At 71.9% G+C, this 56,686-nt stretch carries 47 protein-coding genes and 2 riboswitches (1 of these 49 cut by a window edge); of the genes, 23 read left to right on the top strand and 24 right to left on the bottom strand.

What is annotated here, in order from left to right; genetic code table 11:
- From LGR69_RS20740 to LGR69_RS20720, 5 genes are all read right to left on the bottom strand, one after another.
- Nucleotides 1-394: the 5' portion of a carbonic anhydrase gene (locus LGR69_RS20740; RefSeq protein ID WP_050734673.1), read on the bottom strand. Its footprint begins 284 nt before the window's first position; only the first 394 of its 678 coding nucleotides appear in the window; its start codon is at nt 392-394; the stop codon falls past the left edge of the window.
- 242 nt (nt 395-636) lie between these two features.
- Entirely contained in the window at nt 637-945 is a 309-nt protein-coding gene (locus tag LGR69_RS20735) for a hypothetical protein (protein WP_007560534.1), read from the bottom strand.
- Between the two features lie 403 nt (nt 946-1,348).
- The gene (locus LGR69_RS20730) at nt 1,349-2,215 is read right to left on the bottom strand and encodes an alpha/beta hydrolase (RefSeq protein WP_230367214.1); all 867 of its coding nucleotides are present in this window, start codon (nt 2,213-2,215) and stop codon (nt 1,349-1,351) included.
- Nucleotides 2,216-2,284: 69 nt separating this feature from the next.
- The gene (locus tag LGR69_RS20725) at nt 2,285-2,719 is read right to left on the bottom strand and encodes a GlcG/HbpS family heme-binding protein (protein WP_230367213.1); all 435 of its coding nucleotides are present in this window, start codon (nt 2,717-2,719) and stop codon (nt 2,285-2,287) included.
- A gap of 36 nt (nt 2,720-2,755) precedes the next feature.
- Nucleotides 2,756-3,055 carry a hypothetical protein gene (locus LGR69_RS20720; protein WP_230367212.1) on the bottom strand — a complete coding sequence of 100 codons (300 nt, stop codon included), beginning with the start codon at nt 3,053-3,055 and terminating at the stop codon, nt 2,756-2,758.
- A 160-nt stretch (nt 3,056-3,215) separates the two neighbouring features.
- Between LGR69_RS20720 and argE the strand changes: the two genes are divergently transcribed.
- Nucleotides 3,216-4,400, top strand: coding sequence for an acetylornithine deacetylase (gene argE / locus LGR69_RS20715; protein WP_230367211.1), 1,185 nt, complete (start codon nt 3,216-3,218; stop codon nt 4,398-4,400).
- 193 nt (nt 4,401-4,593) lie between these two features.
- Here argE and LGR69_RS20710 read toward each other — a convergent pair whose 3' ends face one another.
- Nucleotides 4,594-5,394 carry a glycosyltransferase family protein gene (locus tag LGR69_RS20710; protein WP_230367210.1) on the bottom strand — a complete coding sequence of 267 codons (801 nt, stop codon included), beginning with the start codon at nt 5,392-5,394 and terminating at the stop codon, nt 4,594-4,596.
- A 484-nt stretch (nt 5,395-5,878) separates the two neighbouring features.
- Here LGR69_RS20710 and LGR69_RS20705 point away from each other — a divergent pair, with 484 nt between their 5' ends.
- On the top strand, nt 5,879-6,346 hold the full coding sequence (locus tag LGR69_RS20705) for a DoxX family protein (protein WP_007560528.1): 468 nt from the start codon (nt 5,879-5,881) through the stop codon (nt 6,344-6,346).
- 64 nt (nt 6,347-6,410) lie between these two features.
- On the opposite strand, the gene LGR69_RS20700 is transcribed toward LGR69_RS20705, so the two are convergent.
- From LGR69_RS20700 to LGR69_RS20690, 3 genes are all read right to left on the bottom strand, one after another.
- Nucleotides 6,411-7,016: a glutathione S-transferase gene (locus LGR69_RS20700; RefSeq protein WP_230367209.1), complete on the bottom strand. Its 606-nt coding sequence runs from the start codon at nt 7,014-7,016 to the stop codon at nt 6,411-6,413.
- Nucleotides 7,017-7,093: 77 nt separating this feature from the next.
- Complete coding sequence (locus LGR69_RS20695; protein WP_007560526.1) at nt 7,094-7,345, bottom strand: hypothetical protein; 252 nt, start codon at nt 7,343-7,345, stop codon at nt 7,094-7,096.
- Nucleotides 7,346-7,554: 209 nt separating this feature from the next.
- A complete protein-coding gene (locus tag LGR69_RS20690; RefSeq protein ID WP_230367208.1) occupies nt 7,555-8,931 on the bottom strand; it encodes an MFS transporter in 1,377 nt (458 codons plus the stop codon).
- A 331-nt stretch (nt 8,932-9,262) separates the two neighbouring features.
- Here LGR69_RS20690 and LGR69_RS20685 point away from each other — a divergent pair, with 331 nt between their 5' ends.
- A complete protein-coding gene (locus LGR69_RS20685) occupies nt 9,263-10,237 on the top strand; it encodes a LysR family transcriptional regulator (protein WP_230367207.1) in 975 nt (324 codons plus the stop codon).
- Here the strand turns inward: LGR69_RS20685 and LGR69_RS20680 are convergent.
- The 3 genes from LGR69_RS20680 to LGR69_RS20670 all read right to left on the bottom strand — a co-directional run bounded on the left by LGR69_RS20680 (nt 10,221) and on the right by LGR69_RS20670 (nt 13,166).
- Nucleotides 10,221-10,634 carry a GFA family protein gene (locus LGR69_RS20680; protein WP_007560522.1) on the bottom strand — a complete coding sequence of 138 codons (414 nt, stop codon included), beginning with the start codon at nt 10,632-10,634 and terminating at the stop codon, nt 10,221-10,223. The two genes, LGR69_RS20685 and LGR69_RS20680, sit on opposite strands and share 17 nt — an antisense overlap.
- A gap of 112 nt (nt 10,635-10,746) precedes the next feature.
- A complete protein-coding gene (locus LGR69_RS20675; protein ID WP_230367206.1) occupies nt 10,747-12,534 on the bottom strand; it encodes an ABC transporter ATP-binding protein in 1,788 nt (595 codons plus the stop codon).
- Between the two features lie 296 nt (nt 12,535-12,830).
- Nucleotides 12,831-13,166: a hypothetical protein gene (locus LGR69_RS20670; protein WP_091864500.1), complete on the bottom strand. Its 336-nt coding sequence runs from the start codon at nt 13,164-13,166 to the stop codon at nt 12,831-12,833.
- Nucleotides 13,167-13,311: 145 nt separating this feature from the next.
- Nucleotides 13,312-13,415, top strand: a riboswitch (glycine riboswitch).
- Nucleotides 13,416-13,418: 3 nt separating this feature from the next.
- A riboswitch (glycine riboswitch) is annotated at nt 13,419-13,526 on the top strand.
- A gap of 67 nt (nt 13,527-13,593) precedes the next feature.
- Here LGR69_RS20670 and LGR69_RS20665 point away from each other — a divergent pair.
- The 6 genes from LGR69_RS20665 to LGR69_RS20640 all read left to right on the top strand — a co-directional run bounded on the left by LGR69_RS20665 (nt 13,594) and on the right by LGR69_RS20640 (nt 21,239).
- Complete coding sequence (locus tag LGR69_RS20665; RefSeq protein ID WP_230367205.1) at nt 13,594-14,868, top strand: D-amino acid dehydrogenase; 1,275 nt, start codon at nt 13,594-13,596, stop codon at nt 14,866-14,868.
- A 191-nt stretch (nt 14,869-15,059) separates the two neighbouring features.
- Nucleotides 15,060-16,193, top strand: a complete 1,134-nt coding sequence (locus LGR69_RS20660) for a threonine synthase (RefSeq protein WP_091864554.1) — start codon at nt 15,060-15,062, stop codon at nt 16,191-16,193.
- A gap of 53 nt (nt 16,194-16,246) precedes the next feature.
- On the top strand, nt 16,247-17,368 hold the full coding sequence (locus tag LGR69_RS20655; RefSeq protein ID WP_230367204.1) for a DSD1 family PLP-dependent enzyme: 1,122 nt from the start codon (nt 16,247-16,249) through the stop codon (nt 17,366-17,368).
- Between the two features lie 160 nt (nt 17,369-17,528).
- Entirely contained in the window at nt 17,529-18,458 is a 930-nt protein-coding gene (locus LGR69_RS20650) for an ornithine cyclodeaminase family protein (protein WP_230367203.1), read from the top strand.
- 48 nt (nt 18,459-18,506) lie between these two features.
- Nucleotides 18,507-19,262: a precorrin-6A synthase (deacetylating) gene (cobF, locus tag LGR69_RS20645; RefSeq protein ID WP_230367202.1), complete on the top strand. Its 756-nt coding sequence runs from the start codon at nt 18,507-18,509 to the stop codon at nt 19,260-19,262.
- A gap of 285 nt (nt 19,263-19,547) precedes the next feature.
- On the top strand, nt 19,548-21,239 hold the full coding sequence (locus tag LGR69_RS20640) for a DEAD/DEAH box helicase (protein ID WP_230367201.1): 1,692 nt from the start codon (nt 19,548-19,550) through the stop codon (nt 21,237-21,239).
- A gap of 561 nt (nt 21,240-21,800) precedes the next feature.
- Here the strand turns inward: LGR69_RS20640 and LGR69_RS20635 are convergent.
- The 5 genes from LGR69_RS20635 to LGR69_RS20615 all read right to left on the bottom strand — a co-directional run bounded on the left by LGR69_RS20635 (nt 21,801) and on the right by LGR69_RS20615 (nt 29,909).
- Nucleotides 21,801-22,937 (bottom strand): hypothetical protein, encoded by a 1,137-nt coding sequence (locus LGR69_RS20635; protein ID WP_230367200.1) that lies wholly within the window; start codon nt 22,935-22,937, stop codon nt 21,801-21,803.
- Between the two features lie 164 nt (nt 22,938-23,101).
- A complete protein-coding gene (locus LGR69_RS20630) occupies nt 23,102-24,130 on the bottom strand; it encodes a patatin-like phospholipase family protein (RefSeq protein ID WP_230367199.1) in 1,029 nt (342 codons plus the stop codon).
- Between the two features lie 102 nt (nt 24,131-24,232).
- Nucleotides 24,233-27,442 carry an efflux RND transporter permease subunit gene (locus LGR69_RS20625; RefSeq protein WP_230367198.1) on the bottom strand — a complete coding sequence of 1,070 codons (3,210 nt, stop codon included), beginning with the start codon at nt 27,440-27,442 and terminating at the stop codon, nt 24,233-24,235.
- Nucleotides 27,435-28,544, bottom strand: a complete 1,110-nt coding sequence (locus LGR69_RS20620; protein ID WP_122160074.1) for an efflux RND transporter periplasmic adaptor subunit — start codon at nt 28,542-28,544, stop codon at nt 27,435-27,437. The genes LGR69_RS20625 and LGR69_RS20620 overlap by 8 nt, the downstream gene beginning before the upstream one ends.
- Nucleotides 28,545-28,655: 111 nt before the next feature.
- A complete protein-coding gene (locus LGR69_RS20615) occupies nt 28,656-29,909 on the bottom strand; it encodes a sensor histidine kinase (protein ID WP_205836166.1) in 1,254 nt (417 codons plus the stop codon).
- Between the two features lie 250 nt (nt 29,910-30,159).
- Between LGR69_RS20615 and LGR69_RS20610 the strand changes: the two genes are divergently transcribed.
- The 10 genes from LGR69_RS20610 (at nt 30,160) to LGR69_RS20565 (ending at nt 41,061) form a co-directional block, all read left to right on the top strand.
- Nucleotides 30,160-30,423 carry a hypothetical protein gene (locus LGR69_RS20610; RefSeq protein ID WP_007560496.1) on the top strand — a complete coding sequence of 88 codons (264 nt, stop codon included), beginning with the start codon at nt 30,160-30,162 and terminating at the stop codon, nt 30,421-30,423.
- Nucleotides 30,424-30,750: 327 nt separating this feature from the next.
- The gene (locus LGR69_RS20605) at nt 30,751-30,972 is read left to right on the top strand and encodes a hypervirulence associated TUDOR domain-containing protein (RefSeq protein WP_050734692.1); all 222 of its coding nucleotides are present in this window, start codon (nt 30,751-30,753) and stop codon (nt 30,970-30,972) included.
- Between the two features lie 121 nt (nt 30,973-31,093).
- Nucleotides 31,094-31,585, top strand: a complete 492-nt coding sequence (locus LGR69_RS20600) for a (2Fe-2S)-binding protein (protein ID WP_230367197.1) — start codon at nt 31,094-31,096, stop codon at nt 31,583-31,585.
- Nucleotides 31,582-32,622, top strand: coding sequence for an FAD binding domain-containing protein (locus LGR69_RS20595; protein ID WP_230367196.1), 1,041 nt, complete (start codon nt 31,582-31,584; stop codon nt 32,620-32,622). Before LGR69_RS20600 ends, LGR69_RS20595 begins: the two co-directional genes overlap by 4 nt.
- Before the next feature lie 11 nt (nt 32,623-32,633).
- Nucleotides 32,634-34,889 carry a xanthine dehydrogenase family protein molybdopterin-binding subunit gene (locus LGR69_RS20590; protein WP_230367195.1) on the top strand — a complete coding sequence of 752 codons (2,256 nt, stop codon included), beginning with the start codon at nt 32,634-32,636 and terminating at the stop codon, nt 34,887-34,889.
- 577 nt (nt 34,890-35,466) lie between these two features.
- Nucleotides 35,467-36,432 carry a galactofuranose ABC transporter, galactofuranose-binding protein YtfQ gene (gene ytfQ, locus LGR69_RS20585; RefSeq protein WP_370881389.1) on the top strand — a complete coding sequence of 322 codons (966 nt, stop codon included), beginning with the start codon at nt 35,467-35,469 and terminating at the stop codon, nt 36,430-36,432.
- A gap of 35 nt (nt 36,433-36,467) precedes the next feature.
- Nucleotides 36,468-38,006, top strand: a complete 1,539-nt coding sequence (locus LGR69_RS20580; protein WP_230367194.1) for a sugar ABC transporter ATP-binding protein — start codon at nt 36,468-36,470, stop codon at nt 38,004-38,006.
- Nucleotides 38,006-38,977 carry an ABC transporter permease gene (locus LGR69_RS20575; RefSeq protein ID WP_091864489.1) on the top strand — a complete coding sequence of 324 codons (972 nt, stop codon included), beginning with the start codon at nt 38,006-38,008 and terminating at the stop codon, nt 38,975-38,977. Before LGR69_RS20580 ends, LGR69_RS20575 begins: the two co-directional genes overlap by 1 nt.
- Complete coding sequence (gene yjfF, locus LGR69_RS20570; RefSeq protein WP_230367193.1) at nt 38,977-39,993, top strand: galactofuranose ABC transporter, permease protein YjfF; 1,017 nt, start codon at nt 38,977-38,979, stop codon at nt 39,991-39,993. Before LGR69_RS20575 ends, yjfF begins: the two co-directional genes overlap by 1 nt.
- Nucleotides 39,994-40,113: 120 nt before the next feature.
- On the top strand, nt 40,114-41,061 hold the full coding sequence (locus LGR69_RS20565) for a dihydrodipicolinate synthase family protein (RefSeq protein ID WP_007560479.1): 948 nt from the start codon (nt 40,114-40,116) through the stop codon (nt 41,059-41,061).
- Between the two features lie 87 nt (nt 41,062-41,148).
- On the opposite strand, the gene LGR69_RS20560 is transcribed toward LGR69_RS20565, so the two are convergent.
- A complete protein-coding gene (locus LGR69_RS20560; protein WP_230367192.1) occupies nt 41,149-43,578 on the bottom strand; it encodes a membrane-bound PQQ-dependent dehydrogenase, glucose/quinate/shikimate family in 2,430 nt (809 codons plus the stop codon).
- A 174-nt stretch (nt 43,579-43,752) separates the two neighbouring features.
- Nucleotides 43,753-45,024: an efflux RND transporter periplasmic adaptor subunit gene (locus tag LGR69_RS20555; RefSeq protein ID WP_230367191.1), complete on the bottom strand. Its 1,272-nt coding sequence runs from the start codon at nt 45,022-45,024 to the stop codon at nt 43,753-43,755.
- 306 nt (nt 45,025-45,330) lie between these two features.
- Between LGR69_RS20555 and LGR69_RS20550 the strand changes: the two genes are divergently transcribed.
- From LGR69_RS20550 to purD, 3 genes are all read left to right on the top strand, one after another.
- On the top strand, nt 45,331-46,560 hold the full coding sequence (locus tag LGR69_RS20550; protein WP_122160083.1) for an oxalate decarboxylase family bicupin: 1,230 nt from the start codon (nt 45,331-45,333) through the stop codon (nt 46,558-46,560).
- Nucleotides 46,561-46,635: 75 nt separating this feature from the next.
- On the top strand, nt 46,636-46,944 hold the full coding sequence (locus LGR69_RS20545; protein ID WP_122160084.1) for a hypothetical protein: 309 nt from the start codon (nt 46,636-46,638) through the stop codon (nt 46,942-46,944).
- Nucleotides 46,945-47,092: 148 nt separating this feature from the next.
- Nucleotides 47,093-48,370, top strand: coding sequence for a phosphoribosylamine--glycine ligase (gene purD, locus LGR69_RS20540; RefSeq protein ID WP_230367190.1), 1,278 nt, complete (start codon nt 47,093-47,095; stop codon nt 48,368-48,370).
- A gap of 111 nt (nt 48,371-48,481) precedes the next feature.
- Here the strand turns inward: purD and ggt are convergent, their stop codons facing one another.
- Nucleotides 48,482-50,251: a gamma-glutamyltransferase gene (gene ggt, locus LGR69_RS20535; protein ID WP_230367189.1), complete on the bottom strand. Its 1,770-nt coding sequence runs from the start codon at nt 50,249-50,251 to the stop codon at nt 48,482-48,484.
- A 558-nt stretch (nt 50,252-50,809) separates the two neighbouring features.
- Nucleotides 50,810-51,820, bottom strand: coding sequence for a 1-aminocyclopropane-1-carboxylate deaminase (locus LGR69_RS20530; RefSeq protein WP_007560465.1), 1,011 nt, complete (start codon nt 51,818-51,820; stop codon nt 50,810-50,812).
- Nucleotides 51,821-52,017: 197 nt separating this feature from the next.
- On the opposite strand from LGR69_RS20530, the gene LGR69_RS20525 reads away from it, so the two are divergent.
- On the top strand, nt 52,018-52,482 hold the full coding sequence (locus LGR69_RS20525) for an Lrp/AsnC family transcriptional regulator (RefSeq protein WP_007560463.1): 465 nt from the start codon (nt 52,018-52,020) through the stop codon (nt 52,480-52,482).
- Between the two features lie 7 nt (nt 52,483-52,489).
- Here the strand turns inward: LGR69_RS20525 and LGR69_RS20520 are convergent, their stop codons facing one another.
- From LGR69_RS20520 to LGR69_RS20510, 3 genes are all read right to left on the bottom strand, one after another.
- On the bottom strand, nt 52,490-53,833 hold the full coding sequence (locus LGR69_RS20520) for a replication-associated recombination protein A (protein ID WP_230367188.1): 1,344 nt from the start codon (nt 53,831-53,833) through the stop codon (nt 52,490-52,492).
- A gap of 87 nt (nt 53,834-53,920) precedes the next feature.
- Nucleotides 53,921-55,378: a DegQ family serine endoprotease gene (locus tag LGR69_RS20515; protein WP_230367187.1), complete on the bottom strand. Its 1,458-nt coding sequence runs from the start codon at nt 55,376-55,378 to the stop codon at nt 53,921-53,923.
- A gap of 123 nt (nt 55,379-55,501) precedes the next feature.
- On the bottom strand, nt 55,502-55,993 hold the full coding sequence (locus tag LGR69_RS20510) for a Ros/MucR family transcriptional regulator (protein WP_230367186.1): 492 nt from the start codon (nt 55,991-55,993) through the stop codon (nt 55,502-55,504).
- Nucleotides 55,994-56,686: the final 693 nt, after the last annotated feature.

Genomic DNA, 56,686 nt, shown 5'->3' with positions numbered 1-56,686 from the left:
GCTCGGCGGCCTCGGCGTGGCGCAGCCAGGCCGCGACGCTGGGCATCTTCTTCAGGAGGTCCGGCTTCATCAGGCCGCTCATGGCGCCGCAATCGGAATGGCCGCAGATCACGATGTCGCGCACCCCCAGCGCCACCACGGCATACTCGATCGCCGAGGAGACGCCGCCGACCACGTCGGAGGCCGGGGGCACGATGTTGCCGGCGTTGCGGCAGACGAACAGGTCGCCCGGGCCCGCCTGGGTGATGTGCTCGGGCGCGACCCGGGAATCGGCGCAGGCGATGATCAGCGCGCTCGGGTGCTGACCGTCGCGCACCAGCTGCTGGTACATCTGGCGCTGGCCCGGGAAGACGCTGCCCTGGAAGCTGGCGATGCCCTGGATGATGCTGTTCACGGATATGGCCTTCGGCGGCGAGAGATCGGGCTGTGAGGGAGGGGCGAACAGGGGCCGGCACGGGGGAGCCCGGGCGCCGCGCCGTCTCGGCATGGCGGTGCGGGCCCCTCCGGCGATGCGGGCCTTCGGATGGGACCGCCCGACCCGGGGGCTCGGGCACCATCCCGACAGGGGGGCTCTACGGATCCGGCGCCGCGTCCCGGATATCGGATGCGGGACGCGGCGCCGGGTCTTACGCGGGGTCAGCGCCGGGTGCGGCGCTCGACATGCCCGGAAGCCCAGTGCGGATCGATCACGCTGCGGCGCGCGACCGTGGCGTGGCCCCGGTCATGCAGCATCGGGGCACCGAGCAGCTGGCCGCTGCCCACGCGCTGCGAATGCAGGGAGCGCGGATCGTGGGAGGGATCGCTGACATAGGAGCTCATGTGGCCGCCGCCGGCGGCCTGCCGGCTGCCGCCGCCACCCTCGCCGGCCTGGGCCGCCATCGGCAGGGCGAGGGCACCGGCCAGGAGGCCGAGGGTCAGGATGCGCTGGGTTGTGGTGCGCGTCATGTGAAGCTCTCCGCCTGTGTTCGTCATGCTGGCTCGGGACACCGCGTCCTGTGCCGATGAACCCAACATAGCTTCGGACGATCCAAGTAGATGTGCGGATAAGCACAGTAGATCGATGTAAAATTTAATCCGATTTGCTGATCGACTTGGTGCGTGACCGCACGCGGCAACCCGAGGCCTGTCGAACCGGTGGATTAACCGGCCCCGATCCGGTTCGCGCTGCGGGATCGCGGCCGCCCGGTCCGGGGCGGGGGAGGGGCGGGGATGAAGGCGACCGGCTCCGGACGGGACCCGTCCAGGCCGGGCCCGTGCGCGATCTCACCCCTCCGCAGGGTCTTCCGCAGGGGCGGCGTGTCCGGCGAAACGGCGGTCCGTGATGCCGCGCGGACGTCGGCGCGGGCGCTCAGCCGCCGAGCAGCGCATGCGCCGCCCGCACCAGGATCTCGTCCGGCCGACGCAGCTCGCCGAGCACCGAGAAATGCTCGGCCCCGGGCACCGGCAGCAGGGGACCCGGCGCATGGGCCGCCGCCCGCAGGGCGTGCAGGTTGCGGGCATCGTGGATCAGGGCCGGCAGCTCGCGGCTGCCATAGGCGAGGCAGAGCGGCTTGCCCACCACCGGCAGGCGCAGCGGCGACAGGGTCTCGACCTCCGCCTCCGTGAGGCCGAGCTTGTCGTCCAGGGTAGTCTCACGGATCGGCGCGAGATCGTAGACGCCCGAGATCGCGAGCCCCGCGGCGATCGCCGGGTGGCCGAGCTGCAGGGCGGTCAGCAGCCCGCCCGCCGACCAGCCGGCCAGGACCAGGGGGCCGCCGATCCCGTGCGCGGGTCCCTGCGCGCCGATCCAGTCGAGCGCCGCGCCGATCTCGGCCGCGATCCGGGTCAGGCTCGCCTCCGGGGCGAGGGTGTAGCCGACCAGCGCCACCGACCAGCCGGCGGCGTTCGGCCCCTCGGCGAAGCAGGCGAACAGCTCGCGGGCGCCGCGCTGCCAGTAGCCGCCATGGAGGAAGATCAGGCCGGGCGCCGAGGCGTCGCGGGCCGGGTAGAGGTCGAGGGCGTTGCGGGGGCCGGGGCCGTACGGGATGTCGAGGCCCGCCGGATGCCGGGCCCGGTAGGCGGCCGAGGCGGCGTCGCGGGCGGCCACCTGGGCGGCGCTGTCGGCCACCGCGCGGGTGTTGTCGTAGCAGGCGCTGCGCGCGTCCCGGTCGAGCTCGGCCCAGCGGCGGCGCGGATCGGCCGGGGTCGGATCGTCCAGGCGGAAGTCGAGAACCATCGTGGGTTGCCTCCCGGCCTCCCGCCACACCATGACAGGCCGCCGGACCCGGGTCGAGCCGCCCGGTTCTCAGGCCGCGGGATCGGGATCCTGCGCGCCGATCGCCCGCAGGCCGGCGCGGGCCACCGCCACGTCCTGGTCGCTGGCGCCGGAGCCGACCCCGATGCCCCCCAGGCAGGCGCCGTCGATCACGATCGGCAGGCCGCCCGGGAGGTTGGTCAGGCGGCTGCCGGAGGCGAGGGCGACCGTCACGGCGAGATCGGCCGGGAGCCGGCCGGTGGCGGCGCCGTTCGAGGCGGCGGTAACCGCCTTGGCGAGCGCGCTCTCGCGCGACAGCAGCTTGGCGCCGTCCATGCGCAGGAAGGCGAGCAGGTTGCCGTCGGCATCGACCACGGCGACGTTCTCCGGCACCCCGATCGCCTCCGCGTGGGCGATGGCCGCCTGGAGGACGGTCAGGGCCGCGGCATGGGTGAGCCGGGCGGCGGGGCGGGTGGGGGCAGGCATCGCAATCCTCGGACGCGGAGTCAGGGCGGGGAGGTGTCAGAATCCGGGCCGGACCCCCGGGATCGTGCCGCCATAGCCCCATCCTGTGAAGGGCGGGGCCGCGACCCGCTCCCGCGTTGCCGGGTGAAGGATGCCCGCGCGGGGCCGGGGCCTCTGCCACGACCGCCAGCCCCGGAGCCGGTCGCGCTCGGCCATGCGGGCCAGCGTCGCCTCCATGTCGGACGCGACGCGGTGGTGCGGTTCCCGCGGGCGCGGGCGGGCCTCGGCCGGAGCGGGCGTCAGCAGCAGCGCCGCCGGCAGGAGGGCCGCGAGGATCGGGACGGACGCGGGGCGCATGGTTCGGGCTCGGCTGTGCGGGCTTTCCGGCGCCTACGCGGCTCCGCGCCGCCGGTTCCGGGGGCGATCCCCGGGGCAGGGCGGTGTTCGCCGGTCCGGAACTTGCGAAAACCCCGTAGGATGCGGGACGCCCTCCCCCCGAGACGATGCGAGCCGCCCGATGCCGATCGCCGCCGAAAACCCCGCCGCGCAGGATCCGGTCGCGCTGCTCGAGACCCTGGTGGCCTTCGACACCGTGAGCGCCCGCTCGAACCTGCCGCTGATCGACTGGGCGGAAGGCTACTGCCGCGCTCACGGCGCCGCGGTCGCGCGGGTGCCCGACGCCACCGGCACGAAGGCGGCCCTGCTCGTCAGCGTCGGCCCGTTCGAGACGCGGGCCGGCTACGTCCTCTCCGGGCACAGCGACGTGGTGCCGGCCGAGGGCCAGCCCTGGTCGTCGGACCCGTTCGTGCTGCGGGAGGAGGCGGGCCGGCTCTACGGGCGCGGCACCTCGGACATGAAGGGGTTCCTCGCCGTCTGCCTGGCGCTGCTCCCGGAGATGGCGGCGGCGGAACTCGCCACCCCGCTCCACATCGCGATCTCGTACGACGAGGAGGTCGGCTGCCTCGGGGTGCGGCCGCTGATCGCCCAAATGCTGGAGCGGGGGCCGCGCCCGCTCGGCTGCTTCGTCGGCGAGCCCACCGGGATGGGCGTGGTGGTCGGGCACAAGGGCAAGTCGGCTTCCCGCCTCACCTTCCGGGGCAAGGCCAGCCATTCGGCCCTGGCGCCCGCGGGCGTCAACGCGGTGGAATACGCCGCCCGCTTCATCGAGCATGTCCGGCTGTCCGCGGAGGCGATCGCCCGGGACGGGGCCCGCGACCCGCTCTACGACGTGCCCCACACCACCGGCCTGTCGAGCGTGGTCCGGGGCGGCTCGGCGCTCAACATCGTGCCGGATGCCTGCAGCGTCGAGTTCGAGTACCGGGCGATCGGCGCCGACGATGCCGGGGCGCTGGCGGCGGCCGCGATCGCCTACGCCACCGACATCCTGGCGCCGCTGATGCGGGAAACGGACCCGGCCTGCGGCGTCGAGGTCGAGCCGCTGATCGACTATCCCGGCCTCGACACCGACCCCGAGGCGGCGATCGTGACGCTGGCCAAGCGGCTGGCCGGGCGGAACGCGCACGGGAAGGTTTCGTACGGGACGGAGGGCGGGCTGTTCGAGCGGCTGGGCGGCGTGCCGGCGGTGGTGATCGGTCCGGGCTCGATCGCCCGGGCCCACAAGGCCGACGAATACGTGACCCGGGACGAGCTCGCCGCCTGCGCCGAGTTCGTCCGGCGGCTGATCCGGGCGTGCCGGGGCTGACGGCGCGGCGCAGCGAAGCGCGGGCTTCCCGGCGAGGAGCCTTCGAAGGCTGCGGCTCTCGCAGCGCGGATTGAGATTTTCCGCGAAGAATGGCCCGACGTCGCGGCCAGCACTCCCTCGCGGGGGCGTCACATGGAGGGGTGAGAGGCCGGACCGATCGCAACGGGATCGAGTCCGGCAGAGCGCTGCAGCCTCACCACGGGATCCGACCGAAGCGGTCGACGAGCCATTGGTATTCCGCGTTGCTCTCCGTCTTGGCCGTCCCGCCCCCACCGACATGCGAGGTCCCGGATCCCGGATGCACGAGACGGTACACGAGCGGCAGGACGAAGCCGTGGCGCACGAGGTGGATGTTCGGGCCGCCGAAACGTAGGACGTTCGCCAACCAGGGACGGACCTGGAAGGCGTCGTCCATGGTCCACGGAGCCGTTGCCTCGACCAGATGGGCGCGACGCAGGCCGGTTTCGGCCAGGCGACCGAGCCACTCATTGTCGTAGTGCCACTTCGAGGCCGGATTGATCGCGCCGACCTTCTCGAATGTGCTGCGGCGCATGAGCCAACCGGACGGCGCCGGGAAATCGTTGATCCGGACGGGCTCGTCGGCCTCGTTCACCTCGAGTTGAGTCGAGGAGACGAAATCGAACCCCTCGAGGGCCCGGATGGCGACGGCGAGATATTGCGGCAGCCACCGGTCGTCGTCCTCGAGGAAGCCGACAAGGTCCCAGCTGGCATCCACGGCCCGGATTGCCGCATTCAATGCGGGAACCTGGGCCTTGCAGTCGCTCCGCACGAATGTGAGTTGCGGATGGTCGGCCAGCCGAGCCGGAATCACGGTATCCGCATCGATTCCAACGAAGAAATGGATCGTGATCTGTTTATCGATGAGCTCTTGAGCCGCTGCGCTCGCAACGGCATGCTCCAGAAAATAGAGATCGGATTTGCCGACCAGCGTCGAGCGTTTAAGCCGTGACGGTGTAATGATGGCAATTTTCATTCTTGTTTCTCTGTAAATTTATCGCGAAATGCATGACGACGCTGCACGTCGGCTGTAAATATGTTCGTGGCGCTGTGGCATGACGAAATTCTCTCGCGCTGGATAAATCGAAACAGTGCGTGTTTCGGGCTGTCAAGTTATTCCAGGCGGTCACGATCGGAGTAACATCTGAAAATATAAAACCCATTCGATTATTATATAGTTGGTAAACGCCTACAAATTTTGAAAATAATAGTATTTCACGCTGGGATATCGATCATTGTGTTGGCTGACATCGATGGCCCTGCTGTTGTTCAGAAGTCACCAACGACGCAAGATACAGGATCAGCCGCTCGACCGGATCCGCACGGCCCAGTCCGGCCAGGACCTGGCGCACCGTATGCCCGAAGATCCATGGTCGGCCCGCGACGGGAAACCTTTGCGCCGCTCGCGGTTTGGAGGAGCGGCGGGCCGCGGGGCCGGCTCGGGAATCGTCGAAAAGCGCATGGCCAGCCTCAGCGTCGCGATCGCGTTCGGCGTCCGCCTGCTCCTGGTGCTGCTGTTCCTGCCGTTCAGCGCCCTGGACAAGATCCTCAACTTCAAGGGCGCGGTCGGCCAGGCCCGGCAGGCGGTGCACGCCACCGGGCCGGCGACCCTGCTGATCCTGATCGGGCTCGGGGTCGAGATCGGGATGTCGCTGTGCATCCTGACCGGCTTCGCCGACCGGGCGGCGGCCTTCGTGCTCGCCGGCTATTGCGGCGTCACCGCGCTGCTGTGGAAGCCATTCTGGGCGCCCGGCGATTTCTGGGCGGGCGGCAAGGGCCGCGAGCTGTTCTGGGATTTCCTGAAGAATTTTGCGCTGGCCGGAGGCTTCTTGCTGATCACCTTCGGGACCGGCGCCGGGACGGTCGAAAACTTCTTCGCCGACCCGCTCGCCTCGTCCCAGCCCTACGCGGTCCAGGCCAAGCCGTAAAATCCGGGATTCCAAAGGGCCCCCGGCCCTTTGGCGGGGTTTTGGGGCGCGCAGCCCCGAGGCCTCACCCCTTCGGCACGGTGGCGACCATCGAGGGCCGGCCCTCGAACACCGCGTACCAGGCGGCGGTGGCGGGGCGCCCCTCGCGCCAGGCGAGGTCGGGGAAGCGCAGGTCGAGGTAGCCGAGCGCGCAGGCGATCGCCACCGAGCCGATATCGAGCGCCGGCATGTCCGCGACCAGGGCCTCGAACCGGTCGAGCGCCGCCCTGATCTTGCCGACCTGTCCGGCCTCCCAGGACGCCCAGCGCTGCGCCTCCGGGCGCAGGACCCGCTCGTAGCGGGTGAGCAGCGCGGCATCGAGCAGGCCGTCGGCGAGCGCCTGCCGGACCAGGGCGTCCCAGCGGCCCGCGCCCTCGGGGAACAGGCGCGGGCCGGCCGAGAGCCCGTCGAGATACTCGCAGATCACCCGGCTGTCGTAGAGCGCGGTGCCGTCCTCCAGGACCAGGGCCGGGATCTTGCCGAGCGGGTTGTGGGCGGCGACCTCCGGGGAGGGGCCGGTCGGGGAGGCCCCGGCGACCGTGACGGCGATCCTGTCGATCAGCCCGGTCTCGTGAGCCAGCACCAGCACCTTGCGGGCATACGGGGAGGCGGGGGAGTAGAGGAGCTTCATCGGACCGTCCCGGTTCGTGGCGACGCCTGGTCGCGGCGCTCGGACCTTGCACTCCTGCCGGCCGGAATCCAGCCCCGTCAGAGCTTCCGGGACATCCCGGAGCCGGCATGCACCACCCGTCCCCGCACCCGACTCCGGCGCTTGGACTGCCGGCGCGCCCGCCAGGCGAGGATCCCGGTGGCGACCCGGTCCAGGAGGAGCAGGGACAGGCTGCCGATGATCGCCAGCACGCAGACGGCGCCGATCAGGACGCCCCAGATCCCGGGGGCCGGGATGATCATCAAGCACAGGAGGCCGAACACCGCCGCCCCGGGGATCCATCTCGCCATCGTGCTGCCTGTCTCCGATAAGGGTGTCATCGCGGGGGTGAACCCTGAGAGGAAGGCCTTAATATCTGTGTTTGCGGCTATTATACTGACCATATTGCCTGAAAATATGGTTTATGTTTGGTTTTGTCGATTGATTACAGGTCTCGGCCTTGTCCCAGCGCGTTTCGGCGCTGCGGGCGAACCCGGATGGCGGGGCGGAGGGGCCAACCTCAGGGCTGCAGAACCGCCCGCCGGCCCCGACCGAGCCAGACGGTGACGAGCAGCGCCCCGACCGTCACGGCCACCAGAAACCCCATGCCGGCATGGTAGCCGGCGGCCGGGCCGGCGGGCTCGGCCGCGCGGTAGACGGCGCTCGCCAGGGCCAGGCCGAGGGCCCCGCCGAGATTGTGCAGGGTCCACGACACGCCCATGGCGACCCCGCCCGCGGCCTCGCCGACGGCGCCGATCGCCGCCACGGTCGAGGGGCCGAGGACGCAGCCCCAGCCCAGGCCCATCAGGGCGAAGCCGGCGAGGAGCAGGGGCAGGGGGGTCTCGGCGGTGAAGAGCGTCTGCACGGCGGCGGAGGCGGCCAGCAGCGCCAGCCCGGCGCGCAGCAGCGGGCGGGGGCCGGCGCGGTCGACGAGGCGTCCGACCACCGGGGAGGACAGCGCCACCAGGGCGGTGGTCGGCAGGAGCGCCAGGCCGACCTGGACGGGCGCGATCCGCCGGATGTCGCTGAGATAGAGCGGCATCATGAAGAATGCCGCGCAGTAGAAGAAGGCCAGCGCGACGGTGGCGATGGCAGCCTCCAGGAAGAGGCCGTTGGCGAAGAGGTCGAGGCGGATCAACGGGGCGGACGCCCGCGCTTCGACCCGCAGGAAGGCCGCCAGCAGCGCCGCGCCGCCCAGGATGGATCCCCCGGTACCCGGCGCCGTCCAGCCGGAATCGGGGATGCGGCTGATCCCGAACAGGAGCAGCAGCATCCCGGGAACCAGCAGGGCCAGCCCCGGCCAGTCGATGCCGCCGGGGGCGGGATCGCGGGATTCGCGCACGCTCAGGCCGCACAGCAGGCCGGACAGGGCGAGGAACGGCAGGTTGATCAGGAACACCCCGCGCCAGCCCCACAGCGCCACCAGGACGCCGCCCGCCACCGGCCCCAGCGCCAGCCCGAGGCCGTTTCCGGCGAACAGGAGGCCGATCGCCCGGCCCCGCTCCGCCTCCGGGAAGGCGTCGGCCACGATGGCGGCCGAGGCCGTGTACAGGACGGCCGCGCCCAGGCCCTGGACGAACCGGAAGGCGACCAACTGGCCGACCGTGCCGGCGAGGCCCGCCCCCAGCGAAGCGAGGGCGAACAGGACGAGCCCGCCCTGGAGCATCCGGCGCCGGCCGTAGAGGTCGGCCAGCCGGCCGCCCACCACCATGAAGGCCGACAGGGCCATCACGAAGATCGTCACGATCCACTGCGTCTCGCCGACCGTGGCCGCCAGCGCCCGCTGGATGTCCGGGATGGCGGTGTTGACGATGGTGAAGTCGAGGCAGCCGACGAAGCTGGCGATCGCGACCCCGAGCAGGGCGATCCAGCGCGATACGGGGGCGGGAGAGGACATGGTTTCCTCGCTTGGGATGTGGACGGAGGTCCGAGGCGTGCCCGCTCCTGCCGGCCGCGCCGGGGTGGCGGATGAGGGCTCCGGCCGATCGACGGGCCTTTCCCTCCCCCTCCGGGGATCGCGGATTCACCCGTCGTCGCCCGGAAAAGCCGCAGGTCCCCTTTCCTGAACGGGGAGGGGCGCGTCGCGGCCTGCGCACGCGGATGTGTGGGCATCGGGACCCGCACGGGGCGTGGCCCGGCCCGGGGCCGAGGCCCGTATAGCGTTGAAGGACGTGCGCCCGGGGCGATATCTCATCCCCGGATTGGCGAATTCAGTTCGGAAATCACCGGTGACCATCGCGAGCGAGCGGCTTCAGGGGATCCGGGCCTTCCTACAGACCGCGGAGGCCGGCAGCTTCACCGGGGCGGCGCGGCAGCTGGGCCAGTCCAAGTCGACCATCGCCAAGGCGGTGGGGCGTCTCGAGGCGCGCCTGCGCACCCGACTGTTCCTGCGCACGACCCGCAGCCTGTCGCTGACCGACGAGGGGCGGCTCTTTCGCGAGAGCTGCCTGCGGGCGCTCGCCGAGCTGGAGCGGGCCGAGGCCGGGCTCGAGGCCCGGCTGGCCGACCGGGCCGCCGATCCGGTCGGCCGGCTGCGCATCGCCATGCCGGTCCTGTTCGGGCGCGAGTGCGTGATGCCGATCCTGCTGGCGCTGATGGAGCGGCACCGGGGGCTGGAGCTGGAGGCTTTGTTCTCCAACCGGCCGACCCACCTGATCGAGGACCGGATCGACCTGGCGGTCCGGATCGGGGCGCTGCCCGACACGCTCGGGCTCACGACCCGGCGGTGCGGCACGCAGCGCTCGGTCACCTGCGCGGCGCCGGCCTATCTCGACCGGCGGGGCATGCCGGAGGATCTCGACGCCCTGGCGGCCCATGACTGCATCGGGATCCTGCGCGACCGCCGGGTCGAGCCCTGGCGCTTCGCGGTCGGGGGCCGGCTCATGCAGGTTCCGGTCCGCGCCCGGATCCGGGTCGGCCATGTCGAGGCGGCGCTGCTGGCGGCCCGGGCCGGGCTCGGCCTCGTGCAGGTTCCGCTGTGGCTGGCGCAGCCGCTCCTGGGGGAGGGGCATTTGGGGGAAGGGCATCCGGGGCAGGGGCATTTGGGGCAGGGGCGTCTGCGGCCGGTCCTGGCGGCGCGCGAACCGCCCGGCCTGCCGATCCACCTGGTCTGGCCGACGGACAGCCTGATGACTGCCCGCCTCCGGCTGGCGATCGACGCCCTCGCGGCCGGGCTCCCGGCGCTTCCTAATCGGCCGGGATGAACCGCAGCGTGCCGGCCCGGCGGGTCGGCCGGCCGGTATCGTTGGTGTGGTTGACCCCGTCCATGACCGGCACCGCGGCGAAGTCGAACGGGCTGACCCCGTCCAGGCACGCCACGTTCACGGCGTAGAGGGCCTGGTTCGAGCGCCGCTGGTGGTGGGTGTAGATCCCGCAGCGGGCGCAGAAGAAATGCTCCGCCGTGCCGGTGTGGAACCGGTAGCGGGTCAGCGCCTCCGCGCCCTCCAGGATCTCGACCCCGCCCGCCTCCGCCATGGCGACCACGGCGCCGCGCATCCGGCAATAGGAGCAGGTGCAGCGGCGGATCGATGCGAAGCCGTCGCCGAGCCGCGCCCGGAAGCGCACCGCGCCGCAATGGCACTGGCCGGTATGGAGGGTCATGATGCCGGGTCCCGTCCGGAAACCCGACGGGGGTAGACCCGGGATCCCGACCGGACAATCCCTGAAACGCTCACGCGGCGCGTGAGGAAAACGCACGCGCCGCGCGCGGCCCTCACGCGCTCTCCGCCAGGACGGATTGGCGCTCGAACAGGGCCCGGTAGGCCCCGCCCGGGCGGCGCATCAGGGCGGCGTGGGGGCCGTCCTCGACGATGCGGCCGCGGTCGAACACGAGGATCCGGTCCAGCGCCTGCACGGTCGAGAGCCGGTGGGCGATCACGATCGCCGTGCGCCCGTGCATCAGCCGCGCCATCGCCTCCTGGACCAGGGCCTCGGATTCGGAGTCGAGGCTCGAGGTCGCCTCGTCCAGGATCAGGATCGGCGCGTCCGCCAGGAAGGCGCGGGCCAGCGCCACCCGCTGGCGCTCGCCGCCCGACAGCTTGACGCCGCGCTCGCCCACCAGCGTGGCGTAGCCCTTGGGCAGCCGCGCGATGAAATCGTGCGCGTTGGCGAGCCGGGCCGCCCGCTCGATGTCCTGCGCCGAGGCGCCGGGCCGGGCATAGGCGATGTTCTCGGCCAGCGACCGGTGGAACAGCACCGGCTCCTGGGGCACGATCGCGACCTGCGCCCGCAGGCTCGCCTGGGTCGCCGCCGCCACGTCCTGCCCGTCGATGGTCACCCGACCGCCCGAGACGTCGTAGAGCCGCTGGATCAGCTTGACGAAGGTGGTCTTGCCCGAGCCCGAGCGGCCGACCAGCCCGACCCGCTGGCCCGCCGGGATCGTCACCGACAGCCCGTCGTAGAGCGGGTTTCCGTGGGCGCCGTAATGGAAGCGCACATCCGCGAAGCGGATCGTCCCGCCCGCGACCGCGAGCGGGACCGCGCCCGGCCGGTCGGGGACGCCGACGGGCTCGGCCGCCAGCGCGACCAGCTCCTCCATCTCGTTGATCGCCCGCTGCAGGTGGTTGATGTGGCCGCCGACCTCGCGCAGGTAGCCGTGCACCACGAAGGTGGTGGTGAGCACGTAGGCGACGTCGCCCGGGCTCGCCTCCCCGCGCCACCACAGCCAGAGGGCGGTGGCGACGATGGCGGTGCGCAGCGCCAGCAGCAGCCCGAGCTGGCCGGTGCCGCTCCAGGTGATGATCATCCAGGTGCGGTGCGTGCGCCGCTGCCACTTGCCCAGGAGCCGGCCGAGGCGCGCCTCCTCCCGGCCCTCGGCGCCGAAGGCCTTGACCACGGCGTTGTTGCCGATCGCGTCGCTCAGGGCGCCGCCGAGCCGCGTGTCGAGGGCGTTCGAGAGCGCGGAAGCGGGCGCGATGACCCGGGTCGCCAGGAGGGCGGTGGCGCCGACATAGGCGGCGGCCCCGAGCGCCACCACCGCGCCGAGGGCCGGCCAATGCAGGCCCAGCACGAGGGCGGTGCCCAGGAGCACCACCAGGGCGGGCAGCAGCGCCAGCAGCAGCGTGTCGTTGAGTCCGTCGAGGGCCCACATGCCGCGGGAGATCTTCCGGACGGTGGAGCCCGAGAAGGTGTTGGCGTGCCACTCGGTGGAGAAGCGCTGGACCCGGGCGAAGCCGTCCCGGGCCATGTCGCTCATGGTGTGGAGGGTGAGCGGCACCACGAGGCTCCAGGCGACGTGCCGCAGCAGCGCGGTGGCGAGGCCGAGCGCCGTCATCGCCAGGAAGGCGGGCAGGGCGGCCTCCAGGGCCGCCTGGCGCTCGGGCCGGGTGAGCGCGTCGACCAGCCGGCCCGCGTAGAGCGGCAGCATCACCTCCGCGAAGGTGGCCAGCGTGATCGCGCCGGACAGGCCGGCGACCAGGGGCCAGCGCTTGCGCCAGCCGCGGACGACGAAGGCGAGGACGCGGCGGACCGCGCCCGCCCGCCGGGGGGAGGACAGAGACATGCCTATGCCCGACGCGCAGGCGTCGGCTCCGGAAAATGCGAGCCCGGCATCGGATGCGACGCGGGCCGGCGAGGTCAGACGGGAGGAGGGCTCAGGGGCGCCGGGGCCGTGGGGCCGGGCGCGGCGGGAAGGCGGCTAGCCGATCCAGGCGGCGACGCCGGCGATTCCTGCGGGGAGGACGGCAACGACAGTTTTCATGCAGCCCCTCCCTCGATCGAGCGCGACGGGGACGAGGCTAGGGGAACCGGAACCGATTCGCAACGCCGGATCCCGCCCCAGCGGCCGCGCATCCGCCCCTAGCCCGCGACCTCCAGGCTGCGGGCCGCGCTGACGAGATGGTAGAACCGGCCGTCGAACAGCTGCATCACCGCCTCGGTGGCGGCGTGGGATTCCGGGCGGATCGAGGAGGCCAGGCAGGCGTCGAGCGCCGCCTGATCGGGAAAATCCATCTCCAGGATCATGGCGATCGGCCGGGCGTCGGCATCCTTGGAGACGAGGCGCTGCACCCGCACCGCGGTCACCCCCGGGAAGCGCCGCCAGAACGGCTCCAGCTCGTCCCGGACCCGGCGGAAGAACTCATCCTCGCGGCCGTCGCGCACCGTGCCCTCGTAGATCGCGGTCCTGGTCAGCATCGGGGCGTCTCCTCGGCCTCGACCGGTCAACCGGCCAGCGCCGGGTTCGCTCCCGGCGGGTGACAGGGCGGCCGCGCTGTCGGCCGGGACGGGGCGCCCGGCCTTCACCCGGTCGGCCGAATCGGGGTATCCCGTCTCGGCCCATCACGACGATGCGGGAGAGACCGGGATCCACCCGCCAGAGGGGGGCCCGGCGCCGACGGAGCAACCGCCCCGGAAACTCTCAGGCACCGGAACCGTGTCGTCAGGGCGATCTGGAGAGCGGTGCAGCGGATTTCTCCGTGGGCACCCGCCGAAGGGGACGTCCGTGCCAGCCTCGCCAGGGCCGGCCGGATCAAGCTCTCAGGCACCGGGACAGATGGGGCGCGCAACCGGCCAACCCGCAAGGGGCGGCCTTCCCGCGTCCGCACGTCCCGGAGTACCCATCATGACCCACATCGCCATCATCGGCGCCGGCATCACCGGCGTGACCACCGCCTATGCGCTCGCCCGGCGCGGCTACAGCGTCACCGTCGTCGACCGGCAGCGCTACGCCGCCATGGAGACCTCCTTCGCCAATGGCGGCCAGCTCTCGGCCTGCAACGCCGAGGTCTGGAACAAGCTCTCCACCGTGCTTCACGGCATCCAGTGGATGATGCGCCGCGACGCGCCGCTCCTGATGAATCCCACCCCGTCCTGGCACAAGCTGTCCTGGATGGCGGAGTTCATGCGCGAGATCGCCCATTACCGGCAGAACACCGTGGAGACCGTGCGGCTGGCGCTCAAGGCGCGCACCGCCCTGTTCGCCATGGCGGAGGCCGAGGGGATCGATTTCGACCTCAAGACCCGCGGCATCCTGCATTTCTACCGGGACCGGGCGAGCTTCGAGAAGGCGCACGCCGTCAACGCCCTGCTGCGGGAGGGCGGGCTCGAGCGCTACGCCGTGACCCCGGAGGAGATCCGGGCGATCGAGCCGACGCTGGCCGGCACCTATGCGGGCGGCTACTTCACCCCGTCGGACGCCACCGGCGACATCCACAAATTCACCCGCGGCCTCGCCGCCGCCTGCGCCCGCAAGGGCGTCCGCTTCGTCCACGACGCCAGCGTCGAGACGATCGCGGCCGGGGAGGGGGGCTACGCCATCGGCTGGCGTCAAGCAGGCCATCTTGCCGACCGGCCGGCCGCCGACGCGCAGGTGCTGCACGCCGACGCGGTGGTGATCTGCGCGGGCTGCGCCAGCCGGCGCTTCGCCGCGATGCTCGGGGACCGGGTCAACGTCTACCCGGTGAAGGGCTACTCGATCACCGTCAACCTGCTGACCCCGCAGGCGCAGAAGGCGGCCCCGGAGGTCAGCATCCTCGACGAGGCGGCCAAGATCGTCACCAGCCGGCTCGGCGACGAGCGCCTGCGGGTCGCCGGCACCGCCGAGTTCAACGGCTTCAACCGCGACATCCGCCACGACCGGGTGCAGCCGCTGATCGACTGGACCCGGGAGCAGTTCCCGCTGGTCGATACCGACCGGGTCGTGGCCTGGAGCGGCCTGCGCCCGATGCTGCCGAACATGCTGCCCAAGGTCGGCCGCGGGCGCCGGAAGGGCGTGTTCTACAACACCGGCCACGGCCATCTCGGCTGGACCCTCTCGGGCGCCACCGCCGAGCTCGTCGCCGAGGCGGTGGCCACCGAGCACGCGCCGGAGGCCGTGGGCCTGGATCTGGCAGCCTGATGCGGCTTGGATAGTCCGGGGTTCCCAAAGGGCCAGCCCTTTGGCGGGTGATCAGGGCGGAGCCCTGATGTGGCCAGAGAGCCCCGCTCCGCATCCGCACAGGATCCCGGACGTCCCACGGCCGACGTGCCAGGTCGGATTATTATGTATACACTACCCGAGCTGCCCCGGATTCCCGAGCCGTGATGCGCATGCCCCCTGCCTATATCGACCCCGCCACCGGCGCCTCCTACCCGATCGAGATCCCGCGCTGGCGGGGTGATTCGGGCGGCCCGCTGATGATCTCGCCGCTGCCCGGGATCGACCGGGGGCAGATCGATACCGGGCAGCGCTCGCTCTGGCGCTACGCGGCGGCGCTGCCGGTGGCGGTCACGGATCCGGTCTCGCTGGGGGAGGGCTGCACGCCGCTGGTGCGCCGGCCCTGGCGGGGGCGCCAGGCCCATTTCAAGCTCGAATGGTTCGCCCCCTCGGGCAGCTTCAAGGATCGCGGCGCCTCCGTGATGCTGTCGATCCTGCGCCAGCAGGGCATCGACGCGGTGCTGGAGGATTCGTCCGGCAACGGCGGCGCCGCCGTGGCGACCTACGCGGCCGCCGCCGGGATGCGGGCCAAGATCCTGGTCCCGGCCTCGACCTCGCCGGCCAAGACCGTGCAGATGCGCGCCGCCGGCGCCGAGGTCGAGCTGATCCCCGGCACCCGCCAGGACACCGCGGACGCGGCCGTGCGGCAGGCCGAGGAGATCTTCTATGCCAGCCACAACTGGCAGGCGCATTTCCTCCAGGGCACCAAGACGCTCGCCTACGAGCTGTGGGAGGATCTGGGCTTCTCCGCCCCCGGCGCGGTGATCATCCCGTGCGGGGCGGGCAGTAACATCCTGGGCTGCGATATCGGCTTCTCGGAGCTGCTGCGCCGGGGGGCGATCGCCCGGCTGCCGCGCCTCTACGCGGTGCAGCCGGCCCATTGCGCGCCCCTGCATGCCGGCTTCGAGGCGGGGGCCGAAGACTATGTGGCGGTCACCCCGCGCCCGACGCTCGCCGAGGGCGCGTCCATCGCCCAGCCGGTGCGCGGCCGGGCGGTGCTGGCGGCGCTCCGCCGCTCCGGGGGCGGCACCGTGGCGGTCTCGGAGGCGGCGATCGAGGCGGCGCTGATGGAGCTCGCCCGCTCCGGCCTCTACGTCGAGCCGACCTGCGCCATGGCCGCGGCGGCGCTGACCGACCTGACCGCGAGCGGCGCGATCCGCCCCGACGAGACCGTCGCGGTGGTGCTCACCGGCACCGGCATCAAGGCGACGCCGCGCATCGCCGAGCTTTTGGGTCTCGCCCCGTGACCTGAGCTTCCGCGACCGCGAACCAAGAAGACGCCCCGACAGGAGGAAAACCCATGCGCAACAACATTCCCGCCCGCGTCGGCATGCCGGTCGAGGAGATCGACACCCCCTGCCTGATGGTCGATCTCGACGCGTTCGAGCGCAACGTCGACAAGCTCGGCCGCTTCATGAAGGAGAACGGCCTGCGCCACCGGGCCCACGCCAAGACGCACAAATCCTCCGACATCGCGACCGTGCAGATCGAGCGGGGCGGGGCCTGCGGCGTCTGCTGCCAGAAGGTCAGCGAGGCCGAGGCCCTGGTCAGCGCCGGCATCCGCGACGTGCTCGTGTCGAACCAGGTCGTGGCGCCCCAGAAGATCGAGCGCCTGGCCGCGCTCGCCACCCGGGCGCGGGTCCTGGTCTGCGTCGACGACCTCGGCAATGTCGATGACCTGTCGGCGGCGGCGGTGAAGTACGGCGTCACCCTCGAGGCCCTGGTGGAGATCGATGTCGGCGCCGGCCGCTGCGGCGTCGCCCCGGGCGAGCCGGCCGTGGCGATCGCCAAGCGGATCGCGGCGGCGCCGGGGCTCACATTCGCCGGGCTGCAGGCCTATCAGGGCCGGGCGCAGCACGTGCGCGACTACGCCGAGCGCAAGGCGCTGATCCAGGCGGCGATCGACGACACGAAGCGCACCGTCGACCTGCTGAAGGCCGAAGGGCTCGATTGCGCCATCGTGGCGGGCGCCGGCACCGGCAGCTTCGCCCTGGAGGGCGGCAGCGGCGTCTACAACGAGCTGCAATGCGGCTCCTACGTGTTCATGGACGCCGACTACCAGCGGGTGAAGGATGCGAGCGGTCAGCCGATCGGCGATTTCGAGAACAGCCTGTTCATCGTCACGTCGATCATGAGCAAGGCCAAGGCCGATGTCGCGATCTGCGATGCCGGCCTGAAGGCTCAGAGCATCGACAGCGGCCTGCCCCTGGTGTTCGGCCGGAGCGACGTCGAATACGTCAAGTGCTCGGACGAGCACGGGGTGATCAGCGATCCCGGCAACGTGCTCAAGCTCAACGACCGCCTGAAGCTGATTCCAGGCCATTGCGACCCGACCGTCAACGTCTACGACTGGTATGTCGCCGTGCGGAACGGCCGGGTCGAGGCGGTCTGGCCGGTCACCGCCCGCGGCATGACGTTGTGATGGGGTCTGTACCGTCATGGGTTCCCAAAGGGCGAGCCCTTTGGCTGGGTATCGGGCAGAAATTCTAACGCCGGCCCTGATGCATCCTAGCAAGGCTCTGCCCTGCACCCGCAAAAGGTCGCAGACCTTTTGAAACCATGACCTTGGAGATCGTCACGTCATGCGCTTCATCTCGGAAGAGGAATCCGCCGCCCTGGTCGATCACGCCCTGGCGTTCGAGGCGGCCCGGGAGGCGCTGATCGCCGCGGTCGCGCCGGGCACCACCCTGTTCCCGGCGGTGCTGGGGCACGGTTCGGAGCCGACCAACCGGTTCTCGATCAAGTCGGGATCGACCGCCGCTTATGCCGGCCTGAAGGTCGGCTCGTTCTGGCCGGGCAATCCCGACCGGGGCCTGCCGCGGCACAATTCGGTGATCCTGCTGTTCGACCAGGAGGTCGGCCGGGTCGACACGGTGATCGAGGCGGGCCGCGTCAACGCCTACCGCACCGCCGCCGCCGACGCGGTGGCGGCGAGCGTCCTGGCCCGGCCGGATTCGGCGGTGCTCGCCGTGTTCGGGGCCGGCAACCAGGCGGAGTTCGAATGCGCGGCGCTCGCCCGGATCCTGCCGATCCGGACCATGCTGGTGGTGGCGCGCGACGCGGCCAAGGTCGCGGGGTTCGGCGAGCGCCTGCGCGGGCAGGGGATCGCCGTGGAGGTGCGGGCGGCCGATCCGCAGGAGGCCTGCCGGGCCGCCGACGTGATCGTCACGGCGACGCCCGCCCGGGCGCCGTTGTTCGAGGCCGATTGGGTCCGCCCCGGCACCCATGTCGCCGCCATGGGGGCGGATGCCAAGGGCAAGCAGGAGCTGCCCCCGGCCCTGCTGGAACGGGCGGCCCTCTACTGCGACCTGCCCGAGCAATCGCGCACCATCGGCGAGTTCCAGCACGCCCCCGCGGCGGCGGAGCTGCGGGCGATCGGCCCCGTGCTCGAAAGCGGGGAGGGCGCGCGGACCGACCCGGAGGCGATCACGGTGTTCGACTCCTCCGGCATCGCCCTCCAGGACCTGACCATCGCCCGGGCGATCCTCGCCAAAGCGGGCGGGCGCGGGTAGGGGACGCCGACGCCGGCCCTCCCCCGCCCCGGCGGAGGACAGAGCGGCATGCAGGACAGGCAGATCCGGGTCATCGGCATCGGCACGGGCGATCCCGAGCACCTGACCCTCCAGGCGGTGCGGGCGCTCTCCGATGTCGACGCGGTGTTCGTGCTCGATAAGCGCGCCGAGACCGCCGACCTCGTGGAGATCCGCAAGCGGATCTGCGCCGCCCATATCCGAAACCCCCATCGGGTCGTCACCGTCGACGACCCGCCCCGGGAGCGCCACCCGGCCGATTACGGCGCCACCGTCGAGGCCTGGCACGCGGCCCGGGCCGAGCGGCTGGAGACGGCCTTCGCGGCGGAGCTCGAGGCCGGGCAGGTCGGGGCGATCCTGGTCTGGGGCGACCCGGCCCTCTACGACAGCACCCTGCGGATCCTCGACCGCATTGCGTCGCGCGGGCGTCTCGCCCTGAGCTACGCCGTGATCCCCGGCCTCTCCAGCGTGCAGGTCCTGGCCGCCCGCCACGGCGTGCCGCTCAACGCCATCGGCGGACCGGTGCTGATCACCACCGGGCGCCGCCTCGCCGCGGGCTGGCCGGAGGGGGCCGACAGCGTCGTGGTGATGCTCGACGGCGATCCGCGCTTCGCCCATCTCGACCCGGATCTGACGATCTACTGGGGCGCCTATCTCGGCAGCCCGGACGAGATTTTGCTTGCCGGCCGCCTCGGCACGGTCGGCGACGAGATCCGGCGGGTCCGCGCGGAGGCCCGGGCGCGGCACGGCTGGATCATGGATATCTACCTGTTGCGACGGCTCTGAGCATGAGAGCCTGCCGACCTGGACGGCCCTGAATCACTGCGCTGCGCGCGCGACTATCCCACTCTCGCCCCTCATCCTGAGGCGGCGCAGCGCAGCGGAGACCTCGCAGGAGCCCTCCAGCCAGCCGCGCGATCCCTGGAGGGCTCCTTCGAGGCCGCTGCGCGGCACCTCAGGATGAGCGGGGGCGGTGGGAGAACCCGCGTCCACACGCCCTGCATGGACGCCGACCCCATCCGTGACCCCGCCGCCACGGACAGGGCGGCCCGACCCGGCTAGACCGCCGCCATGCTGCGCTTGCGGGACTACCAGCGCGCCAGCCTCGACGCGCTCGCGGCCGCCTGGGGGCGGGGAGGGGGCGACGCGGCGGCGCCCGGCCATCTGGTCGTGCTGCCCACCGGGGCCGGCAAGGCCCTGGTCATCGCCGCCCTCGCCCGGGAGGCCGTCACAAAAAACCCCCTCGCCCGGGTGGCGATCGTCACCCACAGCCGCGAGCTCGTCGCCCAGAACTTTTCCGAGTTGACCCGCTACTGGCCGGAGGCGCCGGCCGGCATCTTCTCCGCCGGGCTCGGGCGGCGGGAGGCCGGGGCGCAGGTCCTGGTCTGCGGCATCCAGTCCGTGGCCGACCGGCTCGACGCGGTCGGCCCGCGCGACCTCGTGATCGTCGACGAGGCGCACCTGATCCCCCGCGCCGCCCATACCCGCTACGGCCGGTTCTTGACGGGCCTGCAGGCGCTGACCCCCGGGATGCGGGTGGCGGGCTTCACCGCGACCCCCTACCGGCTCGATTCCGGCCGGCTCGACGCAGGGGAGGGCCGCCTGTTCGCCGGGATCGCCTACGAGGCCGATACCGGCGACCTGATCCGGCGCGGTTTTCTGGCGCCCCTCGTCTCCAAGGCGACCCTGACCCAGCTCGACGTCTCCGGGGTCGGCCGGCGCGGGGGCGACTACATCCCGGGGGAGCTGGAGGCGGCGGTCAACCGCGACTGGATCACCCGGGCCGCCGTGGCCGAGCTGACGGAGTACGGCAGCGGCCGCCGGGCCTGGCTCGCCTTCTGCGCCGGCCTCGCCCATGCCGATGCCGTGCGCGACGCGGTGCGGGCCGAGGGGTATTCCTGCGAGACGGTCTCGGGCGAGACGCCCCGCCGGGAGCGCGACCGGATCGTGGCGGCATTCCGGGCCGGAAAAATCCGCTGCCTGACCTCGGTGGGCGTGCTCGGCACCGGCTTCAACGCCCCGGAGGTCGACCTCGTGGCCCTGCTGCGCCCGACCCGCAGCACCGGCCTCTACGTCCAGCAGGTCGGCCGGGCGCTGCGCTGCGCCCCCGGCAAGGAAGACGCGCTGATCCTCGACTATGCCGGCCTGGTTCGGATGCACGGGCCGGTGGACGCCGTGACGGCGCAGAGTGCCGCCCAGGTGCTCGGCGGGGCAGGGGGCCTGCGCGCCAAGCCCTGCCCCGGCTGCGGCGCCCTGATCGCCCTGAACGCCTCCACCTGCGAGGCCTGCTGGACCGAGCCGGAGGACGAGGCCGATCCGGCCGCCCTGCACGACGCCGCGGCCGAGGACGAGCTGCCGATCCTCTCGGCCGAGATCGTGCCGGCCGCGGAGCCGGCCGGCCCTGCCCCGGAGGCGGATGCGCCCTGGCATCCGGTGACGGATCTGAGCCTTGAGGCGGCTCCGGACGGGCTCGACCTCGTGCTCGGCTGGCGGGACGGCGCGGCCGCGGCCGATTGGCGGGTGCGCCTGCGGCCCGAGCGCAGCGGCTACGAGCGGGAGAAGGCGGTGCTGTGGTGGCGCGGGCTCGGCGGCGGCCGCGACGCGCCGATGGACGCCGCCGGCTTCCTGGACCGGGCCGATTCCCTGGCCCGGCCGGCGGCGATCCGGATCCGGCCGGGCCGGCTGTCGGACCAGATCGAGTGCCGCGCCCAGGACGGCCGGATCTTCGTCGACCAGAGCCGGCTCGCCGGGCGCGCCGCGTGACGCCGCGGGGAGGGCGCTTTGACCCGGGTTGCTCGAACCGCCCTCACCCAGCTCCGCCGCTTCGCTTCTCGGGTGTGCGCCGTTTCGCGGCGCCGGAGATCGGGCCGGCTCTCGGAGGCCGGCCAGAGCCCGGTGGGATACGCCGCTCTGATCCGGCGGCGAACCCGGCCATCTGGCATGCCAGGCCCCCTCACCCGGGCGCCCTGATGGCTTTAGTTCCATAATATATCTTATGCGAAATTCGGATATGGGTCGGGAGGGGTGTGGCTGGGGCCCGATGGCTGGGTCCGGGATGTCTGCTGATGGTTCTGGCGCAGGATCCGGGCAGCAGCCTCCAGAACCACACCGTCATCCCGGGGCCGCGCAGCGGAGCCCGGGATCCAGACCCGTCGACAGGTCGAGGTCTTGCAGGCGGTCGGCGGCTCCCGATCACCGCATCCGGCAGGCTCGCTTGCAGGGCCGTGGACTGGCGCGTGAGCGATCGAGCGCCGGTGCGACGCCCGGGAGGCCGCCCCGGCGCACTGAGGATCGCCGACACGGGCGCGGCGATGGACGCGGGCGTTACGGCAGCTTGGAGCGCAGCCAGCCGAACAGGCGCCCGCCCGGGAAGCGGGCAGGCGGCATCCGGACCGTCGGTGCGGCCCCCTCCTCCGGGATCGGGCCCTGGTGGAAGCGCGCGCCGAACGACCAGAACTGGTCCTGCCGGGTCCCGATCATGCCGAGCCCGACGGGTTCGCGGTCGACGCCCGGGCGCATCCGCCCGGCGGCCCAGACCCGCTGCCAGCAGTCGCGCCGCGACAGGTCGGCGTCGCGCCAGCCCAGGCGCCCGTGCCCGGCGACGGCAAACACCCGTTCGCCGCCGAACGCTTCCGGGATCCACACCCAGGTCGAGAACACGTAGGCCCGGTCGGTGCCGAGGTCGGCCGGGTCGACCGCCCGCGTATAGGCGCTGAGCGCCGGGGTCCGGTGCCGCCCGGCATGCCGGCGCAGGCCGGACGGCAGGGTCAGGGCGTCCGCGAAGGCCCCCGCCCCTAAGTCGGTCGGCGCCTGGTCGTGCGCCAGTGCGTAGGCGCTGTCGATCAGGTGGATCCAGGGCTCGAGATCGACCTCCCAGGCCTGTTCGGTGGGGGCGAAGCGGCGCACCTGCCCGGCGATCACCCGGTCGGCGACCCGCCGCGCGGGCTCCGGGGGCCAGTCCGGCCCGGCCGCGGTGACGCGCAGCAGCGTCGAGGGCCCGTGCGCCCAGACCGCTTCGGCCAGGCGCTCGAACTCGGAATCCGGGGTGTCGCGGCCAAGCTTGCGCACCAGGATCTTCGACCCGTCGGCGAGGTCGTCCAGCATCTTGCGCTTGAGGTGGGCGAGGCGGCCGTATTCGCGCTCGACCAGCACCTCCGGGTCGATCGAGCCGGCGGGATGGCCGGTGTTCGCCCAGATGTTGTAGGCGACGCTGTGGCAATAATAGGTGCCGCCGGCGCTCACCGCGATGCGCAGGTCGCCCGGCGCGCCGAAATCCGCGAAGCCGCAGCGCAGGCCGCGGATCAGATCCTCCATCGGCGTGTAGGAGAACCGCAGCAGGCCGGACGGCTCGACGCCGCCGTAGCGCTGGACGAAGCCGAACTCGCAATTGTCGCCCAGGCTGCGAAACCCGTGGAGCCGCTCCGAAAGCCTCGCGGCCGCCGCGTTCCTGATCCCGGTCACTGTCGTCCGCTCTGATCCACCGAGCCCTTTCGCGCCAGATCGCGGGGTCCACCCGGGTTTGTCCAGCCCCGTCGGCGCATGGCCGGCGCGGCGGCGGCGACTTGGTCGGCCCGGGAGGAGGGGTGTTTTTCGGTGTCCGGTGCGCTGGAGCCCCCTCCCCGGCCTCAGGGCGCGATCACCGCCTCCAGGGTCTGCAGGCTCGAATCGGTGCCGATCGCGTGTCCGGATTCCGACAGCCAACGCTCGGCGGTGGCCCGGCCGAGGTCGCGCAGGGCGCCGATCGTCGACCAGCGGGTGTCGAGCTTGCTGATCTCGCCCCCGGCCAGCTCGCAGGGCGCCTGCAGCAGGTGGATGTTGATGTCGGCCACCGCCCCCATCCGGGCGTCCCGGGTGTCCGTTTCCCTGGCGTAACGCTGCAACTCGGTCAGCGCCTTCAGGTCGCGCATCAGGCAGGCGTTGAAGCTGATGTCGCTGACCCGCCCGGCGATCTCGGAGGGCAGCCGGCCGATCTCGTCGGTCACGAACGGCGTCAGCTGCAGGACGATCAGGTCGGTGGCGCCGTGGCCGTTGAACACCAGCGGCTCCAGGGCCGGGTTGGCGGCGTAGCCCCCGTCCCAGTAGCGCCGGCCGTCGATCTCCACCGGGGCGAACAGCTCCGGCAGGCACGAGGAGGCCATCAGCGCCTTGAGCGTGACCTCGGGTCCGGTGAACAGGCGCGCGGCCCCGGTGAGGATGTCGGTGGCCGAGACGTAGAGCGGCACCCGCTCCTGGCGGGCGACGGTCTCGAGGTCGATGCTGGCGCGCACCACCGCCTGGAACAGGTGCATGTCGCGTAACGTCGGCAGGAACGGCGAGACATAGGCCGAGGCCTCCCGGAACAGCGCCAGGGACCGGGCGACGAACGGGTCCAGGAAGGGCTCGAAATAGGTCCCGAACCCCTCGAAGCCGCGCAGGGGCGAGCGCTCGGCGGTCGCCCGCCACAGGCGCTCCAGGGACTCCCGGCCGCCGTCATCGCCGCCGGTGGCCAGCCCCGCCACCAGGGCGGCGCCGTTCAGCGCGCCCGCGCTGGCGCCGCTGACCGCGACGATCTCGATATGCTCCTCCAGCAGCCGGTCGATCACGCCCCAGCCATAGGCGCCGTAGGAGCCGCCACCCTGGAGCCCGAGGGCCACGCGCGGTTTCATCTCTGCCATCGTCCCTGCTGATCCGGAGCGCCCGGGCATCGTCCCGAACCAGCGGCAACGCGCCCGCGCCCGGATTGCTGCACCGCGGCGGACCGATCCGGTGCCGCAGGCTCAGGCTGCGGCCCGGGGCTCCGTCTCGAGCCCCCTCCCCGGCCCCCGGAACCGGGCGAAGCGCAGGGCGAGCTCCGGCAGGATCGCCAGGGTGAGCAGCGTCGCGGTGACGAGGCCGCCCAGGATCACCAGCGCCATCGGGCCCTCGATCTCCCGGCCGGGCTCGCCCGCCCCCAGCGCCAGGGGCAGCAGGCCGAGGCCGGTGACCAGGGAGGTCATCAGGATCGGTACCATCCGGTCGGCGGCGCCCTCCACGGCGGTGGCCCGGTTCCAGGGGCGGCCCGCGGTGACGAGCTGCTCGTAATGGGCGATCATCATCACGCTGTTGCGCAGGCTGATGCCCGACAGGGTGACGAAGCCGACGATCGACCCGAGGGAGAGCACGCCCCCGGTGAGCACGATCGCCGCCACGCCGCCGACGAACGCGAAGGGCAGGGTCACCAGCACCAGCAGCAGGTTGGCCCCCGAGCCGGTGACCACGGCGAGCAGCAGCACGATGCCGAACCCGGCGAGCGCCGCATGGGCGAGGAGATCGGTGCGGGCCTGGGCCTGCGCCTCCGCGGCCCCCGCGAAGGCGACGTAGACGCCCTCCGGCAGGCGCACCGACCGGGCGATCTTGGCGCGCGCCGCCGCCACGAAGCCGGCCACGTCCCGGCCCTCGACGCCCGCGGTCACGGTCTGGACCCGCTGGGCGCCCTGGTGCTGGACTTGGTAGCGGCCGGTGCTCTCGTAGATGTCGGCCACCTGCGAGAGCCGGACGTAGCGCCCGCCCGGATTGCGCAGAGGCAGGTCGCCCAGCGCGCTGAGCCGGCCGCGGGCCCGGGCGTCGAGGATCACCAGCACGTTGAACACCGCGTTGCCGACATAGGTCTGGCCGACCGTGTCGCCCTGGTAGGCGGTGCGCACCGATTCCAGCACCTCGATCGCGTCGAGCCCCCAGTGGCGCAGGTCCGCGGGGCGTAAGGAGGCGGTCACCTGCGGCAGCCCGGCCGGCGCGGCGAGCTGCACGTCCCGGGCGCCCCGCACCTCGGCGAGCTCGCGCGCCACCGCCCGGGCGGCGGCCTCGATCCGGGGCAGGTCGTCGCCGATCAGGTTCACCACCACGGGCGCGGTATGGCCCGAGACCGTCTCCTCGATCCGCTCGGTCAGGAAGGTCTTGAGCGAGAAGGCCGCCCCCGGGAATCCGGCCGTCAGGGCGCGGATCCCGGCTTCCGTGGCCCGCTGGGCCGCCCCGTCGAGGCCGGGCTCGAGGTCGATATGGATCTCGCTGTAATGGGTGCCGGCGGTGTCCTGCCCGGCCTCGGCCCGGCCGATCTGCGCCGCCACGGTCCGGACGCCGGGGATGCCCTTGAGGCCGGCGGTGATCAGGCCGCCTAGGCGCTGCGATTCCTGCAGGGCGGTGCCGGGGGCCGCGGCCATGTGCAGGATCAGGTGGCCTTCCTTCAGGTCGGGCAGGAAGCTGGCGCCGAGCCGGGGCACCAGGGCGGCCCCGGCCAGAACCGCCAGCGCGCTCAGGACGATCGCGGTGCGCGGCACCCGCCCGATCCCGGCGAGCAGCCCGCGATAGGCCGCCCGGCAGAGGCGCACCACCGGCGGGTCGGCGGCTTCGGCCTTGGCGCGCCCGGTCCCGCCGAGCAGCATCAGGGCGAGGGCGGGGGTGACCGTCAGCGCCACCAGCAGCGAGGCCAGCACGGCGGCGATGTAGGCGAGCGCCAGGGGGCCGAACAGGCGGCCGGCCACCCCGGTGAGCGCCAGCACCGGCAGGAACATCAGCAGCACCGCCAGGGTGGCGTAGGCGACCGCGCCGCGCACCTCCAGGATGGCGTCGAACACGACCCGGGGGCCGCCGCTCCTCCCTTTCGCCCGGGCCTCGCGCAGGCGCCGGGCGACGTTCTCGACGCCGATCACCGCGTCGTCCACCACCTCGCCGATGGCCAGCGCCAGACCGCCCAGCGTCATGGTGTTGAGGCTCTCGCCCCAGGCCTGGAGGGCGAGCGCCGCGGCGATCAGCGAGAGCGGGATCGCGGCCGCGCTGATCAGGGCGGTGCGCCAGTCGGCCAAAAAAACCAGCAGGACGACGACCACCAGGGCGCCGCCCAGCATCAGCGCCTGGAGGACGTTACCGTTGGCGACGTCGACGAAGTTCGCCGGGCGGAACAGGTCGGCGTGCGGGCTCACCCCGGCCCGCGCCAGGGCCGGCCGCAGCTCCGCCAGGGCCGCCTCCAGGCGCCGGGTGACGGTCCGCGTGTCGACCCCGACCTGGGCGCCGACCATCAGCAGCACCCCCGGCTTGCCGTCCACCAGGGCGGCGCCGATCGCCGGCTCGGGGGCGGCCAGGATCGTGGCGACGTCGGCCAGGACCACGCTCGCCCCGCCCTCGTTGACCAGCACGGTGCGCCCGAGCGCCTCCGGGGTGAGCGACTGCCCCTCGGTGCGCAGGCCGACCCGCTGGTTCGGCGTGTCCACGAAGCCGGCGCCCCGCACCCCCGTGGCTTTACGGGCGGCGGCCAGCACGTCGTTGAGCCCGACCCGGTAGCGGATCAGGTCGTCGGGGCGGACCTGCACCTGGAGGGCGCGCACGTCGCCGCCATAGACCGAGACCTGGGCGATGCCCGGCACCGCCTGGAGGCGCAGCCGGACCGTCCAGTCGGCGAGCGTGCGCAGGTCCATGGCGCTGCGGCTGTCCGAGGTGAGGCCGATCAGCAGCACCGTCGAGGTCGAGGAGGTCAGCGCCGTCATGGCGGGCGCCATCACGCCCTGCGGCAGCCGTCCGGCCAGGGCGGCCAGGCGCTCGTTGACCCGCTGGCGCACCCGGTCGACGTCGCTGCCGGCCCGGAACGCCGCGCTGATCACCGACAGCCCCTGGATCGACGAGGAGCGTAGGCTCTCCAGCCCGGGCAGGCCGCCCACCGCCCCCTCGATCGCCTGGGTGACCAGGACCTCGACCTGCTCGGGGTCGAGGCCCGGCGCCTCGGTCTGGATCGTCACGGTGGGCGGCGCGAATTCCGGAAAGACGTCGTAGCGGGCGCTGCGCAGGGCGTAGAGCCCGAAGGCCAGGAGCGCGCAGGCGAGGGCCAGCACCACGTGCGGCCGCCGCACCGAGAACCCGACCAGCCCGGCCTGGGGGCCCCGGGGCAGGGGCTCACCGTGATCCAACGCGCTCGCCGGCGCCGAACCGGTGTCCACTTCGGCGGCGCGCGCTTCAGTCATCGTCGTCGCCGGAGACCCGGATCTGGCCCTTCATCTCCTCGGAGAGCAGGGCCTGGCCGCCCTTCAGCACGATCTCGGTGCCGTCGGGCAGGTCCTCGACCACGAAGGCGTCGGCCGAGAGCGGCGCGTCGGCCCGGACCGGGTGGCGGACATAGCCGCCCTGCATCCCCCGGTAGACCCAGGTCCCCCCCTCCCCGTGCACCACGGCGTCCTCCGGGACCAGCACCCCGGTGGCCGAGCGGGCGGCCGGCAGGAACGCCATCGTGCTCATGCCGGGCAGGAGGCCGCCCGCCCCGGAGACGCGGTAGAAGAAGCTCTGGCCCTGGATCCGCGGATCGGTGCGGGTCGCCGGGGAGACCAGCCGCAGGGGGACCCGGTCGCTCTGCGGCGGCACCTCCGCGAAGGCGGCGTCCGGCGGCGGGTTCAGGGCCTCGCCCGGGGGCAGGGTCACCTGCATCAGGAAGTCGGCGCGCTCGATCAGGCGGGTAACCAGCGGCCCGCGCTCGACGATGGCGCGGCCGAGCACCGGGCCCCATTCCTGCTGGGCGGTGGCGGCCAGGGTGCGCAGCTGCGATTCCGCGGCCGTGACGGCGGCCTGGTCGGTTAGCACGGTGGCCTCGACGGTCTCGATCTGGGCGGCCGCCATGGTGGCGGGGCCGAGGCTGCGGGCCCGCCGCGCGGCGCTGGCCGAGACCTCGGCCCGGGCCCGGGCGGTTTGGAGCCCGGCCACCGCACCGGCATAGGCGTTGGTCAGCTCGGTCACCCGGGCGAGGTCGAGGACGCTGCCATAGGCGGTCAGCTCCTGGCGGTGCGGCCGGGCCGGCAGGATGGCGGTCCGGAGGCCGACCCGGTCGCGCTCCTCCGGGGTGAGCCGCACGATCGTGCGCCCGTCCTCGACGGCGACCCGCGCAGTCGCCTTCGGCTCCGGGACGGCGGCCGGCGCCTCCGGCAGGAATGCCGTGACGAGGCCGTTCAAGGTGGCGAGCAGGGGGGCGCCCCGCGCGCGCAGGTCCGGCCCGGCCGGGGCGGCGAGAGTCAGGACGGCAAGGGTGAGGAGGCCTGCCAGGGCCAGCCCTGCCAGCAGCACGCGCCGCCGTCGCATCCCGCCCCCTCCGCAAGCGCCGATCCCGGGGTGCCCCGACGGCGATTGCCACTTTTGCCCGGTTTCTTCGTCCGAATCTACCTGAACTTGGGCAGGGGCCGAGACGGCGGCTCAACCCGCCAGGGGCACTTCGAGCCGGAAGCAGGCGCCCTGCCCCGTCCGCGGCACCGTCAGCGTGCCGCCGAGCTGCCGGGTGAGGCTGCCGACCACCCGCATGCCGAGGCTCTTCGAGCTGCGCCCGATCTCGAAATCCGCCGGCAGCCCGACGCCGTCGTCGGCGACCTCGACCACCAGGGTGTCGAGTTCGCGCTCCGCGCGGACCCGGATCGCGCCGCCGTCCGGATGCGTCTCGGGCGGGTAGGCGTATTTGAGCGCGTTGGTGACGAGCTCGTTGACCAGGAGCCCGATCGGGATCGCCCGGTCGGCCGAGATCCGCTGCGGCGCCGCCGTGCAGGTCAGGGACTGGCCCGGGGCGCCGCTGTCGAGATTGGCCACCAGCTTCTCCAGGAAGGGCGCGAGGTCGAGCTCGCCGGGCACGCCCTCCCCCTCCCCGTCCCCGGTCTTGTCTCCTTGCCGCCAGAGCTGGTCGTGGACGCCCGCGATAGCCTCGACGCGGCTGCGCGCATCCGACAGGGCCGCCTGCACGGCGGGCTCGGCCTCGGCGGCCCGGGCCTGGAGGGCGAGCAGGCTCGCCACGATGGCGAGGCTGTTCTTGACCCGGTGGCTCATCTCGCGGGCGAGGAGATCCTGCCGGGCCAGTGCCGCGCGCAGCAGGCTCTCGGTGCGCTGGCGCTCGATCGCGCCGCCGAGCAGGTTGGCGAAGCCCTGCATGAAGGCGATGTCGGATTCCTCGAACATGCCCTCGCGGGTGTCGTCCACCTCGAGCACCCCGAAGGCCCCGTCCCGGTTCTCGATCAGCACGTTGATCGCCCGGCGGATGCCGTACTCGGCCATCAGCTCGGGCGTGCGGAAGCGGGTCTCCTCGGCGAGATGGTTCGAGATCACCGGCCGGCCGGTCTTGAGGGCGAAGCCGGCCGGGGAGGCGAGGTCGGCCCCGACCCGGGCCTGCCCGATCACCTCCGGGCCCCAGCCGACGCCGGCGCGCACCAGCAGCGTGTCCTCGCCCCGGCGGTATTCCAGCGCCTTGCAGAACTCGGCCCCCATCCCCTGGGCGCACAGCTCCGCGGCCCGCTGCAGCAGGTGGTCGACATCGGTGCCGCGCAGGGCCTCGACGCCGAACTCGGACAGGATCACCTGCTGGCGCAGGCGGTCGCCGAGATCGGGCGGCGCGAGTCTGGGCGCGGCGGGATCCGCGGGCGCGTCGGGGCTGGGTTCCACTGCGGTCTGATCGGTCTGTGCGGTCATGGGCGGCGGCAGATTAGCAGGAAGGCGGTCCCAGGGCGACGCGGAGCTGCGGGCCCGGCTCCGGGACCGCGATCCGACGCGCGCGCTGACGCCGAACCGGCGCGCCTCGCGGCGGCACGCGCTCTAGCCTCCGGCGGCGCATCCGTCGTCGCACCGGATCGTCGCACCGGATCGTCGCACCCCCGCCCGCCCCCGGACCCGTCGGCGCCGGGCGGCGTTCCGTCAATCCCCCGTCTCGAAGGATGGCACCATGGCCGACGATGTGAACGGACTCTCCGACAAGGCGCTCTCGATCTTCGCCTTCGCGGCCTATCACCGCCTCGTCAGCGGCGAGCGGGTCACCTCGGTCATCCGCAAGGACGGCGCCGGCCACGAGGCCGACCCGGCGGGCGTGAAGGAGCTGGAGGAGCGCGGCCTCGTCACCGCCGGCGAGACCGACATCGACCTCGGCGACACCGCCCAGGCCACGGTCGAGGCGATGGTCGCGGCGTTGCGCGGGGAAGTCGGGCGCTGAGGCCTGCCCGCCGCGTCTCGGACCGCCTCTCCGGTCGGTGATGGGACGGGCGCGTCTGAATCGCCCCGTCATTCCCGGGCTCCGCTTCGCGGCCCCGGACTGACACGGTTGGGTGTTCGACCGTCGGTACACATGCCGATCAGGCCGGCGCATAAGGCCTTCCCCATCATCGTCCGACGGGACGCGGCCCGCGGGAGCCCAGGCGACGGCATCCTGAGCCGCATCGCTTTCGGCACCGCGCCCGGACCTGCGGCATCCCGGCCGTGGAAGCCCGGGAACGCCCCCGCCCCCGGCGGCCTTCTCCCGCACCAGACGATGGAGTGCGCGATGAGCAAGGCGAAGGTGAAGACCGGGGACGACGTCACCTACAAATGGGGCAAGGGCACCGTCGAGGGCGCGGTGACCAAGGTCCACACCAAGGATGTCGAGAAGACCATCAAGGGCAACACGGTCAAGCGCGAGGCCTCGAAGGACGAGCCCGCCGTGGAGATCAAGACCGAGAAGGGCAAGACGGTGCTCAAGTCCGTCTCCGAGGTGACGGTCAAGTAAGCGGATCGGCGCAGGCGTACCGGCCTGTGAGCTGGCGCACATAATACCCGCCCCGGGCCTCGCCGGGGGCGGGGGGCCGGCTATCTGTAACGGTTCCAGCCTTTGCCAGCCGGGACCCAGCATGACCATTCCCCTCAGGCTCACCCTGAATGGGCAGGCCCGCGAGATCGCCCTCGACGATCCGCGCGTCACCCTCCTCGACCTCCTGCGCGAACGTCTCGGCCTGACGGGCGCCAAGAAAGGCTGCGACCGCGGCCAGTGCGGCGCCTGCACGGTGCTGGTGGACGGGCGGCGGATCAACGCCTGCCTGACGCTCGCCGTGAGCCTCGACGGCGCCGAGATCCTGACCATCGAGGGGCTGGCCGAGGGCGACCGGCTGCATCCGGTCCAGGCTGCCTTCATCGCCCATGACGGCTTCCAGTGCGGGTTCTGCACCCCCGGCCAGATCATGAGCGCCGTCGGCCTGATCCGCGAGGGCCATGCCGGCACCGATCCCGAGCGCATCCGCGAGGGCATGAGCGGCAACCTCTGCCGCTGCGGCGCCTATGCCGGCATCCTGGAGGCAGTTCAGGACGCTGCCACCCAGAACGAGCACCGGGAGGACGCGGCGTGAGGAACTTCGACTACATCCGCCCGGCGAGCCTGCCGGAGGCCGTCGCGGCCGGGCAGCGTCCCGACACCGCCTATCTCGCCGCCGGCACCAACCTGGTCGACCTGATGAAGGGCGGCGTCACCGCCCCGGCCCGGATCGTCGACATCACCCGGCTGCCGGGTCTCTCCAGCATCGAGACGCTGCCGGACGGCGGCACCCGGATCGGCGCCCTGGTCCGCAACAGCGACCTCGCGCACGACCCGGCCTTCGCGAAGACCTACCCGATGGTGGCCGAGGCCCTGCTGGCCGGCGCCTCGGCGCAGCTGCGCAACGCCGCCACGGTGGGCGGCAACCTGATGCAGCGGACCCGCTGCCCGTTCTTCACCGACGCGGTCTCGCCCTGCAACAAGCGCGCGCCCGGCTCCGGCTGCGCGGCCCTGGGGCACGCCACCCGCATCCACGCCGTCCAGGGCTGGAGCGAGCACTGCATCGCCACCAACCCGTCCGATTTCTGCGTGCCGCTCGCCGCCCTCGACGCGGTGGTGGAGATCGCCGGGCCGGACGGCGCCCGGGAGGTGCCGCTCACCGCCTTCCACAACCTGCCCGGTGACCATCCCGAGCGCGAGACGGCGCTGCGCCCGGCCGAGCTGATCACCGCCCTGCGGTTGCCCCCCGAGGCGGCCGCGTTTCAGGGCCATGCCCGCTACCTCAAGGTCCGCGACCGCACCTCCTACGCCTTCGCGGTGGTCTCGGCGGCAGCGGCCCTCACGCTCGACGGCGCAAAAATCGGCCGGGCCCGGCTCGCCTTCGGCGGGCTGGCGCTCAAGCCCTGGCGGGTGGAGGCGGCCGAGGCCGCGCTCGCCGGCCAGGCGCCCTCCCCCGAGGCCTATGCCCGGGCCGCCGCCCTGGCGCTGGACGGCGCCAAGCCCACCGGCGAGGCCAACGCCTTCAAGATCGAGCTCGCCCGCCGCGTCGCGGTCCGGGCGCTGACGCTGGCCGCCGCCGGGACCCCCGCGCGGATCCCGGCTCTTCCCGCCTCCCCGTTCGGCATCGTCTGAGGACAGACCGCATGACCGCGACCGCCACACCCCAGAACGCCGCCGGCACCCGCCACGGCTCCAGCATCGGCCAGCCGCTGACCCGGCGGGACGGCCCCCTCAAGGTGACCGGCCAGGCTCGGTTCTCCGCCGACAACCTGCCCCCCGGCACGTTGCACGCGGCGCTCTGCGTCGCCCGGATCGCCAAGGGCCGGGTCACCGGCCTGAACCGGGCCGCCGCCGAGGCCCATCCGGGCGTCGTCGCGGTGATGACCCCGGAGAATGCCCCGAAGCTCGCCCAGGACCCGGACGCCAAGGCCGGGCCGTTCATCTTCCGCCTCGACCTGCTGCAGAACGACCGGGTCCGCTACGCCAACCAGCCGATCGCCGTGGTGATCGCCGAGACGCTGGAGGCCGCCACCGAGGGCGCGCGGCTGCTGGCGCCGACCTACGAGACCGAGACGCCGCGCATCGGCCTCGACGCGGGCGACGTGTTCACCCCGGATGCCGTCGGCGTCGGCGCGCCCCCGGCCGAGAGCGACGGCGACGTCGAGGCGGGCCTCGCCGCCGCCTCGAGCACCATCGCGGCCACCTACGAGACGCCGGCCCAGTACCACAACGCCATGGAGCCCCATGCGGCCCTGGCCCAGTGGGACGGCGACCGGCTGACCCTGCACATGCCGACCCAGGGCCTGGCGATCTCGCAGGGACGGCTCGCCGGGCTGTTCGGGATCCGGCCCGACGACATCCAGATCGAGAGCCCCTATCTCGGCGGCGGCTTCGGCTCGAAGGGCGTGCCCTCGGGGCCGCAGGTGCTCGCCTGCATGGCGGCCCGGATGGTCGGACGGCCGGTCAAGCTCGTGCCGACACGGTCGCAGATGTACGGCCCGATGGGCCATCGCGGCCCGACCCGGCAGACGCTGCGGCTCGGCACCGACGCGGCCGGCAAGCTCACGGCTCTGGACCACCACATCCTGACCGCCTCGTCGAGCTTCGACGACTTCTTCGAGCCGGCCGGCCGGGCGACCAGCACCCTCTACGCCAGCCCGGCCATCGCCATCCGGCACGAGGCGGTGCGGCTCGATACCGGCACGCCCCTGTTCATGCGGGCGCCCGGCGAGGCCAGCGGCAGCGCGGCCCTGGAGAGTGCGCTCGACGAGATGGCGCACGAACTCGGCATGGACCCGCTGGAGTTCCGCCTCGCCAACTATGCCGAGGTCGAGCCGATCACCGGAAAGCCGTTCTCCTCCAAGGCCCTGCGCGAATGCTACCGGCGCGGTGCCGAGGCGTTCGGCTGGGCAGGGCGCCCGCTCCGGCCCCGTCAGACCCGGGACAAGGACGGGTTCCTGGTCGGCACCGGCATGGGCACCGCCACCTTCCCGGCCCTGATCTTCGAGGGCATGGCCCGGGCCGAGATCCGCGCCGACGGCACCGGCACGGTGGAGCTCGGGGCGATCGACATGGGCCAGGGCGCCTGGACGGCCTTGGCCCAGATCGCCGCCGACGGGCTCGGGATCGGGATGGAGGCGCTGACCTTCCGGATGGGCTCCTCGGACCTGCCCAATGCCGGCATCGCCGGCGGCTCCGGCCACACCGCCACCGCCGGCAACGCGATCCACGCGGCCTCCCAGGACGTGATCGCCCAGTTGGCGAAGCTCGCCACCGACGACCCGGCCTCCCCGCTCTACGGCGCGGGCAATGCCGGCGTCACCGCCGCAAACGGGCGCCTGACCCGGCGCGACGACCCGAGCCGCAGCGAGGCGTTCGCCGACATCCTGAAGCGGGCCGGGCGGGCCAGCATCGAGGGCCAGGGCAAGGCCGGCGCCGACCCGGCGGCGCAGAAATCCTACGCGATGCACGCCCACGGGGCGGTCTTCGCGGAGGTGAAGGTCGATCCCGATCTCGGCCAGATCCGGGTGAGCCGGCTGGTCGGCGCCTTCGCGGCCGGCCGGGTGATCAACCCCCGGCTGGTCCAGAGCCAGTATTACGGCGGGATGATCTGGGGCCTGTCCTTCGCCCTGCACGAGCGGGCCGAGATGGACCCGCGCACCGGCCGCTTCCTCAACGACAACCTCGCCGAGTACCATCTGCCAGTGAATGCCGACATCCCGGCCATGGAAGCGATCCTGGTCCATGAGGACGATTCCGTGGTGAACACGCTCGGCGTGAAGGGCGTGGGCGAGATCGGCATCACCGGCACGGTCGGCGCCATCGCCAACGCGGTCTGGCACGCCACCGGCGTGCGGGTGCGCGAGATGCCGATCACCCTGGACAAGCTCCTGGGCTGATCCCAGCGGGCCGGGCGGATCTTTGCCGTCCGGCTCCCCGCGTCCGACGGTTCGAACGACGAGAACCCTGCCCGCTCGGGCAGGGTTTTTTGTTGTTTGCCGGGCCGTTCGCTCCGTCTGAGGGACGGCACGGGCACCGCTCCAGGCCCATCACCGGTTCGCACCGTCCCGGCAGCGATCGAGCCCACGCGCCGTAAACTCATACAATTACCGTCCTGCACGGTGATCCGTTCGGCGAATCGCCGGCCCCCGTCAGCCGGGAAACCGGCGCCGGCGCACCAACCCGGCTTCCGGAAAGCGCGGCGGCAAAGGTGAAAAGCGCACCTCGCCGGCCCGATGCTGGCAGGCGGCATTCGGGGCCTCGACATCAGTCAACGACCACAAGAGACTGAGATAAAGTGCTGTTCTACCGGTCGCGCGGCCGATAGGCCGGTGCGAATAGCGCCGCGCTCGGGGACTTGGCGGCGCGGTCGGCAACCCGAGGGATGCGGCTGTTCAACGCGCCGTGCATATGTCATACATATGCTGACCGATCGTCCTGAAGAGGCGGCGGAAACATTCGAACGGGGGGACGTCGATGAGAGGGACCATTTCCATCAAGGCCATGCTCGCGGGCGCGCTTCTCGCGTGGGCCGGCGGGGCCCAGGCGGCCTCGCTGACCGTCGGGTTCTCGCAGATCGGTTCCGAATCCGGCTGGCGCGCCGCCGAGACCACCGTGACCAAGGACGAGGCCAAGAAGCGCGGCATCACCGTCAAGATCGCCGACGCGCAGCAGAAGCAGGAGAACCAGATCAAGGCGATCCGGTCCTTCGTGGCGCAAGGGGTTGACGGGATCCTGCTCGCCCCGGTGGTCGCCACCGGCTGGGATGCGGTGCTCAAGGAAGCGCGCGACGCGAAGATCCCGGTGATCCTGCTCGACCGCGACATCGATCCCGCCGGCAAGGACCTCTACCTGACCGCCGTCACCTCCGACAGCGTCGAGGAGGGCCGGGTCGCCGGCACCTGGCTGACCAAGACGGTCGGCGACAAGCCCTGCAACGTGGTCGAGCTCCAGGGCACGGTCGGCGCCAGCGTCGCCACCAACCGCAAGAAGGGCTTCGACGCCGCCATCGCGCCCCACGCCAACATCAAGCTCGTGCGCAGCCAGACCGGCGACTTCACCCGGGCCAAGGGCAAGGAGGTGATGGAGAGCTTCATCAAGGCGGAGGGCGGCCGCGCGATCTGCGCGGTCTACGCGCACAACGACGACATGATGGTCGGCGCCATCCAGGCGATGAAGGAGGCCGGCCTCAAGCCCGGCAAGGAGATCCTGACGGTCTCGATCGACGCCGTGCCCGACATCTTCAAGGCGATGGCCGCCGGCGAGGCCAACGCCACCGTCGAGCTCACTCCCGACATGGCCGGCCCCGCCTTCGACGCGCTCAAGGCCTACAAGGAGAAGGGCACCGTCCCGCCCAAGTGGATCCAGACCGAGTCGAAGCTCTACACCGCCGCCGACGACCCGATGAAGGTCTACAACAGCAAGAAGAACCTCGGCTACTGACGCGCCCCGCGCCGCCCGACCTCTGCGATCGCATCGTGTCCGATTCCGTCCTGCTCACCGTCCGTGGGCTCTCGAAGAGCTTTGCCGGGCACCAGGCCCTCGCAGGGGTCGACTTCACCTTGCGCCGGGGAGAGATCCACGCCCTCCTCGGCGAGAACGGCGCCGGCAAATCGACCTTCATCAAGACCCTGACCGGCGTCGTCCGGCGCGATGCCGGCGAGGTCTGGCTCGACGGCGAGCCGATCGCCCCGCGCTCGGCGGAAGCCGCGGCGCGGGCGGGCATCGCCACGGTCTACCAGGAGGTCGGCCTGCTGCCGAACCTCACCGTGGCCCAGAACCTGTTCCTCGGCCGCGAGCCGACCCGGTTCGGCCTCGTGCGCAACCGGGAGATGCGCCGGCGCGCGGTCGCGCTGCTCGCGGATTTCGGCCTGTCGATCGATGTCGGCGCGCCGCTGGGACGCTACCCGGTGGCGGTGCAGCACCTCGTGGCGATCGCCCGGGCGGTGGATCTCTCGGCCCGGGCGCTGATCCTCGACGAGCCGACCGCGAGCCTCGACACCCATGAGGTCACGGTGCTGTTCGGCGTGATGCGCCGCCTTGCCGAGCGGGGGATCGGCATCGTCTTCGTGACCCACTTCCTGGAGCAGGTCTACGCGATCACCGACCGGATCACGGTCCTGCGCAACGGCCGGCTGGTGACGGAGCGCGAGACCGCGCGCTTCCCGCGCATCGAGCTCGTGCACACGATGCTGGGCCACGACCTCGCCGAGACCGAGGCGCGCGTGGAGCAGGCGGACCGGCCGGCCCGCGCCGGATCCGGGACGCCGGTCCTGCAGGCGGAAGGGCTCGGCAAGGCCGGCTACCTCCAGCCCATCGACCTCACGGTGGGCAGCGGCGAGGTGGTGGGCCTCGCGGGCCTCCTCGGCTCGGGCCGGACGGAGACCGCCCGCCTGCTGTTCGGCGCCGAGCGGGCCGATCGCGGCCGCATCCGGCTCGACGGCAAGCCGGTCCAGATCGGCGGCCCCCGGGACGCCCTGCGCCACCGGTTCGGCTACTGCCCGGAGGAGCGCAAGACCGAGGGCATCGTCGCCGACCTGACGGTGCGGGAGAACATCGTGCTGGCCCTGCAGGCCCGGCGCGGCCCGTTCCGGCCCCTCGGCCGGGTGGCCCAGGACAAGATCGCCCGCGACTTCATCGCGATGCTCGACATCCGCCCGCCCGATCCGGAGCGGCCGATCGGGCTCCTGTCCGGGGGCAACCAGCAGAAGGCCCTGCTGGCGCGCTGGCTCGCCACCGAGCCGCGCCTGCTGATCCTCGACGAGCCGACCCGCGGCATCGATGTCGGGGCCCATGCGGAGATCATCCGGCTGATCCGCCGGCTCTGCGACGAGGGGCTCGCCCTCCTGGTGATCTCCTCGGAGCTCGAGGAGATCGTGACCTATTCCGACCGGGTGATCGTGATGCGCGACCGGGCCCAGGTGGCCGAGCTCGCCGGCAGCGCGGTCGACCTCACCGCCATCCTCCGGGCGATCGCTGCCGAGGCAGCGCCCGCACCGGTCCCGGAACCCGCCTGATGCGCGTCCTTCGCTCCGGAGCGCCCCAGCTCCTCGCTTTCGCGGCCGTGCTCCTGGCCGACCGGCTCGCCTCGCCGCAATTCCTCGCGGTGCATCTCCAGGACGGGCGCCTGTTCGGCAGCCTGGTCGACGTGTTCAACCGCGGCGCGCCGGTGGCGCTCCTGTCGCTCGGCATGGTGCTGGTGGTGGCCACCGGCGGCATCGACCTGTCGGTGGGCGCCGTGATGGCCATCGCGGGCGCGGTCGCGGCCAGCCTCGCGGACAGCTACCCCCTCCCGGTGGTCCTCGCCGCCGCCCTCGGCACCGGGCTCGCCTGCGGGCTGTGGAACGGCTTGCTGGTGGCGAGCCTGCGGATCCAGCCGATCGTCGCCACCCTGATCCTGATGGTCGCCGGCCGGGGCATCGCCCAGCTGATCACCGAGGGGCGCATCGTCACCTTCACGTCGCCCGATCTCGCCTTCCTGGGCGGGGGAGCCCTGCTCGGCGTGCCGATGCCGGTGGTGCTGGTCCTCGTCATGCTGCTCCTCACGCTCGCCCTGGTGCGCGGCTCGGCGCTCGGCCTGATGATCGAGGCGACCGGCGGCAATGCCCGGGCCAGCGCGCTCGCCGGCATCGACACACGGTCGGTGACGGTGGCGGTCTATGCCTGGAGCGGCCTCTGCGCGGCGCTCGCCGGCGTGGTCGCGGCCGCCGACATCCTGGGCGCGGACGCCAACAATGCCGGCCTGTGGCTGGAGCTCGACGCGATCCTGGCCGTGGTGGTGGCCGGCTCGTCCCTGCTCGGCGGGCGGTTCAGCCTGTGGCTGGCGGTGCTCGGCGCCTTCATCATCCAGGCGATGAACACCGGAATCCTGCTCTCCGGCCTGCCGCCGGAACTGAACCTCGTGGTCAAGGCGGCGGTGGTGCTGGCGGTGCTCCTGCTCCAGTCGCCCCGCCTCTCGGGCCTGACCCTGCTGCTGCGGAAGCCGTGATGAGCCGCAACCTTCCGGTCCTGGTCGCCGCGCTCCTGTTCGCGGCCGGCTATTGCCTCTGCGCGACGCAGTTCCCCGCCTTCCTGACCACCCGGGTGGTCGGCAACCTGCTCACCGACAGCGCCTTCCTGGGCATCGTCGCGGTCGGCACGACCTTCGTGATCATCTCGGGCGGCATCGACCTCGCGGTCGGCTCGGTGGTCGGGTTCACCACGGTGTTCCTGGCGCTCGCCATCGAGCGCTGGGGGATCCCGCCGCTCGCCGCCTTCGCGATCGTGCTCGGGGCCGCCGCCCTGTTCGGCGCCGCGATGGGCGCGCTGATCCACATCTTCGAAATGCCGCCCTTCATCGTGACCCTGGCCGGCATGTTCCTGGCCCGGGGCGCGGGCTTCCTGCTCTCCACCGAGTCGGTCCCGATCAACGCGCCCCTCTACAGCGCGGTCGCCGACCTGTCCCTGAGCCTGCCCGGCGGCGGGCGCCTGACCCTGACGGCGGGGGTGATGCTGGCCGTCTTCCTGGTGGGCGGGGTGCTGCTCCACGCCACGCGCTTCGGCGCCACCGTCTACGCGCTGGGCGGCAGCCGCCACACCACCGGGCTGATGGGCGTGCGGGTCGGGCGCAACACCATCGCGATCTACGCCCTGTCGAGCCTGCTCGCGGCGCTCGCCGGGATCGTGTTCTCCCTCGACACCGCCTCGGGCACCCCGCTCTCGGCGGTGGGCGTCGAGCTCGACGCCATCGCCGCCGTGGTGATCGGCGGCACGCTGCTCACCGGCGGCCAGGGCGGCATCCTGGGCACGTTCCTCGGCGTGATGATCGGCGGCCTGATCCAGACGGCGATCACCTTCGACGGGACCCTGTCGAGCTGGTGGACCAAGATCGCCACCGGCCTGCTGCTCTTCGCCTTCATCGCCCTGCAGCAGGGCTCGGTGGCCCTGGCCGGGCGCTCCGGTCGGGCCGCCCGCCCCCGCGCCGGGCAGCAGCCGGTCGTCCGGCCGGCCGAGGCCCGGCCCTGACGGCGCCGGATCTTTTTGGCACAGCCGGCGACCACCTTTCCGCGGGATGCCCTATGATCCCCGCCCGCGCGGCCGCCCCCTCGGCTGCCCCCTTGCCGCGCGACGGAGGACAGAACCGGCATGCCCCTCACCAGCGATCTCCGCGGCGTCGTGCCGATCGCCCCGACGCCGTTCCATCCGGACGGCCGGATCGACGCGGTCTCCCTCGACCGGATGACCGATTTTTTCGGGGCCGCGGGCGTCGACGGCCTGACCATCCTCGGCCAGCTCGGCGAGGCGGGCAAGCTCGACCATGACGAAGGGCTCGCCGTCGCGAAGCAGGTCCTCGGGCGCACCCGGCTGCCGGTGATCGTCGGCGTGACGGCGCCGGGCTTCGCGGCCATGCGGGCGCTCGCCCGCGAGGTGATGGCGATGGGCGCGGCCGGCGTGATGATCGCGCCGCCGAACACCCTGCGCACCGACGACCAGGTGGTTGGCTATTACCGCAACGCCGTCGAGGCGATCGGGCCGGACGTGCCCTTCGTCCTGCAGGATTACCCCCTCACCTTCTCGGTCCAGATGACACCGGGCGTGATCCGCCGGATCGTGTCCGAGAACCCGTCCTGCGTGATGCTCAAGCACGAGGACTGGCCGGGGCTGGAGAAGATCTCGACCCTGCGGGGCTTCGAGGCCGACGGCTCGATGCGCCACATCGCGATCCTGGTCGGCAATGGCGGCCTGTTCCTGGACTTCGAGACCGAGCGCGGGGCCGACGGGGCCAATACCGGCTACGCCTTCCCGGAGATGCTGGTCGACGTGGTCCGCCTCGGCCGGGCCGGCGAGCGCGACGCCGCCCACGACCTGTTCGACGCCCACCTGCCCTATTTGCGCTACGAGCAGCAGCAGGGCCCGCTGGGCCTCGCCGTGCGCAAATACGTGTTCCAGCGCCGGGGGATTTTTTCGTCTGACGCCCAGCGCAAGCCGTCCCAGGCGCTCACCCCGCAGGCCAAGGCCGAGATCGAGTACCTGCTGGCCCGCCTCGCCCGCACGGATGCGCGGGCGAAGCTGTCGGATTCACAAGGTCTGTGACCGTGTGCGGGTGCAGGGCAGAGCCCTGCATCATCGGGGCTCTGCCCCGATACCCCGCCAAAGGGCTCAGCCCTTTGGAATCTCCGCTCAGTCGAGCCGGTAAGCGATGACCGAGTCGCCCGGCGTGGTGCCGAGCGAGCCGTGGCCGCCGGCGGCGATCACCACGTATTGCTTCCCGTCCTTGCCCCGGTAGGTCATCGGCGTCGCCTGGCCGCCCGCGGGCAGCTTCATGGACCAGAGGGTCTCGCCAGTCTGCATGTCGTAGCCGCGGATCAGGTCGTCGAGGGTGGCGCCCGCGAAGGCGACGCCGCCGGCCGTGGTCAGGGTGCCGCCATGGGCCAGCATGCCCATCTCGAACGGGATCGGCACGGCGAGGCCGGCGACCTTCTGGCCCGCCACCGTGCCGTTGCGGTGCTTCCACGCCGTGGTGCCGTCCGCGAGGTTCACCCCGACCCGCACGCCCCAGGGCGGCGCGTTGCAGGGCACGCCGAGGGCCGAGCGCATATGGGCGATCGACACCGCGTAGGGGCCGCCGAGATTCTCGTTGCCGGGCTTGGATTCCGGATCGGTCGAGAACAGCCGCTTGTTCGGCTCGCCCGCGGGGCGCCGGTACAGCTGGTAGATGTAGGGTAGGTATTGCGGCGTCGCGATCATCCAGTGGTTGACCGGATCGACGGCCACGGAGCCCCAGTTGAACACCCCGATATTGCCCGGCCAGACGATCGAGCCGCCCGACGCCTGGGGCGGCGTGAACGGGTTGCCGTCGTAGCGGTTCGACCGGAACGCGATGCGGCACTGGATCTGGTCGAACGGCGTCGTGCCCCACATGGCCGCCTCGGTGAGCGGCGCCGGGGTGAAGTTCAGCGCCGACATCGGCTGGACCGGCGACAGGGTCTCGCCCGGGATGTCGGTCTGGGTGGAGACCTTCATCTGCTCCACCGGCACGATCGGCTCGCCCGTGCGGCGATCCAGGACCCAGATGTTGCCGATCTTGGTCGGGATCAGGATCGCCGGCACCGCTTCACCCTTGTGCGGCAGGGTCAGCAGCACCGGCTGGGACGGGTTATCCCGGTCCCACAGGTCATGATACGCGGTCTGGAACTTCCAGATCAGCCGGCCGGTCTTGAGGTCGAGGGCCGCCAGGGCGTCGATGAAGGCCTCGTCCGTCTTGGACCGGGACACGCCGACCTGGTCGGGCGAGCGGTTGCCGAACGGCACGTAGACCTGGCCCAAACCCTCGTCGGCCGAGAGCTGGGTCCAGGCCACCGCCGAGTTCGGCTCGTAGAGCTCGCCCGGTTTGAGCGGCGCGGTGTCGTCGGGCTTGCCGGCGTCGAACTTCCACACGATCGCGCCGGTGCGCACGTCGTAGGCGCGGATCGCTCCCGACGGGTTGGTCTCGTAGTAATTGTCGGCGATGGCGCTGCCGAGGATCACGAGGTCCCGGGTCACCAGCGGCGCCGAGGTCTGCTGGTAGGTCGCCCGCTGCAGGCCGGGCATCTGCGCCTTCAGATCGACCGCGCCGTCGGTGCCGAAGCTCCTGCACGGGGCGCCGGTATCGGCGTTCAGGGCGTAGAGCTTGGCGTCCACCGAGGCCGCGATGATCCGGCGCGGGCATTCGGCGATGGCCGCCGCGGCCGCCTGGGCGGTGGCCGGATCGGCCTCGGCCGGCGGCGCGTAGGCGGCCGAGTCGTTGTAGGACACGCCGCGGCAGGTCTGGTGCTGGTACTGGGCGTCCCGCTGCATCTTGGGATCGAAGGCCCAGACCAGCTTGCCGGTCTCCGGCTCCAGCGCCTGGACGATGCTGTGCGGGGTGCAGAGATACAGCAGCCCGTTCACTTTGATGGGCGTCGCCTCGAAGGTGTATTCCTTCGAATCCTTGCTGTCGCCCTCGCGCAGGTCGCCGGTATGGTGCTCCCAGGCGACCTTCAGGGTCCGGACGTTGCCGGTATCGATGTCCTTCAGCGCCGAGTAGCGCTGGCCCAGATTGGTGCCGCCATACGCGACCCAGTCGTCGGCCGGATAGGGGACGCCGCTCGGGTCGATGGCGGCGTTGCCGGCCTGCGCGACCTTCGGCAGGCTGCCCCGCGTCTCGACCGGATCGACGAACCACGCCGCGACACCCAGGATCGTCAGGAGCGCCACGACGGCGCGCAGGGCCAGCGGCCCGTTCCCCAAGCGCGGCGCCCAGGGGTCGCGCGGCCCGTCCCGCAGGCCGGACGGCACGAAGGGCAGGGACAGCAGCAGGCCGAGGAACAGGATCAGCGCGCCGCGCGGGATCCATTGCCACTTGTCGAAGCCGACCTCCTGGATCGTCCAGGCGAAGGCGGCCGCCAGGGTGAGCGCGTAGAGCCAGAACCCGCTCTGGCGGCGCCGGGCGAGCTGGATCCCGGCGGCGAGCAGGCCGAGGCCGATCCAGACGTAGAACGCCGATCCGCCGACCGACGCAAGCTTGTATCCGAAGCCGATCAGGGCTAAGCCCAGTATAGCTGTCAACAATCCCAGGAGTTTGACTGCCATTGCGATGGAACCCGCTCTCTTGATCCGGACGAAAAGGGTGGATCTTGGGGGATGCCGGACAGAATACCCGCGCAATGCCCCGAGTCGGGCGGCTTATCTTCGCTGTAGCTGGCCTCAAGCTGTGCGGTTCGTACGGCGGCGGACCGAGGGCGGGACCCGCAGCCCGGCCGCTCCTCACGTCCCGGCCTTGCCCTCCGCCCGCAGGGCGACCGCGTCGCCGTCGCGCAATGAGGCCGGCGGCCCGACCACGACCTGCTCGCCGCCGTCGAGGCCGGTGCGAAGCTCCAGCGTGGACCCGGTCTGGCGGAAGATCGTGACCGGGCGCATCCGCACCCGCCGGCTCCCGTCCTGGCCCGACTCCACCACCGCCACCCGGGTGCCGTTCTGGTCGAAGATCAGGGCGTCGCTCGGCACCGTCACGGCGGGGGAGACCCGCGGGATCGCCAGCGTCAGGGTGATGTAGAGGCCGGCCTGGAGGGCGCGGTCGGGGTTGGGGATGTCGACCTGCGTCACCAGGGTGCGGGAGGCGTGGAGCAGGGTCGTCGACGAGCGCGAGACCCGGCCGGGGAAGACCTTCCCGGGGAGCTGCGCCACCTCGGCCTTGGCCTCCAGGCCGTCGCGGACGCCGTCGGCCGCGTAGAGCGGCACGTTCACCGCCAGGCGCAGCACGTCGTCCCGGGCCAGCGTCAGCAGCGGCGCACCCGTATTGGTGTCCGCCGTGACCGCGTCGCCGACATCGGTGTTGCGGGTGGTCACGACCCCGTCGAACGGCGCCCGGATCTCCTCGAAGCCCGTCAGCACCTTGAGCCGGGCGACCTGGGCCTCCTGGGCGGCGATGTTGGCCTCCGCGACCTTCACGGCCGCCTTGACGGCGTCGACATTGGCGCTCTGCGCCAGCACCCCGGCCTGCGAGGTGTCGGCATTCTGCCGGGTCTCGGCGCCGGTGCCGGCGAGCGTCGAGGTCCGCCGGTTGGTCACGTCCGCGAGGTGGCGGTTGGCTTCGGCTTGGTCGACCATCGCGCGCGCCTGGATCAGCGCCGCCTGCAATTGCAGCACCTGCGCCTGCGCCTGGACGAGCTGCTGGTCGAGATCCGGCGCGCTGATCCGGAACAGCAGGTCGCCCTTCTTCACGTGCGAGCCGATATCGACCTTGCGCTCGACGATGTAGCCGGTGGCCCGGGGATAGAGGCTCGCCGTGTCGAAGGCCTGGGCGGTGCCGGTCTGGGTGAGGCTGAGCGTGTCGGAGGCCCGCTGGGCCTTGGCGACCCGCACGGTCTGGGGTTTCGGGGCCGTTTGGGACGGCGGGGTCGCCGCCCGGGACGGGTCCGGCCAGTGGCGGTAGCCCAGGAACCCGACTCCCGCCAGCGCCAGCAGGCCGACCCACAGGCGGCCGCGTCGCGCGGGGCCGCCGGCCTCGCGCGCGGCTGAACTGTCCCGGTCCGCCATCCTGGTCCTCGGGTCGCGCCGAACGTCCTCCGTCGCAGGGGCGCCCCGCCCTGCGGCCGGCGCCCGCCGACCGGAGCACATCCAATATCGTATTCAATTCATAGACCACGCCCGGGGTCCGGGCGAGATGCCGCAGCGCACGATCATGTGCTGGATCCTCCGGTGAACCGGCCGGTTACCCTCGCGACGGAGCCGGAGCGGCCCGATCGTGGGGCGAGCGAGCCTGGCTCCGCGCCCGTGTTCCACCGCGCGCGGACGCCGAACCGGTCCCCGCTTCGACGGCGCGCTTCAACAGACCGAGACGCGATGACCGAGATCTCCCGGCGCTCCATGATCGCCGCCGCCGGCGGTGCGATGATGGCATCCCCCGCCCTGGCCCAGACCGCCCCCGCTCCTGCCGCCCCCCTGCCCCGGCGCGGCTCGAAGGGCGCCGACATCCTGGGCCCGACCAACGATCCCCGGGCCGCCGAGGAGCCCTTCACCCAGGCGCCGCCGGCCACCGACCACGGCACGATGCCGAACCTGAAATGGTCGTTCAGCGACAGCCACATGCGCCTGGAAGAGGGCGGCTGGGCGCGCCAGACCACGGTGCGCGAGCTGCCGATCTCCAAGGCCATGGCCGGGGTCAACATGCGGCTCAAGGCCGGCGTGGTCCGCGAGATGCACTGGCACAAGGAGGCCGAGTGGGCCTACATGATCAAGGGCAAGGCCCGGATCACCGCGGTCGACCAGGACGGGCGCACCTTCGCGGACGATGTCGGCGAGGGCGACCTCTGGTACTTCCCGGGCGGCATCCCGCATTCGATCCAGGGGCTCGCCGCCGACGGGGTCGACGGCTGCGAGTTCCTGCTGGTGTTCGACGACGGCGGCTTCTCGGAGGATTCGACCTTCCTGCTGACCGACTGGCTGGCGCACACGCCGAAAGACATCCTGGCCAAGAACCTCGGCGTGCCCGAGAGCGCGCTGGCCAAGATCCCCGAGAAGGAACTCTACATCTTCCCCGGGCCGACGCCCGGCCCGCTCGCGGCCGACAAGATGGGCGGCGCCGGCGACGTCCCGAAGACCTTCAGCCACCGGATGCTGGCGCAGGAGCCGATCCGCACCAGGAGCGGGCGCGTGCGCATCACCGATTCCACGGTGTTTCCGGCCTCGGTGACGATCGCGGCGGCATTGGTCGAGGTCGAGCCCGGGGGGCTGCGCGAGCTGCACTGGCACCCCAACAGCGACGAGTGGCAGTACTACCTCTCGGGCAAGGGCCGGATGACGGTGTTCGGTTCGGAATCGAAGGCCCGCACCTTCGACTACCAGGCCGGCGACGTCGGCTACGTGCCCTACGCCATGGGTCACTACATCGAGAATACTGGCGACACGACGCTGACCTTCCTGGAGATGTTCAAGAGCCCGCGCTACGCCGACATCTCGCTGAACCAGTGGCTGGCGCTGACCCCGCATCCCCTGGTGCAGGCCCATACCGGGCTGGATCCCAAACAGATCGACGCCCTGTCGCAGACCAAGACGCCGGTCGTGCCGGGTTGACGCGGCCAGGAACCTGATCGAGCCTGGATGCGTCGATGGGATGGACAATATTCAGGCCTGATCACGGAGAGACAGATGCGCGCCTTCCCCCGCGCGTTCCTCGCCCTGGCGCTCGCCCTCCCGGCGGGCGCCGCCCGGGCGCAGGTGCAGCCGAACGACCCGAACGCGGCCAACGCCTCGTTCGCCCTGCAGAGCCAGATCCGCACCCTCAACCAGCAGCGGGTCTCCGACTACAACACGCTGAACCAGCAGTTCCAGCGCAACGTCCAGTTCCAGCCGCACGCGCCGGTCTACGGCGTCTATGGCGGGCGCCGGGTCGGCCGGCACGGGATCGCGCGGGCGCCCCGGGGCGGGCTCAACACGAGTGTGTGCATCGGCTGCTGAGCGGCGGGCCTCGTCCCGAACGGCGGCCGCCGGCTTTCGGGACCGGACGATGCCGGGGCAGAAATCCCGGCATAGCGGGGACAGCCCGAAAAAAACCTTTTCCCGTCCGCACGCTTGGCCCAGAAGCAGGGCCCATGGTGGCGCGCGCATGAACATTCTGCTGATCGGCTCGGGGGGACGCGAGCACGCGCTGGCCTGGCGCCTGGCCAAGAGCCCGCTCTGTACCCGCCTGTTCACGGCGCCGGGCAATCCCGGCACCGCCCGGCACGGCACCAACCTGCCGGACCTCAAGGTCACCGACCACGCCGCGGTGGCGGCCTTCTGCACCGCGGAATCGATCGGCCTCGTGGTGGTCGGGCCCGAGGCGCCGCTGGTGGCCGGGCTGGTCGACGACCTGAAGATCGCCGGGATCCGCACCTTCGGCCCGACCCGCGACGCCGCCCGGCTCGAGGGCTCCAAGGGCTTCACCAAGGATCTCTGCGCCGCCTGCGGCATCCCCACCGCCGCCTTCGCGCGGTTCACCGAACTCGAGCCGGCGCTCGCCTATGTCCGCCGGCAGGGTGCGCCGATCGTCGTGAAGGCCGACGGGCTGGCCGCCGGCAAGGGCGTCACCGTCGCCGAGACCCTGGACCAGGCCGATGACGCCCTCACGTCGCTCTTCGACGAGCCCGGCGCCGAGGTGGTGGTCGAGGAATGTCTCTTCGGCGAGGAGGCGAGCTTCTTCGCGCTGTGCGACGGCACCCGGGCGATCCCGCTCGGCACCGCCCAGGACCACAAGCGCGTGTTCGACGGCGACCGCGGCCCCAATACCGGCGGCATGGGCGCCTATTCCCCGGCCCGGGTGGTGACCCCGGAGATCGAGGCCCGGGTCATGGCCGAGATCATCATGCCGACGCTCGCCGGGATGCGGGCGCGCGGCTGCCCGTTCACCGGCATCCTCTATGCCGGCCTGATGCTCACCGCGGACGGTCCCAAGCTCATCGAGTACAACACCCGCTTCGGCGATCCCGAGGCGCAGGTTCTGATGCCCCGCCTCGCCTCCGACCTCGTGCCGGCCCTGCTCTCGGCCAGCGAGGGCGACCTCTCCGGGATCACGCTCGAATTCGACGCGCACCGGGCCGCCCTCACCGTGGTGATGGCGGCGGCCGGCTATCCGGGCGCCGTGGTCCGGGGCTCGGTGATAAGGGGCGTCGAGGCGGCCGAGGGCGACGGCGTGTTCGTGTTCCAGGCTGGCACCCGGGCTGAGGGCGGGCAATTGCTCGCCGATGGCGGCCGGGTGCTGGCGGTCACGGCGCTCGGCGACAGCGTCACCGACGCCAAGGACCGCGCCTACGCGGCGGTGGCCCGGATCGACTGGCCGGAGGGCTTCTGCCGGCGCGACATCGGATTCCGCGAAGTCGCCCGGGAAGCCGCCGAGCGGGGCTAAAGTCCTGGTTTCAAAAGGTCCGGGACCTTTTGCGGGTGCGGGCGGAGCCCGCTGTCTTCGGGGGCTCCGCCCCCCGAACCCCCGCCAAAGGGCTTGCCCTTTGGGAACCCGTTACTCGCCGATGGCTGCACCGGCCGGACGGCGATTGTCGTTGGCGCCGTAGAGCAGGCCCGGGCGCATCCGCTCCGTGCGGGTCGCGTCGTTGCCCGAGGTGGCCACGTCGGCGGCATCCGGCACGGCCGCGCGGATGGCGATCAGCTCCTGCGCGCCCCAGGGTTTCTGCTCGACGATCGTGTGGCCCATGCCCCGCAGGATGGCTTGCGTGTCCGCCGAGAGCGCGAACGGCTCGGCATAGACCGTGTCGGGCAGCCACTGGTGATGGATGCGCGGGGCGTCCACCGCCTCCTGCGGCTCCATGCCGAAATCCAGCATGTTGATCAGCGTCTGGGCGTTGATCGTGATGATCCGCGAGCCCCCGGGCGAGCCCGCCACCAGGGCGACCTTGCCGTCGCGCAGCACGATCGTCGGCGCCATCGACGAGAGCGGGCGCTTGCCCGGCTCGATCCCGTTCCGGGCACCCTGGACCAGGCCGAACAGGTTCGGCACCCCGAGCTTGACCGTGAAGTCGTCCATCTCGTCGTTGAGGAAGAACCCGGTCTCGCCCGCCATCACCCCGGCGCCGAAATAGCCGTTGATCGTGTAGGTCAGCGAGACCGCGTTGCCGGCTCTGTCCATCACCGAGATATGGGTGGTCTCGGGCTTCTCCTGCGGGAGGTTTTCGGGGGCCGGGCGGATATCCGCCGACGGGGTCGCCCGGTCCGGCTGGATCGTCGCCCGGAGTTTCTCCGCGTAGGCCGGCGACAGCAATTGCGCCACCGGGTTGGGCCCGAAATCCGGGTCGCCCAGCAGGATGTTGCGGTCGGCGAAGGCGCGTCGCATCGCCTCGACCATCAGGTGCACGGTCCGGGCTGAGTTGAAGCCGGCCGCCCGCAGGTCGTAGCCGTCGAGGATCGTGAGGATCTCGCACAACGTCGTGCCGCCGGACGAGGGCGGGGGCGCCGACAGGATGGTGGCGCCCCGGTAGCGGCAGCTCAGCGGCTCGGATTCGGTCACCGTGTAGGCGGCGAAGTCGGCCGCCGTCAGCAGCCCGCCTCCCGCCCGGGATGCCGCCTCGACCTGGCGGGGGATCTCGCCCGTGTAGAACGCGTCCGAGCCGCCCGCGGCGATGGCCTGGAGGGTGCGGGCGAGGCCGGCCTGGACCAGCCTGTCGCCGGGCCGCCAGGAGCTGCCGTCCGGGCGCAGGAAGACCCGCGCGACGTTGGCCTGCCCGGCGAACAGCTTCGCGCCGAAATCCAGGATGTCGGTGTCGCCCCGGGTGAGCACGAAGCCGTCCCGGGCCAGCGCCACCGCCGGGGCCATCACCCGGGCCAGCGGCAGGGTGCCGTATTCGGCGAGCGCAGTGTTCAGGCCGAGCACGGTGCCGGGCACGCCCGCCGCCTTCCAGCCGCGCAGGCTCGCGCCCTTCACGACGTTGCCGGCGGCGTCGAGATACATGTCGCGGCTGGCCGCCCCGGGGGCCTTCTCGCGGAAATTGATGAAGCGGCTCTGCCCGTCGGCCCGGTGCAGGACCAGGAAGCCGCCGCCGCCGATATTGCCGCAGCACGGGTTCACCACCGCTTCGGCATAGGCCACCGCCACCGCGGCATCGATGGCGTTGCCGCCGGCCTTGAGGATGTCGGCGCCCACCTGGGAGGCCAGGCGCTGGGACGACACCACCATGCCGTTCTCGGCCTCCACGGCCGGTCCCGAGGCGGCCCGCGCCCCGGGGCCTCCGAGGGTGACGAGAAGCCCGAGGAGCAGCGCGCGTGCCGGTGCGATCATCCAGGCTCTCTCTGATGCGGGTCCGGCGCTGCCATATAGGGGGCCACGCGCCGGAGTCGCGGCTCCCAACCACACCCGCATCATAAGGTCCCGAAGCGGAGCGAAGGCCTCGAAAGAGGGCTCCAGAAGCCTCATGATTCCTAGAGGGCCCCTTCGAGGCCCGCTGGCGCAGGCGCCTCAGAGGTTGTGAGTCTTTCGATCGGTCGGCCTTCGACCCGCCTCGCGAGCCGAGCACCCGAGCGGTCCCGGACCGGCCTGTGCCCTAGGACCAGGCTCGGGTCCCCTCTCCCGTGCGGGAGAGGGACAGGGTGAGGGATGCGACCTCTCCGGATAAGCCTGGTCCCTCACCCCAGCCCTCTCCCGCCCGGGAGAGGGGGCGTGTCGCGCTCGATCATCGACCCCAGCCCAAAACCTGCGGGAGACGTCCCGCCTCGGCTCGTGTGCCAGGCTGGATTGTCCCAGAAGCGCCGCGGCGCCTTTCACAGGTGCAGAACCGAAAGACTCACACCCTCTCAGGATGAGGGGGATGCGGGAGGTGCGGCGCTTGGCTGACCGGCCTCAGCCGTTGCGGAACGTGTAGCTGTAGCCGTTCAGCGCCGGCGCGCCGCCGAGATGGGCGTAGAGCACCTTCGAGCCCTTCGGGAAGAAGCCCTTCTTCACGAGGTCGATCATGCCCTGCATGGATTTGCCCTCGTAGACCGGGTCGGTGATCATCCCCTCGAGCCGGGCCGAGAGCCGGATCGCCTCGACGGTCTCCTGCGAGGGCACGCCGTAGACCGGGTAGGCGTAATCCTCGTTGAGCACGACGTCGTCGGCGACGATGTCGCCCGCGCCGACCAGGGCGGCGGTGTTCTGGGCGATCTCGAGGACCTGGGCCTTGGTCTGGGCCGGGGTGCAGGAGGCGTCGATGCCGATGACGTTGCGGGCGCGCCCATCCGCGGAGAAGCCGACCAGCATGCCGGCATGGGTCGAGCCGGTGACCGTGCAGACGACCACGTAGTCGAAGCGCAGGCCCATCTCGGCCTCCTGCTTGCGCACCTCCTCGGCGAAGCCGACATAGCCGAGCCCGCCATACTTGTGCACCGAGGCGCCGGCCGGGATCGCGTAGGGCTTGCCGCCCTCGGCCTCGACCTCGGCCAGCGCGCGCTTCCAGCTGTCGCGGATGCCGATGTCGAAGCCGTCATCCACGAGCTGCGTCTGCGCGCCCATGATCCGCGACAGGAGGATGTTGCCGACCCGGTCGTAGACGGCATCCTCGTGAGGCACCCAGGCTTCCTGGATCAGCCGGCACTTCATGCCGATCTTGGCGGCCACCGCCGCGACCATGCGGGTGTGGTTCGACTGCACGCCGCCGATCGAGACCAGGGTGTCGGCGCCGCTCTTGATCGCGTCCGGCACGATGTATTCGAGCTTGCGCAGCTTGTTGCCGCCATAGGCGAGGCCCGAATTGCAATCTTCGCGCTTGGCGTAGATCTCGACCTCACCCCCGAGATGGTCCGTGAGCCGCTTGAGCGGCTCGATCGGCGTCGGGCCGAAGGTCAGGGGATAGCGCTCGAAATCTTGCAGCATCGGGTCTCTCCGGGTCTTCCAGCCGCCGGGGTTGTCTTCCACCCGGCCCGGCCGCCTTCGGGTTACGGCAGAAAACTACCCCGGATGGCTTGAAAGGTGCTCTCGATCTTGGCCTGCCGATGAGCGCTCACTTGCATCGATCGCGGCGATGGGTGAGAAATCGTCCGGAAATCGGCAAAAAAACGAAAGAAACCGTCATGTCCGCAGGGCTCGACCGGATCGACCTCAAGATCCTGCGCCTGCTGCAGGCGGACGGGCGCATGGCCAATGCCGAGATCGCCGAGCGCTCGGGCACCAGCGCGGCGACCTGCCATCGCCGGATCCAGCGTCTGTTCACGGAGGGCTTCGTGCGGGCGGTCCGGGCGCTGGTCGATCCGGCCCGGGTCGGCCGGGGCACCCTGGTCTTCGTCGGCGTCGTGCTCGACCGCTCGACGCCGGAGAGCTTTTCCGCATTCGAGGCGGCGGTGCGGGCGATCCCCGTGCTGCTCGACTGTCACCTCGTGGCCGGCGACTTCGACTACATCCTGAAGGTCCGCGTCTCCGACATGGCCGACTTCAACCGGCTCCACAGCGCCACGCTGATCGGCCTGCCGGGGGTGCGCCAGACCCGGACCTTCTTCGTGATGAAGGAGGTGATCGACAACGCGCCGCTCGACCTGTGACGCCGCCCTACCCTTCCCCGCGCCGCTCCTTGCGCAGGGCCTCCCAGCGGGCGAGGCGCTCGGCCAGGCGGGTCTCGTAGCCGCGCTCGGTGGGCGCGTAGAGGTGCTGGCGCCCGAGGGCGTCCGGCCAGTAATCCTGGCCCGAGAAGGCGTCGGGCTCGTCGTGGTCGTAGCGGTAGCCCTCGCCGTAGCCGATCCGCTTCATCAGCTTGGTCGGCGCGTTGAGGATCGTGCGCGGCGGCGGCAGGGAGCCGGCCTCCTTGGCCAGCCGGGTCGCGGCCTTGTAGGCGGTGTAGACCGCGTTCGATTTCGGCGCGCAGGCCAGGTAGATCGCAGCCTGGGCCAGGGCCAGCTCGCCCTCGGGGCTGCCGAGGAAGTCGAACGCGTCCTTGGCGGCGTTGGCCACCACCAGGGCCTGCGGGTCGGCCAGCCCGATATCCTCCACCGCCATCCGGACCAGCCGGCGGGCGATGAACAGCCGATCCTCGCCGGCATCGAGCATCCGGCACAGGTAGTACAGCGCCGCGTCCGGATCCGAGCCGCGCACGGTCTTATGCAGGGCCGAGATCAGGTTGTAGTGGCCCTCCTGGGCCTTGTCGTAGATCGGCGCCCGCCGCTGCACGATCTCCTGCAACGCGTCGGCGTCGAGGATCTCGCCCGGGCTGGCCGAGCGCCAGACCTCCTCGGCGAGCGTTAGCGCCGCGCGGCCGTCGCCGTCGGCCATCCGGACCAGCACCCCCCGCGCCTCCTCGGTGAGCGGCAGGGCCTGGCCCGTCAGCGCCTCGGCCCGGACCAGCAGCCGCGCGATCGCGCCCGGATCGAGGGCCCGGAACAGCAGCACCCGGGCCCGCGACAGCAGGGCCGCGTTCAGCTCGAAGGACGGGTTCTCCGTGGTGGCGCCGACCAGCGTGACGGTGCCGTCCTCCATCACCGGCAGGAAGGCGTCGAGCTGGGCCCGGTTGAACCGGTGGATCTCGTCGACGAACAGCAGGGTCGCCTGCCCGGTCGTCCGGCGCTTGCGGGCGGCCTCGAACACCTTGCGCAGGTCGGGCACGCCGGAAAAGATCGCCGAGATCTGCTCGAAATGCAGGTCGGTGCCCTGGGCCAGGAGCCGCGCCACCGTGGTCTTGCCGGTGCCGGGCGGTCCCCAGAAGATCAGCGAGCCGAGGCTCTTTCCGCGCAGGAGGCGGGTGAGCGCCCCGCCCTCCCCGGTCAGGTGCTCCTGGCCGACGACCTCCGCGAGGCTTTGCGGGCGCAGCCGGTCCGCGAGCGGGCGGCTCGCCGCCGCGACGGGGGCGTGGCCGGATTCCGGTCCCGATGGGGGCTCGGCGGAGGCGAACAGGTCGGACATCCGTGCATCAACACCGGGCCCGGCGGCGGGCGCAACCCGGGATCCGGGCCTTGCCCACGGCCATGAGCCGGACGCGCCCCGTCCGGCTCAGCCCCCGAACACCGAGGTCATGATCTCGCCGTTGCGGTTGATCACGACCTCCCAGGAATTGAGGGTGTTGCGGGTGACCCGGTCCAGGTCCTTGGTGGTCGCCACCGGCACGCCGTTGACCGCCACGACGATGTCGCCCTTCTGAAAGCCGAGCCGGCTCGCGATGGAGTTCTCGTCCACGGCCTGCACGGCCACGCCCTCGGCCGGGAAATCGACCTGCAGCTCCTCGGCCACCGCCGGCGAGGTGTTGACCAGGGTCGCGCCCTGGAACGGCGAGCGGGTGCGCACCTTGAGCACGTCGCGCGGGCGCGTCTCCGGGGCGGGGGCGAGCTTGACCGTGACCGTCTGGCGGGCCGTGCCGCGCAGGATCCCGAACCGGGTCTGGCCCTGGACGCCCTTGAGCGCGAAGCGGTAGCCGAACGCCTCCGGGTCGGCGACCTCCTGGCCGTCGATCGTCAGGATCAGGTCGCCGCGCTTCAGGCCGGCCTCGTCCGCGGGGCTCTTGGGCTGCAGGCTCGCCACCAGCACGCCGGTGGGATGGTCGAGGCCCATGCTGTCGGCGATGTCGGGGGTCACGCTCTGGATGCGCGCGCCGAGCCAGGGCCGGCGCACCACGCTCGCGCCGTCGCGAGCCGCGTCGACCACCGCCTTGACCATGCCGACGGGGATCGCGAAGCCGATGCCGTGGCTGCCGCCGGATTGCGAGTAGATCGCCGTGTTGATGCCGACCAGCTGGCCGCGCAGGTCGACCAGGGCGCCGCCCGAATTGCCCGGGTTGATCGCCGCGTCGGTCTGGATGAAGTACTGGTAATCCGCCGAGCCGACCTGCGTGCGCGCCAGCGCCGACACGATGCCCTGCGTCACGGTCTGGCCGACCCCGAACGGATTGCCGATCGCCATCACGAAGTCGCCGACCTCGAGGGCGTCGGCATCGCCGAACGGCATCGGCACCAGGTTCTTCGGAGCTTCCTTGAGCTTGAGCACCGCCAGGTCCGTGCGGGTGTCGCGCATCACGATCGTCGCCTCGAATTCCCGGCGGTCGGAGAGCGCGATCCGCACCTCGTTCATGTTGTCGATGACGTGGTTGTTGGTGATGACCAGGCCGTCGGCATCGACCAGCACGCCGGAGCCGAGCGACCGCTGGGCCCGGTCGCCCCGGGGGCCGCGGCCGCCCTCCGGCTCGCCGAAGAAGCGGCGCATGAACTCCTCCATGGCGCTGGTGCGCGCGTTGGAGCGCTTCTCGACATGCGAGGCGTAGACGTTGACCACCGAGGGGGCGGCCCGCTTCACCACCGGGGCGAAGGAGAGCTGGATGTCGGTCCGGCTGAGCGGGACCGTCTTGGCCGTCCCCTCCTTCGGGGCGGCCGGGGCCTCGGTGCGGGCCATCTGCGCTCCGGCGGGGCCGGCGGCCAGCAGGGTTGCGACGAGGGCGGGCAGGACGAGGCGGGTCAGCATGCAGGGCTCCGGCGGCAGGTCGGCGCGCCGTGCGATCGGCGGCGCGCCGTGCGGCCTTACGCTATCGGAGCCGATTGCGGCAGGCCCACGACACCGTTGCCGGAAGCCCGCGGTCGGGTCCGGTCAGGCGTCTTCCTTGCGGCGGGCACCGCGCCTCTTGGTGGGCGCCGGGGCCGGCTCCTCCGGCTCGGCGGCCGGCGCGGCGGATTTCCGGCGCTGCTGGCCGAGGCCGAGCGAGCGAGCGAGCTGCGAGCGCTGCTCCGAATAGCTCTGGGCGGTCATCGGGTAAGCGGCATCGAGGCCCCACTTGGCGCGATAGGCCTCCGGGGTCAGGCCCCGCAGGGTCAGGTGGCGGCGCAGGGTCTTGTAGGGCTTCCCGTCCTCGAACGAGATCAGGAAGTCGGGCGTCACCGAACGCCGGATCTCCTGCGCGCTCGGCTTGTTCGGGGCCGCGACCGCCGGGGCCCCGACGCAGACGCCCCGGATCGCGCCGTGGATGTCGTTGAGCAGTTTCGGGAGATCCGCGCTCTGCACGTGATTGTTGCTCACATAGGCCGAGACGATCTCGGATGCGAGCGTAACGAAGCGGCTTTTGTCGTCCTCGACTCGATTCATAACCTGTCCGCCGCCTCTTCGTGATGTCGAAACTGTCGAGAACGCAAGCACAACGTCGCGATCCCGCGGGCAGATACAATCGCTTTTCGATGAACCGTCAAGGCTCGAATTCGGTATCGACTTATACATTCGGAAACAGCGCAAGAACCGCTACATTGAGGGATCAACCTCAAGGAAAACGGTTGTCCGCAGTATGGCTTGTGCACAATCGATGTCGGTGCGCCCACCGAAACGTCGAGGCAGAGACAGATATTACATGGCTGATCCGGCCGAGCTTGACGCAATAGAGACTTGGCCTGGTGCAGCATCGGTTCTTTTCGGGGCGAACGGAAAGCGGAGCCGCGTATCGCCGCGTGAATCCCGCTGCACGGGGGACGCTTTGCGCAACCCCAGCGTGCCCATCGCCCCCGGCAGGCCGACGCAACACGGGCCTCGGCCTGTCACCTCGGACAGGGTTCGACCCGCCCCGCGAGAGGCCGTCTCGCGAGGACCCATCCAGTGCGAGACCGTGGCCGGGCTTCGAGGCCGCGATGCGCGCGGATCGCCAGCCGGAACCGGCCGAGCCGGCGGCCCGTAATACAGGCTCACACCCACAAAGCTGCCCCATCGACCGAGCGAAGCAGGCACGCGTGGCCCCGAACACGAAAAACCCGGCTCGCGTTAGCGAGCCCGGTTTTCCGATGGGTTGAGTCG

Source organism: Methylobacterium brachiatum, assembly GCF_020523825.1.
Lineage (GTDB): Bacteria > Pseudomonadota > Alphaproteobacteria > Rhizobiales > Beijerinckiaceae > Methylobacterium > Methylobacterium brachiatum.
This window is presented reverse-complemented; position numbering and strand designations above follow the sequence as displayed.

Bases quoted from the DNA above. Each gene is read 5' to 3' on its own strand.
- LGR69_RS20735 (WP_007560534.1), bottom strand. From the start codon at position 945: ATGACGCGCACCACAACCCAGCGCATCCTGACCCTCGGCCTCCTGGCC.
- LGR69_RS20730 (WP_230367214.1), bottom strand. From the start codon at position 2,215: ATGGTTCTCGACTTCCGCCTGGACGATCCGACCCCGGCCGATCCGCGC.
- LGR69_RS20725 (WP_230367213.1), bottom strand. From the start codon at position 2,719: ATGCCTGCCCCCACCCGCCCCGCCGCCCGGCTCACCCATGCCGCGGCC.
- LGR69_RS20720 (WP_230367212.1), bottom strand. From the start codon at position 3,055: ATGCGCCCCGCGTCCGTCCCGATCCTCGCGGCCCTCCTGCCGGCGGCG.
- argE (WP_230367211.1), top strand. From the start codon at position 3,216: ATGCCGATCGCCGCCGAAAACCCCGCCGCGCAGGATCCGGTCGCGCTG.
- LGR69_RS20710 (WP_230367210.1), bottom strand. From the start codon at position 5,394: ATGAAAATTGCCATCATTACACCGTCACGGCTTAAACGCTCGACGCTG.
- LGR69_RS20705 (WP_007560528.1), top strand. From the start codon at position 5,879: ATGGCCAGCCTCAGCGTCGCGATCGCGTTCGGCGTCCGCCTGCTCCTG.
- LGR69_RS20700 (WP_230367209.1), bottom strand. From the start codon at position 7,016: ATGAAGCTCCTCTACTCCCCCGCCTCCCCGTATGCCCGCAAGGTGCTG.
- LGR69_RS20695 (WP_007560526.1), bottom strand. From the start codon at position 7,345: ATGGCGAGATGGATCCCCGGGGCGGCGGTGTTCGGCCTCCTGTGCTTG.
- LGR69_RS20690 (WP_230367208.1), bottom strand. From the start codon at position 8,931: ATGTCCTCTCCCGCCCCCGTATCGCGCTGGATCGCCCTGCTCGGGGTC.
- LGR69_RS20680 (WP_007560522.1), bottom strand. From the start codon at position 10,634: ATGACCCTCCATACCGGCCAGTGCCATTGCGGCGCGGTGCGCTTCCGG.
- LGR69_RS20675 (WP_230367206.1), bottom strand. From the start codon at position 12,534: ATGTCTCTGTCCTCCCCCCGGCGGGCGGGCGCGGTCCGCCGCGTCCTC.
- LGR69_RS20670 (WP_091864500.1), bottom strand. From the start codon at position 13,166: ATGCTGACCAGGACCGCGATCTACGAGGGCACGGTGCGCGACGGCCGC.
- LGR69_RS20665 (WP_230367205.1), top strand. From the start codon at position 13,594: ATGACCCACATCGCCATCATCGGCGCCGGCATCACCGGCGTGACCACC.
- LGR69_RS20660 (WP_091864554.1), top strand. From the start codon at position 15,060: ATGCCCCCTGCCTATATCGACCCCGCCACCGGCGCCTCCTACCCGATC.
- LGR69_RS20655 (WP_230367204.1), top strand. From the start codon at position 16,247: ATGCGCAACAACATTCCCGCCCGCGTCGGCATGCCGGTCGAGGAGATC.
- LGR69_RS20650 (WP_230367203.1), top strand. From the start codon at position 17,529: ATGCGCTTCATCTCGGAAGAGGAATCCGCCGCCCTGGTCGATCACGCC.
- cobF (WP_230367202.1), top strand. From the start codon at position 18,507: ATGCAGGACAGGCAGATCCGGGTCATCGGCATCGGCACGGGCGATCCC.
- LGR69_RS20640 (WP_230367201.1), top strand. From the start codon at position 19,548: ATGCTGCGCTTGCGGGACTACCAGCGCGCCAGCCTCGACGCGCTCGCG.
- LGR69_RS20630 (WP_230367199.1), bottom strand. From the start codon at position 24,130: ATGGCAGAGATGAAACCGCGCGTGGCCCTCGGGCTCCAGGGTGGCGGC.
- LGR69_RS20625 (WP_230367198.1), bottom strand. From the start codon at position 27,442: ATGACTGAAGCGCGCGCCGCCGAAGTGGACACCGGTTCGGCGCCGGCG.
- LGR69_RS20620 (WP_122160074.1), bottom strand. From the start codon at position 28,544: ATGCGACGGCGGCGCGTGCTGCTGGCAGGGCTGGCCCTGGCAGGCCTC.
- LGR69_RS20615 (WP_205836166.1), bottom strand. From the start codon at position 29,909: ATGACCGCACAGACCGATCAGACCGCAGTGGAACCCAGCCCCGACGCG.
- LGR69_RS20610 (WP_007560496.1), top strand. From the start codon at position 30,160: ATGGCCGACGATGTGAACGGACTCTCCGACAAGGCGCTCTCGATCTTC.
- LGR69_RS20605 (WP_050734692.1), top strand. From the start codon at position 30,751: ATGAGCAAGGCGAAGGTGAAGACCGGGGACGACGTCACCTACAAATGG.
- LGR69_RS20600 (WP_230367197.1), top strand. From the start codon at position 31,094: ATGACCATTCCCCTCAGGCTCACCCTGAATGGGCAGGCCCGCGAGATC.
- LGR69_RS20590 (WP_230367195.1), top strand. From the start codon at position 32,634: ATGACCGCGACCGCCACACCCCAGAACGCCGCCGGCACCCGCCACGGC.
- ytfQ (WP_370881389.1), top strand. From the start codon at position 35,467: ATGAGAGGGACCATTTCCATCAAGGCCATGCTCGCGGGCGCGCTTCTC.
- LGR69_RS20575 (WP_091864489.1), top strand. From the start codon at position 38,006: ATGCGCGTCCTTCGCTCCGGAGCGCCCCAGCTCCTCGCTTTCGCGGCC.
- yjfF (WP_230367193.1), top strand. From the start codon at position 38,977: ATGAGCCGCAACCTTCCGGTCCTGGTCGCCGCGCTCCTGTTCGCGGCC.
- LGR69_RS20565 (WP_007560479.1), top strand. From the start codon at position 40,114: ATGCCCCTCACCAGCGATCTCCGCGGCGTCGTGCCGATCGCCCCGACG.
- LGR69_RS20560 (WP_230367192.1), bottom strand. From the start codon at position 43,578: ATGGCAGTCAAACTCCTGGGATTGTTGACAGCTATACTGGGCTTAGCC.
- LGR69_RS20555 (WP_230367191.1), bottom strand. From the start codon at position 45,024: ATGGCGGACCGGGACAGTTCAGCCGCGCGCGAGGCCGGCGGCCCCGCG.
- LGR69_RS20550 (WP_122160083.1), top strand. From the start codon at position 45,331: ATGACCGAGATCTCCCGGCGCTCCATGATCGCCGCCGCCGGCGGTGCG.
- LGR69_RS20545 (WP_122160084.1), top strand. From the start codon at position 46,636: ATGCGCGCCTTCCCCCGCGCGTTCCTCGCCCTGGCGCTCGCCCTCCCG.
- purD (WP_230367190.1), top strand. From the start codon at position 47,093: ATGAACATTCTGCTGATCGGCTCGGGGGGACGCGAGCACGCGCTGGCC.
- ggt (WP_230367189.1), bottom strand. From the start codon at position 50,251: ATGATCGCACCGGCACGCGCGCTGCTCCTCGGGCTTCTCGTCACCCTC.
- LGR69_RS20530 (WP_007560465.1), bottom strand. From the start codon at position 51,820: ATGCTGCAAGATTTCGAGCGCTATCCCCTGACCTTCGGCCCGACGCCG.
- LGR69_RS20525 (WP_007560463.1), top strand. From the start codon at position 52,018: ATGTCCGCAGGGCTCGACCGGATCGACCTCAAGATCCTGCGCCTGCTG.
- LGR69_RS20520 (WP_230367188.1), bottom strand. From the start codon at position 53,833: ATGTCCGACCTGTTCGCCTCCGCCGAGCCCCCATCGGGACCGGAATCC.
- LGR69_RS20515 (WP_230367187.1), bottom strand. From the start codon at position 55,378: ATGCTGACCCGCCTCGTCCTGCCCGCCCTCGTCGCAACCCTGCTGGCC.
- LGR69_RS20510 (WP_230367186.1), bottom strand. From the start codon at position 55,993: ATGAATCGAGTCGAGGACGACAAAAGCCGCTTCGTTACGCTCGCATCC.